52 protein-coding genes (1 of these 52 running past the window's edge) are annotated in these 57,528 nt (G+C 62.2%); 25 read left to right on the top strand and 27 right to left on the bottom strand.

Annotated features, from left to right (window positions below):
- From BCY88_RS09050 to BCY88_RS09030, 5 genes are all read right to left on the bottom strand, one after another.
- Positions 1-772, bottom strand: the 5' end (the start) of a protein-coding gene (locus BCY88_RS09050) for a beta-galactosidase (RefSeq protein ID WP_120343922.1). Its footprint begins 1,193 nt before the window's first position; the window shows 772 of its 1,965 coding nt (coding positions 1-772); it begins with the start codon at positions 770-772; its stop codon lies off the left edge, out of view.
- Between the two features lie 42 nt (positions 773-814).
- The gene (locus tag BCY88_RS09045; RefSeq protein WP_120343921.1) at positions 815-1,666 is read right to left on the bottom strand and encodes a carbohydrate ABC transporter permease; all 852 of its coding nucleotides are present in this window, start codon (positions 1,664-1,666) and stop codon (positions 815-817) included.
- 19 nt (positions 1,667-1,685) lie between these two features.
- Positions 1,686-2,591: a carbohydrate ABC transporter permease gene (locus tag BCY88_RS09040; RefSeq protein WP_120343920.1), complete on the bottom strand. Its 906-nt coding sequence runs from the start codon at positions 2,589-2,591 to the stop codon at positions 1,686-1,688.
- A 75-nt stretch (positions 2,592-2,666) separates the two neighbouring features.
- Complete coding sequence (locus tag BCY88_RS09035; RefSeq protein WP_183081324.1) at positions 2,667-3,917, bottom strand: ABC transporter substrate-binding protein; 1,251 nt, start codon at positions 3,915-3,917, stop codon at positions 2,667-2,669.
- A gap of 89 nt (positions 3,918-4,006) precedes the next feature.
- Complete coding sequence (locus BCY88_RS09030) at positions 4,007-5,146, bottom strand: ABC transporter ATP-binding protein (RefSeq protein WP_120343918.1); 1,140 nt, start codon at positions 5,144-5,146, stop codon at positions 4,007-4,009.
- A 255-nt stretch (positions 5,147-5,401) separates the two neighbouring features.
- On the opposite strand from BCY88_RS09030, the gene BCY88_RS09025 reads away from it, so the two are divergent.
- The 12 genes from BCY88_RS09025 to BCY88_RS08970 all read left to right on the top strand — a co-directional run bounded on the left by BCY88_RS09025 (position 5,402) and on the right by BCY88_RS08970 (position 18,194).
- On the top strand, positions 5,402-6,418 hold the full coding sequence (locus BCY88_RS09025; RefSeq protein ID WP_120343917.1) for a LacI family DNA-binding transcriptional regulator: 1,017 nt from the start codon (positions 5,402-5,404) through the stop codon (positions 6,416-6,418).
- 302 nt (positions 6,419-6,720) lie between these two features.
- Positions 6,721-8,193, top strand: a complete 1,473-nt coding sequence (locus BCY88_RS09020; RefSeq protein WP_120343916.1) for an NAD-dependent succinate-semialdehyde dehydrogenase — start codon at positions 6,721-6,723, stop codon at positions 8,191-8,193.
- Positions 8,194-8,570: 377 nt separating this feature from the next.
- Positions 8,571-9,920, top strand: a complete 1,350-nt coding sequence (locus BCY88_RS09015; RefSeq protein WP_120343915.1) for an MFS transporter — start codon at positions 8,571-8,573, stop codon at positions 9,918-9,920.
- Between the two features lie 54 nt (positions 9,921-9,974).
- Positions 9,975-11,192: an acyl-CoA dehydrogenase family protein gene (locus BCY88_RS09010; protein WP_120343914.1), complete on the top strand. Its 1,218-nt coding sequence runs from the start codon at positions 9,975-9,977 to the stop codon at positions 11,190-11,192.
- Between the two features lie 90 nt (positions 11,193-11,282).
- On the top strand, positions 11,283-11,780 hold the full coding sequence (locus BCY88_RS09005; RefSeq protein ID WP_120343967.1) for a flavin reductase: 498 nt from the start codon (positions 11,283-11,285) through the stop codon (positions 11,778-11,780).
- Between the two features lie 2 nt (positions 11,781-11,782).
- Positions 11,783-12,499: an EthD family reductase gene (locus BCY88_RS09000; RefSeq protein ID WP_120343913.1), complete on the top strand. Its 717-nt coding sequence runs from the start codon at positions 11,783-11,785 to the stop codon at positions 12,497-12,499.
- Positions 12,500-12,528: 29 nt separating this feature from the next.
- The gene (locus BCY88_RS08995) at positions 12,529-13,470 is read left to right on the top strand and encodes a LysR family transcriptional regulator (RefSeq protein WP_120343912.1); all 942 of its coding nucleotides are present in this window, start codon (positions 12,529-12,531) and stop codon (positions 13,468-13,470) included.
- Positions 13,467-14,366, top strand: coding sequence for a LysR family transcriptional regulator (locus BCY88_RS08990; RefSeq protein ID WP_120343911.1), 900 nt, complete (start codon positions 13,467-13,469; stop codon positions 14,364-14,366). Before BCY88_RS08995 ends, BCY88_RS08990 begins: the two co-directional genes overlap by 4 nt.
- Positions 14,367-14,605: 239 nt before the next feature.
- Complete coding sequence (locus BCY88_RS08985; protein ID WP_120343910.1) at positions 14,606-15,928, top strand: MFS transporter; 1,323 nt, start codon at positions 14,606-14,608, stop codon at positions 15,926-15,928.
- Between the two features lie 40 nt (positions 15,929-15,968).
- Entirely contained in the window at positions 15,969-17,009 is a 1,041-nt protein-coding gene (locus BCY88_RS08980; RefSeq protein ID WP_120343966.1) for an amidohydrolase family protein, read from the top strand.
- Positions 17,006-17,686, top strand: coding sequence for an RraA family protein (locus BCY88_RS08975; protein ID WP_120343909.1), 681 nt, complete (start codon positions 17,006-17,008; stop codon positions 17,684-17,686). Before BCY88_RS08980 ends, BCY88_RS08975 begins: the two co-directional genes overlap by 4 nt.
- Before the next feature lie 109 nt (positions 17,687-17,795).
- Positions 17,796-18,194, top strand: coding sequence for a hypothetical protein (locus BCY88_RS08970; RefSeq protein ID WP_120343908.1), 399 nt, complete (start codon positions 17,796-17,798; stop codon positions 18,192-18,194).
- 45 nt (positions 18,195-18,239) lie between these two features.
- Here BCY88_RS08970 and BCY88_RS08965 read toward each other — a convergent pair whose 3' ends face one another.
- The 3 genes from BCY88_RS08965 to BCY88_RS08955 form a co-directional block, all read right to left on the bottom strand.
- A complete protein-coding gene (locus BCY88_RS08965) occupies positions 18,240-19,844 on the bottom strand; it encodes a hypothetical protein (RefSeq protein ID WP_120343907.1) in 1,605 nt (534 codons plus the stop codon).
- A 306-nt stretch (positions 19,845-20,150) separates the two neighbouring features.
- Positions 20,151-21,005, bottom strand: a complete 855-nt coding sequence (locus tag BCY88_RS08960) for an AraC family transcriptional regulator (protein ID WP_120343906.1) — start codon at positions 21,003-21,005, stop codon at positions 20,151-20,153.
- 29 nt (positions 21,006-21,034) lie between these two features.
- Positions 21,035-21,748 carry an alanyl-tRNA editing protein gene (locus tag BCY88_RS08955; RefSeq protein WP_120343965.1) on the bottom strand — a complete coding sequence of 238 codons (714 nt, stop codon included), beginning with the start codon at positions 21,746-21,748 and terminating at the stop codon, positions 21,035-21,037.
- 361 nt (positions 21,749-22,109) lie between these two features.
- Here BCY88_RS08955 and BCY88_RS08950 point away from each other — a divergent pair, with 361 nt between their 5' ends.
- Together BCY88_RS08950 and BCY88_RS08945 are read left to right on the top strand one after the other, a co-directional pair.
- On the top strand, positions 22,110-22,676 hold the full coding sequence (locus BCY88_RS08950; protein ID WP_120343905.1) for a chromate transporter: 567 nt from the start codon (positions 22,110-22,112) through the stop codon (positions 22,674-22,676).
- Between the two features lie 2 nt (positions 22,677-22,678).
- The gene (locus BCY88_RS08945; protein ID WP_120343904.1) at positions 22,679-23,251 is read left to right on the top strand and encodes a chromate transporter; all 573 of its coding nucleotides are present in this window, start codon (positions 22,679-22,681) and stop codon (positions 23,249-23,251) included.
- A 20-nt stretch (positions 23,252-23,271) separates the two neighbouring features.
- Here BCY88_RS08945 and BCY88_RS08940 read toward each other — a convergent pair whose 3' ends face one another.
- The 4 genes from BCY88_RS08940 to BCY88_RS08925 all read right to left on the bottom strand — a co-directional run bounded on the left by BCY88_RS08940 (position 23,272) and on the right by BCY88_RS08925 (position 26,772).
- On the bottom strand, positions 23,272-24,267 hold the full coding sequence (locus BCY88_RS08940; RefSeq protein ID WP_120343903.1) for an ABC transporter substrate-binding protein: 996 nt from the start codon (positions 24,265-24,267) through the stop codon (positions 23,272-23,274).
- Between the two features lie 123 nt (positions 24,268-24,390).
- Complete coding sequence (locus BCY88_RS08935; protein WP_120343902.1) at positions 24,391-25,200, bottom strand: BPSS1780 family membrane protein; 810 nt, start codon at positions 25,198-25,200, stop codon at positions 24,391-24,393.
- Between the two features lie 67 nt (positions 25,201-25,267).
- Complete coding sequence (locus tag BCY88_RS08930) at positions 25,268-26,434, bottom strand: DUF1700 domain-containing protein (protein ID WP_120343901.1); 1,167 nt, start codon at positions 26,432-26,434, stop codon at positions 25,268-25,270.
- Positions 26,431-26,772: a PadR family transcriptional regulator gene (locus BCY88_RS08925; protein WP_120343900.1), complete on the bottom strand. Its 342-nt coding sequence runs from the start codon at positions 26,770-26,772 to the stop codon at positions 26,431-26,433. Before BCY88_RS08925 ends, BCY88_RS08930 begins: the two co-directional genes overlap by 4 nt.
- A 297-nt stretch (positions 26,773-27,069) precedes the next feature.
- Between BCY88_RS08925 and BCY88_RS08920 the strand changes: the two genes are divergently transcribed.
- The 4 genes from BCY88_RS08920 to BCY88_RS08905 all read left to right on the top strand — a co-directional run bounded on the left by BCY88_RS08920 (position 27,070) and on the right by BCY88_RS08905 (position 30,969).
- On the top strand, positions 27,070-28,431 hold the full coding sequence (locus BCY88_RS08920; RefSeq protein ID WP_259461289.1) for an MFS transporter: 1,362 nt from the start codon (positions 27,070-27,072) through the stop codon (positions 28,429-28,431).
- 33 nt (positions 28,432-28,464) lie between these two features.
- Positions 28,465-29,124 carry an RraA family protein gene (locus BCY88_RS08915; protein ID WP_120343899.1) on the top strand — a complete coding sequence of 220 codons (660 nt, stop codon included), beginning with the start codon at positions 28,465-28,467 and terminating at the stop codon, positions 29,122-29,124.
- 92 nt (positions 29,125-29,216) lie between these two features.
- A complete protein-coding gene (locus BCY88_RS08910; RefSeq protein WP_183081321.1) occupies positions 29,217-30,020 on the top strand; it encodes a class II aldolase/adducin family protein in 804 nt (267 codons plus the stop codon).
- A 22-nt stretch (positions 30,021-30,042) separates the two neighbouring features.
- Positions 30,043-30,969 carry a 2-hydroxyacid dehydrogenase gene (locus tag BCY88_RS08905; protein ID WP_183081320.1) on the top strand — a complete coding sequence of 309 codons (927 nt, stop codon included), beginning with the start codon at positions 30,043-30,045 and terminating at the stop codon, positions 30,967-30,969.
- Between the two features lie 34 nt (positions 30,970-31,003).
- Here BCY88_RS08905 and BCY88_RS08900 read toward each other — a convergent pair whose 3' ends face one another.
- Positions 31,004-31,957 (bottom strand): LysR family transcriptional regulator, encoded by a 954-nt coding sequence (locus BCY88_RS08900; protein ID WP_120343961.1) that lies wholly within the window; start codon positions 31,955-31,957, stop codon positions 31,004-31,006.
- 141 nt (positions 31,958-32,098) lie between these two features.
- Between BCY88_RS08900 and BCY88_RS08895 the strand changes: the two genes are divergently transcribed.
- The 3 genes from BCY88_RS08895 to BCY88_RS08885 all read left to right on the top strand — a co-directional run bounded on the left by BCY88_RS08895 (position 32,099) and on the right by BCY88_RS08885 (position 35,689).
- On the top strand, positions 32,099-33,331 hold the full coding sequence (locus BCY88_RS08895) for a Zn-dependent hydrolase (RefSeq protein WP_120343898.1): 1,233 nt from the start codon (positions 32,099-32,101) through the stop codon (positions 33,329-33,331).
- Entirely contained in the window at positions 33,328-34,233 is a 906-nt protein-coding gene (locus BCY88_RS08890; protein ID WP_120343897.1) for an HpcH/HpaI aldolase/citrate lyase family protein, read from the top strand. Before BCY88_RS08895 ends, BCY88_RS08890 begins: the two co-directional genes overlap by 4 nt.
- 145 nt (positions 34,234-34,378) lie before the next feature.
- Complete coding sequence (locus BCY88_RS08885) at positions 34,379-35,689, top strand: MFS transporter (protein WP_120343896.1); 1,311 nt, start codon at positions 34,379-34,381, stop codon at positions 35,687-35,689.
- 75 nt (positions 35,690-35,764) lie between these two features.
- On the opposite strand, the gene BCY88_RS08880 is transcribed toward BCY88_RS08885, so the two are convergent.
- From BCY88_RS08880 to BCY88_RS08845, 8 genes are all read right to left on the bottom strand, one after another.
- Positions 35,765-36,460 (bottom strand): SDR family NAD(P)-dependent oxidoreductase, encoded by a 696-nt coding sequence (locus tag BCY88_RS08880; protein WP_120343895.1) that lies wholly within the window; start codon positions 36,458-36,460, stop codon positions 35,765-35,767.
- Between the two features lie 45 nt (positions 36,461-36,505).
- The gene (locus BCY88_RS08875) at positions 36,506-37,273 is read right to left on the bottom strand and encodes a DeoR/GlpR family DNA-binding transcription regulator (RefSeq protein WP_120343960.1); all 768 of its coding nucleotides are present in this window, start codon (positions 37,271-37,273) and stop codon (positions 36,506-36,508) included.
- A 138-nt stretch (positions 37,274-37,411) separates the two neighbouring features.
- Positions 37,412-38,611, bottom strand: a complete 1,200-nt coding sequence (locus tag BCY88_RS08870) for a sialidase family protein (RefSeq protein ID WP_120343894.1) — start codon at positions 38,609-38,611, stop codon at positions 37,412-37,414.
- A gap of 25 nt (positions 38,612-38,636) precedes the next feature.
- Positions 38,637-40,061, bottom strand: a complete 1,425-nt coding sequence (locus tag BCY88_RS08865; RefSeq protein WP_120343893.1) for a sodium:solute symporter family protein — start codon at positions 40,059-40,061, stop codon at positions 38,637-38,639.
- 134 nt (positions 40,062-40,195) lie between these two features.
- Entirely contained in the window at positions 40,196-42,565 is a 2,370-nt protein-coding gene (pdxA, locus tag BCY88_RS08860) for a 4-hydroxythreonine-4-phosphate dehydrogenase PdxA (RefSeq protein WP_120343892.1), read from the bottom strand.
- On the bottom strand, positions 42,562-43,731 hold the full coding sequence (locus BCY88_RS08855) for an iron-containing alcohol dehydrogenase (protein ID WP_120343891.1): 1,170 nt from the start codon (positions 43,729-43,731) through the stop codon (positions 42,562-42,564). The genes pdxA and BCY88_RS08855 overlap by 4 nt, the downstream gene beginning before the upstream one ends.
- A gap of 62 nt (positions 43,732-43,793) precedes the next feature.
- Positions 43,794-44,684, bottom strand: a complete 891-nt coding sequence (dapA, locus tag BCY88_RS08850) for a 4-hydroxy-tetrahydrodipicolinate synthase (protein ID WP_120343890.1) — start codon at positions 44,682-44,684, stop codon at positions 43,794-43,796.
- A gap of 77 nt (positions 44,685-44,761) precedes the next feature.
- Positions 44,762-45,925 carry a porin gene (locus tag BCY88_RS08845; protein ID WP_404935682.1) on the bottom strand — a complete coding sequence of 388 codons (1,164 nt, stop codon included), beginning with the start codon at positions 45,923-45,925 and terminating at the stop codon, positions 44,762-44,764.
- A gap of 339 nt (positions 45,926-46,264) precedes the next feature.
- On the opposite strand from BCY88_RS08845, the gene BCY88_RS08840 reads away from it, so the two are divergent.
- Positions 46,265-46,558, top strand: a complete 294-nt coding sequence (locus tag BCY88_RS08840; RefSeq protein WP_120343889.1) for a DUF1330 domain-containing protein — start codon at positions 46,265-46,267, stop codon at positions 46,556-46,558.
- A gap of 9 nt (positions 46,559-46,567) precedes the next feature.
- Here BCY88_RS08840 and BCY88_RS08835 read toward each other — a convergent pair whose 3' ends face one another.
- Positions 46,568-46,981 carry a DUF302 domain-containing protein gene (locus BCY88_RS08835; RefSeq protein ID WP_120343888.1) on the bottom strand — a complete coding sequence of 138 codons (414 nt, stop codon included), beginning with the start codon at positions 46,979-46,981 and terminating at the stop codon, positions 46,568-46,570.
- Positions 46,982-47,084: 103 nt separating this feature from the next.
- On the opposite strand from BCY88_RS08835, the gene BCY88_RS08830 reads away from it, so the two are divergent.
- Positions 47,085-47,798: a phosphonate utilization associated transcriptional regulator gene (locus BCY88_RS08830; protein WP_120343887.1), complete on the top strand. Its 714-nt coding sequence runs from the start codon at positions 47,085-47,087 to the stop codon at positions 47,796-47,798.
- Positions 47,799-47,857: 59 nt separating this feature from the next.
- On the opposite strand, the gene BCY88_RS08825 is transcribed toward BCY88_RS08830, so the two are convergent.
- The 5 genes from BCY88_RS08825 to BCY88_RS08805 form a co-directional block, all read right to left on the bottom strand.
- A complete protein-coding gene (locus tag BCY88_RS08825; RefSeq protein ID WP_120343886.1) occupies positions 47,858-49,246 on the bottom strand; it encodes an FAD-dependent oxidoreductase in 1,389 nt (462 codons plus the stop codon).
- Between the two features lie 116 nt (positions 49,247-49,362).
- On the bottom strand, positions 49,363-50,493 hold the full coding sequence (locus BCY88_RS08820) for a 2-aminoethylphosphonate--pyruvate transaminase (RefSeq protein ID WP_120343885.1): 1,131 nt from the start codon (positions 50,491-50,493) through the stop codon (positions 49,363-49,365).
- 34 nt (positions 50,494-50,527) lie between these two features.
- Positions 50,528-52,255 (bottom strand): putative 2-aminoethylphosphonate ABC transporter permease subunit, encoded by a 1,728-nt coding sequence (locus BCY88_RS08815; protein WP_120343884.1) that lies wholly within the window; start codon positions 52,253-52,255, stop codon positions 50,528-50,530.
- Positions 52,252-53,343: a putative 2-aminoethylphosphonate ABC transporter ATP-binding protein gene (locus tag BCY88_RS08810; protein WP_120343883.1), complete on the bottom strand. Its 1,092-nt coding sequence runs from the start codon at positions 53,341-53,343 to the stop codon at positions 52,252-52,254. The genes BCY88_RS08815 and BCY88_RS08810 overlap by 4 nt, the downstream gene beginning before the upstream one ends.
- Before the next feature lie 118 nt (positions 53,344-53,461).
- On the bottom strand, positions 53,462-54,517 hold the full coding sequence (locus BCY88_RS08805; protein ID WP_120343882.1) for a putative 2-aminoethylphosphonate ABC transporter substrate-binding protein: 1,056 nt from the start codon (positions 54,515-54,517) through the stop codon (positions 53,462-53,464).
- Positions 54,518-54,756: 239 nt separating this feature from the next.
- On the opposite strand from BCY88_RS08805, the gene phnA reads away from it, so the two are divergent.
- Positions 54,757-55,992 (top strand): phosphonoacetate hydrolase, encoded by a 1,236-nt coding sequence (phnA, locus tag BCY88_RS08800; protein ID WP_120343881.1) that lies wholly within the window; start codon positions 54,757-54,759, stop codon positions 55,990-55,992.
- A 13-nt stretch (positions 55,993-56,005) separates the two neighbouring features.
- Positions 56,006-57,460, top strand: a complete 1,455-nt coding sequence (gene phnY / locus BCY88_RS08795) for a phosphonoacetaldehyde dehydrogenase (protein ID WP_120343880.1) — start codon at positions 56,006-56,008, stop codon at positions 57,458-57,460.
- Positions 57,461-57,528 lie beyond the last annotated feature (68 nt).

The raw sequence follows: 57,528 nt of genomic DNA, 5'->3' as shown, positions 1-57,528 counted from the left end.
CTTCGGCAAAGCGGTAATGATCGAAGGTCGTGAAAAAACCCATGAAGTTATGCAGCAGATCCACCTCGGGCGCATGCTCACGCAGCACGTCGATCTGCTCGCGATGGAAGCTCGCCACCTCGTCCGACATGAAGCGGCGGAAATCGAGCAGATGAATCGGATTGGCGTCGGTGGGCGTGAGCATAGGCAACCCGATCGCCTCGAACGAGGAGTACTCCATGCTCCAGAACACGTTACCCCACGCATCGTTCAACGCTTCGACACGCTCGTAACGATGCTTTAGCCACGTCTGAAAACGCGTCAGTGCAGTGCGCGAATAGCTCGGCACGGTCTCGTGGCAGCCAAGTTCGTTATCGGTCTGCCACGCAACGACAGACGGATGCCGGCCATAACGCTTCGCCATTGCCGCGACGATGCGCACGCACTCGCGCCGATATGTTTCGCTGGAAATATCGTAGTGGCGACGCGAGCCGAAATTCCAGCGCACGCCGTCCGCACGCACCGGCAACACGTCCGGGTACGCGTCGATCAGCCACTTCGGCGGCGACGCGGTGGGCGTACCCAGCACGAGCTTCAACCCCGCAGCAGCCAGCGTTGCAACGGCTTCGTCGAGCCATGCCCACTCGAACTCGCCGGCGCGCGGCTCCATGCGGCTCCACGCGAATTCGGCGATCCGCACATGCGTGATGCCGAGATCCACCATACGTTTTGCGTCGTCGGCCCACATCGAACGCGGCCATTGTTCCGGGTAATAGCAAACACCAAGTTGCATGAGAAAGTCTCTTTAATAAATGACCGCAAACGGACAGTCCGATCAGCCCTTGCTTGCACCAAAAGTCAGGCCGGCGACGAAATGCTTCTGCATCAGGAAGAACATCAGCACGGAGGGCAACGCGGCGAGTACCGAACCGGCGGCAACGAGATTCCATGCCGTCGTCCATTGGCCTTTGAGCGCGGCCACGCCCACGGTAATCGGCGCGGCCTCGTCGCCTTGCGTGAGGCACAGCGCCCAGAAGTAGTCGTTCCAGACAAACGTGAAGACGAGAATGCCGAGCGCGGCGAGCGCGGGCCGGATCAGCGGCAGCACGATGCGCCAATAGATCGTCCATTCGCCGGCCCCTTCCACGCGCGCCGCCTCGATCATCTCGAACGGCAACTGCTTGATGAAGTTGCGCAGAAATAGCGTGCAAAACCCGGTCTGAAACGACACATGAAAGATCACCAGCGCCCACACGCTATTGAAGAGCCCCACTTTCAACGCCATGTCGCGCACCGGGATCATCAGAATCTGGATCGGTACGAAATTGCCCGCCACGAACGCGAACAGCACGGCGGTATTGCCCGGGAAGCGGTAGGTCGCGAGCGCAAACCCCGCCATCGAGGCCAGCACGATCGCGCCGATCACCGACGGCACCGTGATCAGTACACTATTGGCGAAGTAGTGCAGCATCGGCGTTTGCGTGAGCGCCGTGCCGTAGTTTTCGATCAGCGCGAAATGCCTGGGCCAGCCCCAATAGTCGCCTTGCGACAACTCGTCCGACGAGCGAATCGACGTGACGAGCACGGCCAGCATCGGCAGCAGCCAGATCAGCAGCGCGAGCGGCAACGAGACTTTGTACAACGCGCGATTGAGCGGTTTCCAGCGTTCGACGGGAAGCGGATACATGACACGTGACTCCTGGAAATCAGTGTTCTTCGCGCAGCATGCGGCGCAGATGGAACACGATGTAGACGAGCATGATGGCGAACAGCACGACGGCAATCGCCGCGGAATAGCCTTCGCGGTAGTACTTGATCGCCTGGTCGTACATGTAATAGGCGAGCACGGTAGAGCTATCGAACGGGCCGCCACCGCTCATCACCGCGATCAGGTCGAAACTGCGCAGCGCACCGATCACAGTGAGCACGACGGCCATGAACGTGGCGGGCCGCAGTTGCGGGAGAATCACGTGCCATAGCAGGCGCACGCCTTTCGCACCCTCCATGCGCGCCGCCTCGACCACCTCCGGATTGATGCCGGTCAGCCCGGTCAGGTAGAGCACCATGCAGAACGGCGTCTGCGGCCAGAGCGCCGCGAAGATGATGCCGAAGGTGACGGTATGCGGATCGCCGAGCACAGGAATGCCATGGCCCACAATCAGGCGCAGCAAGCCGAACGCGGGGTCGTAGAACCAGCTGAACACGAGGCCCACCACCACGCCCGAGAGCACGAATGGCGCGAAAAACAGCGACTTCACGACCCGCATGCCACGGATATGCTGGTTCAGATAGAGCGCGAACAGCAACCCGAGCGGCGGCGCCAGCAGAAACAGCGCGAGCCAGATCAGGTTGTTCTGAAGCGCCGTATAGAAGGTGTCCGCATGGAACAGTTCGATGTAATTATCGAAGCCTGCGAACGTCTTCGGCGTCATGCCGTCCCAGTTGTAAAAGCTGAGCGAAATACTGCTGATGATCGGATAGATCACGCACAGGCAAAACAACGCACATCCCGGCAACAGGAAGAAAAGCGCCGCGCGATGCTGATGACGGCGCGTCGTAGAGACGTGCCGGCGCCGCGCCGCGGGTAGGCGGCGCGCTGTGGAATGAGACATGATCGGGCCCGGTCGAAAATCGAAGGAGATCGAGAGCGAGCGCCAGCGGTTGCTGCTCCGCTGGCGCTCCGTGGCTTACTTCTTGTAGATACGCTTGCGGGTCGCTTCGAGGCGGACCAGCATGGCGTCGAGTTGCGACGGATCGTTGTAGAACTGCTGCATCGCCTTCATACCTTCGTCGGCCATTTCCTTCTGCATGTCGCGATCGTAGAACTGGGCGATGCCGCCCTTCGTGTTGGCAAGGGTCTGGAAGCCGACCTTCGAGATGTCATCTTCCGGTTCCGCCGCCTGACTGTTGGACGGCAACGTCCCCCAACCCTTCGCGAGATCGGCGTTGATCTGCGGCTGTTCCATGAAGGCCAGCAGTCTGCGGGCATCGGCCTTGTTCTTCGCCTTCGCTGGAATCAGCAGCACGTTGACCGGACCGTCTTCGGCCATCGGCACGTTCGCGTCGATCACAGGGAAACGGAAGAAACCGGTCTGCGGTTTGACCGATGCCGGAATGCTCGCCGAGAAGAACGTGCCCATCAGCATCATCGAGGCCTTGCCGTTCACGAGAAACGGTGCAATCGCATCGAGGTCGTAGGAGAGCGCGTTGTCGATGAAGTAGTGATCGTCGATCAGCGTTTTCCACGCGGTGTAGACCTTTTTAACGCGTGCATCGGTGTAGGGAATCTCGCCGGCCATCAACTGCTGATGGAATGCGTTGCCGTTGATGCGCAAGTCCAGATAGTCGAACCACGCGGCAAGCGTCCAGCTATCGCGCGCGGCAACGGCGATCGGTGCAACGCCGCTTGCCTTGAGTTTTCTGCAGGCGTCGAGAAATTCATCCCACGTTTTCGGTTCGCCTTTGATGCCGGCCTTCTCGAACAGGTCCTTGCGGTAGAAGAAACCGTACGCGTCGTAACCGAGCGGCGCGGCGTACTGCTTGCCCTTATACGTCGAGGCGTCCTTCACCGACGCATACTGCTGCGACCAGCCGTTCTTGCTCCAGTCCGACGACAGGTCTTCCAGCAGGTTGCGTTGCGCGTAATACGCCATGCGCTCGCCGTCATGCCATGACACGACATCAGGCGGATCGGTGGCGAGCCAGCCGCCCATCTGCACCTTGTACGCTTCCTCGCTGACGTAGGTCACCTTGAGGTCGACGTCGGGATTGGCTTGTCTGAACTTGTCGAACGCGTCCTGCCATGTAGAGCGCTGATTGCCGCGCGCCGATACGTTGACGGTCAGCGTGGCCGCATCGGCCGCGGTGGCGCAGAGTGTGCCGGCAACCAGAGCGGCTGCAATCGACGCGTATGCCAGACGGCGAAGGCGAAGAGAAATCATCTTATGTCTCCTTGACTACCTTGTTGGCTGACAGCGAGCCGCTGCCAGACGATGTACCCGCTCTGTGGCGGAATAGGGGTTTCCGGTCAGGCGGCAACGCGCTCGGGTTCGAACGTGCTGCGTCGCAATGCAACGCCTTCGGCATCGAACAGATGACACGCGGAAGGCGGCACATGGATGCAGATGCGCTCGCCCGAACCAATCGGCGTATCGCCCGCGGCCTTGGCGATCAGCGTGCCGCCCGCGTGATCCGCGTGAATGTAGCTGTGCTCGCCGAGCCGTTCCGATAGCGCCGTGACGCACTGAATGGATTGCGCGTCGCCGGCGAGCCGCAGATGTTCCGGGCGCACGCCGAGCGTGACGGTCTGGCCGCGCTGAAGACGCTCACCATCGACATGCGCGATCAGCCGCTCGCCGCTTTTCGTCAGCGTGACCGCCACCTTGCCCGCTTCGATCGAATCGACCAAGGCGTCGATGAAGTTCATGCGCGGCGAACCGATGAAGCCCGCCACAAAGCGCGACTTCGGATGGTGATACAACTCGAGCGGCGCGCCGGTCTGCGCAATGCTGCCGAAGCGCTCCGCGTCCGCGCCTGCATGCAGCAGCACGATTCTGTCGGCCAACGTCATCGCTTCGACCTGATCGTGGGTCACATAGACCACGCTCGCGTTCGCGAAGCGTTGGTGCAGACGGGCGATTTCGACACGCGTCTGGCCGCGCAAGGCGGCGTCGAGATTCGACAGCGGCTCGTCGAACAGGAACACGCCAGGTTCGCGCACGATCGCCCGGCCAATCGCAACACGCTGCCGCTGTCCGCCCGAGAGCGCTTTCGGATAACGATCCAGAAAGGTGTCCAGTTGCAGAATGCGCGCGGCTTCACGCACCTTCCGCTCGATGACGTCCTTGGGTTGTTTCGCGAGTTTCAGGCCGAACGCCATGTTGTCGAACACGGTCATGTGCGGAAACAGCGCGTAGCTCTGGAACACCATCGCGACGCCGCGCGCGGCAGCGGGCACGTCGTTCACGAGGCGCCCGCCGATATGCAACTCGCCTTCGCTCAGGTCTTCGAGGCCGGCGATCATTCTCAGCAAGGTCGACTTGCCGCAACCCGAAGGCCCAAGAAACACGCAGAACTCATGCTGCGCGATCTCGAGATTCACGCGCCGGATCACCGGCGAATGGTCACCGTACGACTTCTGCACATTCGTAAGACGAATCGTAGCCATGCTGCCGCCCCCTTGATTTAACCGCTTAAATTTCCAGGAAAAATAAACGGCCGGCTCTTGTGCAGCAGGCATTTAATCGCTTAAATTCGATCTCGGGGAAAAAACTCATGGTAGGTGTCTCCTGTCGATTAGAGTTTGCGTTTCGGCGCCTTACTCCGATCTCACGTAGGGCGCTGTGTTTTGCAGAAACTTATCAACGTCGCCAGTCGCTTGCAACATTTGAATTGCATTCCCTGAATATGGGATAAACAGAACATGGTCACCCTTTCCGAAGTAGCAAAACGTGCACACGTCACTGCCGCCACCGTTTCCAACGTGCTGCGCAACCGTGAGAAGGTCCGCCCGGAGACAGCCGAACGCGTGCTCAAGGCGATCGCCGAGCTCGGCTACCGCCCCAATCTGAACGCGCGCGCGCTGGCGGAGGGCCACTCGTCGACCTTGGCCTTAATGTTGTCGAACATCTCAAACCCGTTCTACCCCGAGTTCGTGCTGGCCGCCGAGCGGGCGGCGCGCAAAGCGGGATACTTCCTGATGGTTTGCAATACTGACGATGATGCGGAGGTCGGCCGTGCGTATCTGAACCAGATCGCCGGCACACTCGCGGACGGCGTGCTCGTGATGAACACGGACATCAAGTTCAACGAATTGTGTGCGTCGGCCACGCACAGCGCGCCGATCTTGCTGGCGATGTGGGAACACCCTGAGGCGCCGCCCGCGCTGCCCTGCATCGCCGTGGATTTTGGCCATGCGGGCGCGCTGGCCGCGCGGCATCTGCTCGAACTGGGTCATCGCGAGATCGGTCTTCTGATCGGCGATGGGTGCGGCGGCTTGCAGGATGCACGCTCCAACGGATTTCGCGCGGTGGTGCACGAGGCAGGGATCGAAACAGACGCTGCCGCGGTGCTGCAGATCCGCGACTCGATCGACGCCGGCTACGCGGCGTGCATGCAGTTGATGGCGAATCGCCCACACCTCACCGCGATTTTCGCGACCAACGATCTGCTCGCGATCGGCGCGGCCCAGGCGTTGATCACGCTTGGCCGGTCGGTGCCGAACGACGTGTCGGTGATCGGCATTACTGATATTCAGCTGGCGCATCAGGTGCATCCCGCGCTGACCACCGTGGCGATCCAGACGGCGGCGGTCGCGGAGTTGTCGATCGAGAGTCTGATCCGTTTGATCCAGACGCCTGACCAGCAACCGCCGATGGTGCTTGCGCCGCTGCCGCAACTCATCGTGCGGGCCTCGACGGGGCCGCGGCGCATAAGCTGACGCGGCGCGCCAACCGCGCCCGCGCACTCAAGCCCAACAGATCTGCTATCTCGTGCCGGGCGCACAGACGAATTGACCTGCGCCACCGCTGCCACAGCAGAAAATGCTGTAGCAGCCTGAAAAAAACGCGTGCCGTACCGTCTATGCCCCCACGGGATGATTTCATCGACTGCGGCGTACGCGTAGCATCAATCTACCCGTCGACCGGAATCGACCTGAATCGGCCGTATGTGTGCCGCCACGCCGCCGCATCGGCGACCCGACTTCGCCTCATAGAGAGGCACCCCAAAGGAGCAAGCCCAATGTCTCTCGCCTTGACTCGCCATGACCTGATTCGCCCGCAAAACCTGATCGACGGCAAGTGGATCGACGCCGCCGACAGCGCCCGCTTTCCCGTCACCAACCCGGCCACCGGCGCATTGATCGTCGAAGTCGCGAACAGTGGCGCCCTGGACGCGCGCGCCGCCACGGACGCCGCAGCCCGCGCTTTCCCCGCATGGCGCGATAAGTTGCCGCGCGAACGCGCCGAGATTCTGCGCCGCTGGCACGCATTGATCGTCGCCAATACGGAAGACCTCGCGAGACTGATGTCGACGGAGCAAGGCAAACCGCTCGCGGAAAGCCGGGGCGAAGTCGCCTACGGTGCCTCGTACGTCGCCTGGTTCGCCGACGAGGCAACGCGCATTTACGGCGATCTGATCCCGCAGCAACAGCGCGGCAAACGCATGAGCGCGGTGAAGGAACCGGTCGGCGTGATCGCGGCGATCACGCCGTGGAACTTCCCGCTGGCCATGATCGCGCGCAAGATCGCGCCCGCGCTCGCCGCCGGTTGCACGGTCGTGGCCAAACCCGCGGAAGACACCCCGCTCACCGCGCTCGCGCTGGCAGCGCTCGCCCAGGAGGCAGGCTTGCCGGACGGTGTGCTGAACATGCTGTCGGCTTCGCGTGAACAGGGCATTGCGGCGGTCGCCGATTGGCTCGCCGACGCGCGTGTGCGCAAGATCACCTTCACGGGCTCCACGCCCGTCGGCAAGCATCTTGCGCGCGAATCGGCGGGCACGCTGAAAAAACTGTCGCTGGAATTAGGCGGCAACGCGCCCTTCATCGTATTCGACGACGCCGATCTCGACGCCGCTGTCACCGGTCTGATGGCCGCCAAATTCCGCAACGGCGGCCAGACCTGCGTGTGCCCGAACCGGGTTTATGTGCAATCCGGCGTGTACGCGCGTTTCGCCGATCTGCTCGCGAACCGTGTTGCCGCGCTGAAGGTTGCACCCGCAACCGATCCAGAAGCGCAGATCGGTCCGATGATCAACGAACGCGCGATCGACAAGATCGCCCGCCATGTCGAAGACGCCGTTAAACACGGCGCGACAGTGCTGACAGGCGGCAAGCGCCTGACCGAACTCGGCCCGAATTACTATGCGCCGACCGTGCTGGCCGATGCGCAGGACAACATGCTCGTGTGCTGCGAAGAAACCTTTGGCCCGGTCGCACCGCTGTTCCGCTTTGACGACGAAGCCGAAGCGATCCGCCTCGCGAACGACACGCCGTTCGGCCTCGCTGCGTACTTCTACACGCAGGACGTGCGGCGCATTCATCGCGTCGCGGCTCAGCTCGAAGCGGGTGTGATCGGCATCAACGAAGGCGCCGTGTCAAGCGAAGCCGCGCCATTCGGCGGTGTGAAGGAATCGGGTTACGGCCGCGAAGGTTCGAAGTACGGGCTCGACGATTACATGTCGATCAAATACATGTGCCAGGGCGGTCTGGATTGACAGGCTTCTGATATCGCGTCACGAGATCGGCCCTGCTGGTAAGGCGGCAGTCGATCTCCCCCATCTCCCTCCTCCAGTCGATCAAAGTCCCGTAGCAGCCGAACGCCGGCGCATCGAAGCCGGTGAGCCGCACGTCAATCTCCATCAGTTGTCCCCAGGATGAAACCGCGGTGCGGGAGTGTGATGACCACCCCCAGTACGCCGCCGTTCGCTCCTTCGTCATGCATCCCATTCATGACGCTCATTTTTGTCCCTAATTTGACCGGGTTTTCTCGCGGCCCTATGGTTCGGCCATGCCTGCCGGATTCGTAGCGCCGCTCCAGTCGATCAGCATGACCAGGACGCGGACCCCTCAACATCGTGACCTTCCCCATGCCATGAACGCCGACGCGACCGCCGCTCTCTCTCCCCTGCCTACTGCTCTGCCCACCAGCAAGGTTCGTCGCGCGGTGACGACCGCCGTGCTCGGCCAGATCCTCGAATGGTATGACTTCTTTCTCTATGGAACCGCCGCCGCACTGGTGTTCGGCAAGCTGTTCTTTCCGGTCGGCAGCGATCCGCTGACGGGCACGATCGCAGCGTTCGGCGGCTTTACGGTGGGCTTCATCGCGCGGCCCATTGGCGGCGTGCTGTGCGGCCATATCGGCGACCGTTACGGGCGCAAGACCGTCATGATGCTGACGCTGCTGGTAATGGGCACCGCCACCGTCTGCATGGGTCTTCTGCCGACCTACCAGCAAATCGGCATCGCGGCGCCCGTCCTGCTCGTGCTGCTGCGTATCCTGCAGGGCCTCGCAGCAGGCGGTGAATGGAGCGGCAGCATCCTGCTGATTCACGAAAGCGCGCCTGCCTCGAAACGCGGCGGTCTGGCGGCATGGAGTCCATGCGGCGCGGCTTTCGGCTTCGTGCTCTCGACCGCTGCATTCCTGTTCGCGCAAACGCTGTCGCCCGCGGATTTCCACAGCTGGGGCTGGCGTGTGCCATTCCTCTGCAGCGCCGTGCTGGTGGCGCTGGGTCTATGGATGCGCCGCTCTGTCGACGAAAGCGCGGAGTTCGCCGAAGTGAAGGCCACGCGCCGCGACAGCCGCATGCCGATCGTCGAGGTGCTGCGTCAATGTCCCCGCGAAGTGCTGACCGTATTCGGCCTGCGCTTCGGCGAAGGCGCCGCGTCCTACATCTTCTTCGCGTTCTCGATCGCCTATAGCCAGTTCGTCGGCATCAAATCAAGCTGGGTGCTCGGTGGCTTGACCGTGTCGATGCTGCTGATGATCCCCGTTTCGCTGCTGATGGGACGACTCACCGACAAAATCGGCCGCAAGCCCGTCTATCTCGCCGGCGCAATCGCGATGGTGCTGGTCGCGTATCCGTACTTCACGTTGCTCGGTTCCGGCGTGCTGTGGAAAGTCATCACGGCACTCGTGCTCGCCAACAGCATCACGCTCGGCATTCTCGAGGGCGCACAACCCGCCTTCATCAGCGAACTGCTGCCGGTCCATCTGCGCTTCTCGGGTCTGGGCATCGGCCGCGAAATCTCCTCGGTACTCGGCGGCGGACTCTCGCCAATGATCGCGACCGCCTTGCTCGCCCATTACCGCAGCGCCGCGCCCGTCGCCATCTACCTCGTCGTACTCGGCCTGATTACCGTGCTTGCGACGTGTCTCGCACCCGAAACCTTCCCCAAAGCGCTGCGGCTTCAGGCGCACCGCAAAGAGCAGGACCACACCTGACGCGCAGTCGACGTCGCGTCCTCAACCCCTCATTCATTTCCCAGCGCTGTCATCATGCAAAGCCTTCAAAGCAACAGTCTTTCGACGTACGCCTACGAACCTCGCGCGATCGATCACGCGGATCCTTATCCTGAGTACGCAGGCCCCATTCCGCTCGACGCGTTGATCGTCGAGATCGAGCGCCGCCGTGACGAATTCGATCAGGTGTCGCATGTTCCGCGCGACATGGTTGCCAAGATGAAGCGTGCGGGGATTTTCCGCGCGAGCACGCCGCAGCGCTTCGGCGGCGACGCATTGCCGCCGTCGCAATTCCTGCGCATCCTGGAGCGCATTGCGATTGCCGACGGCTCGACCGCCTGGGTCGCGGCGTTCGGCTCCGCGAATACGTATCTCGCGTCACTGCCGGTCGAAACGCAGCAGCTTATTTACGCCAGCGGCCCGGACCAGGTCTTCTCGGGCGGCCTCTATCCGCTGCAGCCGGCCACCAGGGTGTCCGGCGGTTTCACGGTCAGCGGCCGATGGCACTTTGCCAGCGGCTGCAAAGGTGCCGACTGGATCGGTGTGGGGATCGGCGGCACGCCTGCCAGTTCGGGCGGTGCGGACGCCGGCAAGCCGTTCACCGCCGTATTTCCCGCTCATGAGGTGGAGATTGTCGAAAGCTGGAACGTCGTCGGCATGCAGGGCACCGGCAGCCACGACTTGCGGCTGCACGACAAATTCGTCGACGCACAATGGACGTTCGTACGCGGCGGCAAGCCGCTGATCGATGAACCGCTCTACCGTTATCCTGCCGTCGCCTATCAGGCGCAAGTGCATGCCGCCGTCAATATCGGCCTCGCGCGCGCGGCGCTCGATCTGCTGACCGGCATGTCCGGCTCGACCAGAACCACCACCGGCGCGCCGCGTCTCGCGGACCGCGCTTACTACCGCTCAGGTCTGGCGAAAGCCGAGGCCAACTGGCGCAGCGCCCGCGCGTTCTTCTACGAATCCGCTGAAACCGCATGGCACACGATCATCGCCGGCGACCTCGTCACGCAGGAACAGGCCAACCTGCTGCGTCTTAGCGCGACACACGCCGCGCAGGTCTGCGCCGAGGTCGTGATGCAGGCTTACCAGATGGCGGGGATCGCGGCGATCTATCGCGAGAACCGGTTGCAGCGTCTGGTGCGAGATTCGATTGTCGTGACCCAGCACGCGTTTCTTGGCGAAGGGACTTACGATGCATCGGGCGCGCTGTTCGCAGGCGTGCCGCCGGTCACGCCTTATCCCTGAGGCCTGAGGCCCCTGCTGCAACCCGCACGCCACCACCACGAGGCAGACAACGTGACGATCGAAGACACTCAAAAACGTTTCCGCGACGCCATGGCGTGCCTGCCGGCCGCCGTCAACGTCATCACCACGGACGGCCCAGGCGGCCGCTGCGGCATTACCGCGAGCGCCGTGTGTTCGGTCACTGACACGCCGCCGACCATGCTCGTTTGTATCAATCAGGCCAGCTACGCTCACGACATCCTTCATCGCAACCGCAACGTGTGCATCAATGTGCTCGCCGCCGAGTACCAGGACCTCGCGCGTGATTTTGCCGGCATGACAACGGCCTCGATGGACCAGCGGTTCGAACGTCACGCGTGGGCGAGCGGACAGACTTCAGTGCCCGTTCTCGCGGATGCGATTGCCAGTCTGGAAGGCGAAATCGTCGACATCAAGACGGTCGGCTCGCACTCCGTAATGTTCGTGCAGATCCGGCACATCGCGCTGCGATCCGACGGCGACGGGCTGATTTACTTCGGGCGGCAGTTTCATCGCCTGGCGCGCCCGGCAGCGGTAACGCCGCGCGCTCACGCGCATACGGCGAGGTAAGCGTGGAAGTCTGCTTCTTTCTTCTCGCCAACTGCGACGGCACGGGCAAAACGCAACCGCCTATCGACACGTCGTGGCTCGAAGCGGCATCGCGGGAAATACAGGGGTTGACGCGTTTCGTGATCCACCTGCCCGCGGAGTCGCCGGATGCCGATCCTCAGTTGAAGACCCACACGTCGGGCCCGCGCTGCGCGTTGCAATGGTATTTCGACGATCTCGGCTTACTCGAAACAGCGCTTCAAACCACCGGCGCGATACACGGAATCGTGGATCGCCTGACAAACGCGACCGAACTCGACCTCACGTTCGCGCAGCAAGCCATGGCAGTCAGGCCATTCGCCACGCCAAATCCCGGCGACGCCAACCCGCGTGCCGAGCGCTGCACCTACCTCGTCAGCTACGAAGGCGAAGCGGAAGACTTCAATACGTGGCTAACGCACTACCTCACTCATCATCCCCCGCTGATGGCGCAACTGCCCGGGATTCGCGAGCTGGAAATCTACACGCGGCTCGATTTCCGCTCCGGTCTGGCAATTGCGCGCGCCACCGCCATGCAGCGTAACAAGGTCGTCTTCGACAATGCCGAAGCGCTCGCCGCGGCATTGGCGTCGCCGGTCCGCACCCACATGAGGCAGGATTTCAACGCCTTTCCGCCATACAGCGGACCCACCCCGCATTTCCCTATGCGCAGCATTTACGGTAATCTGAAGCCGACATAAATGCCCCTCTTCGCCGCGCTCGGAACGTCATGACAAAGTCGCATCCCGGCATTACGGATTTGAACTTGCTGCGCGTATTTCTGGCCATTTCCGATCTGCGCAGCCTGACCGCCGCGGGCGAGCGACTCAATCTCACGCAACCAGCGGTCAGCCATGCACTGCGCCGACTGCGCGTGCTGTTCGACGACCCGCTGTTCGTCCGGACACCCACCGGCATGGTGCCCACCGACGCCGCCTTGCGCTTGCACGCGCCCCTCACGCAGGCGTTCGGGATCATCAACGTGGCGGTGCAGCAGCTCGCGAAATTCGACCCCGCCACCGCACAACGTGTCTTTCACGTTTCCATGTCGGACATGTCGGAGTTCTATTTTTTGCCGCCGCTGCTCACCATGCTCGAACAGAACGCGCGCGGCATCCGCATCGAGATCGCGAACTTCCCGGTCGACTCGGTCAGCGCGGCCATGCGCAGCGGCAAGATCGATCTGGCACTCGGCTACGTGCCGGGACTCGATCCGGGTTGCGTGAGCAAAACCCTCTTCGTCGACGAACATGTCTGCGTGGTGCGGGCGGGCCACCCGCTACGCAAACAGAAACCGACCAAGGAAGACCTCGCGGGCTTGCGCTACGTCTACGCCAGCACCAATGCAACCGGGCACAGAATGGTGGAGCAATGGCTGGAAGAACTGAATCTGCGCCGTGATATCGTCCTGCGCCTGCCGCATTTCGTGGTGGCGCCCGAGATCGTTCAGCATACCGATCTTGCCGTCATTTTCCCGAGGAGCATTGCGCAGCGCTTTAACCGCAACAAGGCGTTTCGCATTCTGCCGCTGCCGTTTTCCCTGCCGCCTATCGAGATTCAGGTCCATTCGCACTCGCAATTCTCGGCGGACCCGGGCATCGCATGGCTCCTCGATGTGATTTACACCCTATTCCATCGGCCGCCGGCCGACACCGGGACGAGACCTGTATGAATCTTCGGGCTTTGCAGTGCTTTGTGATTCTGGCGGAAGAGCTCAATTTCAGCCGCGCCGCCGAACGGCTGCATATCGCACAGCCGGCGCTGAGCCAGCAGATCCGCTCGCTTGAAGAACGGCTCGGCACGCAACTGGTCGATCGGGCGCGACGCCCGCTGAGTCTGACCGAAGCTGGTCACTATCTCTGCACGGAGGCGCGTCAGATACTGGGCTCGCTGGAACAGGCGACTCTCGCGACGCAGGAAATCGGTGTCGGCCGGCGCGGCTGGCTCAGCATCGGTTTCACGCGCTCGTCGATGTACAGCATCCTGCCGCCCGCGCTCAAGGCGTTTCACAACGCATTCCCAGAGGTCGAACTCAAGCTCTTCGAGTTGCTGACCGAAGAACAAACCGACGCGTTGCGCGACATGCGCATTCACATCGGCATCGGGCGGCAGCCGTTGGCGGTGGATGGCTGCACCTCCTATCCGCTGCTGCGCGAACGCGTCATGGTCGCGCTCGAACCGGGTCATCCGCTTGCCGCGCACAAGACGGTGCGGATTGCCGAGCTCGCCGACACGCCATTGATTCTGTATCCGAAGCATCAGAACGCGCAGTTCAAACGCTCGGTGCAGACGCTCTATCGCGATGCGGGCGTGACCCCGGTCGTCGCTCACCAGGCCTATGAAATTCAGACCGCGATCGCACTCGTGGCAGCGGGTCTGGGCGTCACCTTCATCGGCGAATCGGTTGCGCGGCACGGACGCACCGACGTCGTGTTCCGCCACCTCTCGGGACCCGGTTCGTCGTACCGATCGACGCTCGCGGCCACGTTTCGCACCGATGACGCGTCGCCCCATCTGCGTGCTTTTCTCACCTGCCTCCCCGCGCCGCTTGCTGACGCCGCACTATAAGCAAAAACCTATACAAGCATAAGCAAGCAATCTTGGACTCGCGCTCCAAGCGTTCTTATCATGAGGTTCCTGCTTCAGCCGCCGCCCGCTCATGAGCGCATCCGCCCATGCAAGCGCGAGCAACGGCCTCTGCAGTCCGCCGTCCAACGCGCGGCCAACGGGACACGGCCGGCGTTCGATCCGGCCGGCCATAAGAACGCAGCCACGGCGCCCGCCGTCGCAGCACGGTAGGAGACAGCATGACCTCATTCGACGAAACCGCAACCATGCGCAAAGTGTACGGGCGATTAATGCCCCTGCTCTTCGCGATGATGTTCTTCAACTATCTGGACCGGATCAATATCGGCTTTGCCGCGCTGGACATGAACAAGCAGCTCGGTTTCAGTCCGGCCGTATTCGGCTTCGCGGGCAGCATTTTCTTTTTCGGCTACATGCTGCTTGAGGTGCCGAGCAACCTGTTGCTGCATCGGGTCGGCGCGCGCCGCTGGATCGCGCGCATTCTGCTGACGTGGGGCGCGGTCGCGGCAGCCACCGCCTTTGTCTTCAACGATTCGAGCTTCTACGTCCTGCGCTTCCTGCTGGGTGTGATGGAAGCAGGTTTCTTGCCGGGCGTGGCGGTCTATCTGACCAAATGGTTTCCGCAGCGTTACCGGGCACGCGCGGTGGGCGGCTACATCATCGCCGGGTCGTTTTCGGCGGTGCTGGGCGGTCCGATCTCGACGACGTTGATGACCTACGCCAACGGCGTTCTCGGTTTGCAGGGATGGCAATGGATGTTCATCCTCGAAGGCCTCCCGGCAATCGCGCTCGGCCTGCTGACGCTGCGCATCATGACCGAACGTCCGGCCGACGCCACCTGGCTCTCCGACGACGAAAAACGCTGGCTCGAATCGACGCTCGACGCCGAACGCGAGACCGTCGGCGGCAACACGCATTTTCCGCTGCTGCGTGTGGCGAGTGACATTCGCGTATGGAGTCTCGCGTGTCTGTTCGGCTGCGCGCTGGTCGGCATTTATGGTCTGTTTCTGTGGTTGCCGCAGATCGTCAAGAGTCTCGGTCATCTGAACAACATCGAGGTCGGCTTTCTGTCCGCTGCGCCGCCGTTGCTCGGCGTGCTGGGCACCTTCCTGATCAGCCGCAGCTCCGACCGCACCGGCGACCGCAAGAAGCACCTCGCCTTCGTGTACGGCATGAGCGCGCTCGCGATTGCCGGCAGTGCGTACGCGCCGAATCCCGTGATCGCCTACGCGCTGCTGTGCCTCACCGGCTTGTTCATCTATGCGGGCAACCCGCTGTTCTGGAGTCTCGCGTCGTCGTTCAGAACCGGGGCCGCGGGCGCCGCGACGATTGCGCTGATCAACACCATCGCGCAGTTCGGTGGTCTGGTCGGTCCCTGGAGCATCGGGCTGGTACGCAATGCGACCGGCAACTTCAAGCTGGCCTTGCTGACCATCGCTGCGTTTCTGGTGGTCGCGACAATCATTGCCCTCGTGATGCGCGTCACGCCGGCAGAAGATGAAACCGCCTCGCTCGCGGCCGGCGACCCCGCTCCGCGCGCCTGAGGTAAGCATTCACAAGGACACCCAACGGGTTTTTCACATCATGATTATCGATTGCCACGGTCACTACACCACCTCGCCGCCGCAGCACGAGGCCTGGCGCGCACAGCAGATCGCCGCGCTGAAAGACGGCGGCTCGCCGCCACCGCGTCCCGTGATTACCGACGACGAAATTCGCCAGAGCATCGAAAGCGGCCAGATTCGCATCCAGCGCGAACGCGGCACCGACCTCACGATCTTTTCGCCGCGCGCCGCCGGCATGGGGCACCACCTCGCCACGGCCGAAGCGAACGCGGTCTGGTCGAGCGAATCCAACAACCTGATTCATCGCGTGGTTTCGCTGTTTCCGCGCAACTTCCTCGGAGTGTGCCAGTTGCCGCAGGCACCGGGCGTGGCCCCGGCCAATTGCATCGCCGAGTTGCGGCGTTGCGTGGAGGAGCTGGGTTTCGTCGGCTGCAATCTGAATCCCGACCCGTCCGGCGGACACTGGTCGGGGCTGCCGCTGACGGATCGCTCGTGGTATCCGCTCTATGAAGCGATGGTGGACCTCGACGTACCCGCGATGATTCACGTGTCGTCGTCGTGTAATCCGAATTTTCATGCGACGGGCGCGCATTACATCAACGGCGACACGTCTGCGTTCATGCAGTTGCTGCAGGGCGATCTGTTCGCCGATTTCCCAACGCTGCGTTTCATCATTCCGCACGGCGGGGGCGCCGTGCCTTATCACTGGGGTCGCTATCGCGGGCTCGCGCAGGACATGAAGCGGCCGCTGCTCAGCGAGTATCTGATGAAGAACGTGTTCTTCGATACCTGCGTGTACCACCAGCCCGGTGCCGAACTGCTCGCCAAAGTCATTCCGGTCGAGAACATTCTGTTCGCATCGGAAACCATCGGCGCGGTTCAGGGTATCGATCCGGAAACCGGCCACTACTACGACGACACGCGGCGCTATATCGACGCAATCGAATGGCTCAGTGCCGCGGATCGTCAACGTATCTACGAAGACAACGCTCGCGCGGTGTACGCGCGGCTGTCTCATCAACTCGAGCAGCAATTCGGCATACAAGGGGCAACAGCATGAATTCCGTAACGAATCCCATCGGCTGGCGCGAGTATGAATCCGCGCCGCAGGCCAATCCGGCAACGCTCGACGCATTGCGTGAACTGGCAGTTTCGCTGCTCAGCGACAACATGGCGCGTGCGAGCGGCATGGTCGGCTTGCGGCCGTATCACCAACCCCGGCCGATGGCCGGCACCGCGGTCACGGTCCACACCCGTCCCGGCGACAACCTCGCGATCCATCGCGCGTTCGATTTTTGCCGCCCGGGCGATGTGCTGGTAATCGACGGCGCCGGCGAACTGACCCAGGCGCTAATGGGCGAGATCATGGCCAGCTTCGCCGAAAGCCTGGGCGTCCAAGGCCTCGTGATAGATGGCGCGATTCGCGATGTCGGCGCGCTGCGTCAGCGCGATTTCCCCGTGTACGCGCGTGGCGTAACGCATCGCGGACCCTACAAGAACGGCCCGGGTGAGATTAACGTGCCGGTTACGGTCGGCGGGATGGTGGTTCATCCTGGCGATATCATCGTGGGCGATGAAGACGGTTTGCTCGCGATCTCGCCCGCCGACGTGGAAGCGGTGATCGAAGGCGCACGGCGGCAGCATGCGAAAGAAACGGCGGCGTTGGCGTCGATCGCCAATGGATCTTTCGACCGCTCATGGGTCGTGCCACAGCGCGACCGCATGATGAACAACTGACTTCACGTGCGGCGCCGGAGCAGGCATGATGCGGGGACAACCCACTTGCAACCCACTTGCAACCCACTTGCAACCCACTTGCAACCCACCCGCAACCCAGACGAAATTCATGGCGGAATATCTGAACGCTGCAACGCTTCTCGAACTCGCCCAACGTGCTGAGCAGGGCGCGACCGCACCCTGCGCGTGTACCAGAACACCGCTGGACGGCTGGCAATCGCAACCGCTTTCGCTCGACGAAACGCAGTTCAGGGAAATCGGCACACTCGCGCCGGAGGACGATCCGGAACCCACGTTCAGCGAATATCTGCCGGGCAAAACGAATTACTGGTCGGCCGATGCACCCATCGCGCCGCGCTACTTCCCGTATAACCGCTGTGCGGTCTGGCAGTGCACGTTGTGCAGCCGGCTTTATCTGCGCTACACGGAGGGCGGCGGTTACTTCGTCGATCGCAGGGTTCGCGCTGTACGCTCGGCGCTGATCGAAGACGTCGCGCTTCCTGAGTGATGCGCCTGGCCGTTCCCGCGGGATTGCACACCGCGGGGGTTCGGGTCATTGCGATGGCGACTTGAACACCAGGTTATCGATAAGATCGGTGATCGTCGAGTTCGCCGGTTGATCGATCTTCCAGAGAACCGGGATGGCGGCTTCGAACGTCGCCCGCCGGGCAGCAAAGGACAGGATTGTCTGAACCAGTGTTTGTAGCGTCTTGTTGTCGCCAATCGAAAGTTTTCCCAGAACGATAGGCAAGCCAATGTTCGCGCCACCTGCCGAACCTAGTATGAGCCCAGACTCGCCTGCGGCCCACGTTGCCGCTTTGCCGGACAGATAACCCAGAGCGTCAGCCTTCAATTTGGTCATGCCGCAGCCATACGGCACCAGCAGTGCCTGCCCACCGCCGGCTACATGATTGCTGGCAGCGTACACGGCAAAACTGGGTTCATTCGCGGTGCCCCCCGGATAATAGGCATTCCCTGACACGATTTCGAAAACCGAGTCGCCAGGGTTAAAAGGCGTAAGGCCGGCCCCGGGTAACCCCAGTGTTATCGTATCGACTTGAGCTGCCTTTTTATTCCCGGTGCCGCCGTCGTCATTTGGTGTCGTTATCATGTCGGCAATTGTGCCATTGCCGACATTTTTCCCAATAACCGCGGCGCTGATAAATCCAGTACCCGCCTTGGCCGACGTCAGTGTGAAACTCGTGCCGTTTACACTTCCAACCGTAATTCCGGCGGGAGCGCTGCTGGCAATCGCATCCTGAAGACCCGCCGCCATGACGGCAGCGCTGACCGGAACCGTTTTATTATTTTTGAATGAATAGGTTGTGCCGACCCATACCGGTGTCGCACTGAAAATATCATCGGCTATTGCTTCGAGAAACGCAGTGAGCGCCCCGCTCATTTCCTGGTCGGATACTGTTAATGACAAAGTTGGCTTCTGCAATTTCGTACCAAACCTGTCAACGAAATTCCCGTTGTAGTAGTACGACTCGTATTCCACTACGCGCTGCTGTCCTGTCCCATTTGGAGAAACCAGCGCATCAAGAAAGTCCTTGAAGTCACTACTACCGGTCAGGCTGCCGGTCGTTAATCTCTCCGGTTTCGTTTTATTCAACGCGTCAGCTATAAGGGCATGCGCCTGCACTACGTCGGTCTGAACGAGGTAGGCGGGCGACTCCCGAAGCTCCGGCGATAGAGGTTTCCCCACTTGCGCATCAAGCGGAGGGGTCTGGGTAACAAACCCATCGGTTGTGACCAGGGACTGGTAGACCATTAAATTCGCAACGTTATGCACGACCTTGTTTTTCTTAAGCGACTCAGGTAGAACGGCATCAAGATTGGCAAGGTTGGCTTGCGTAGTTTGAACATTGGCCTTTAGCGCATTCAGATGCGCTGAAGAAATTGATTGAACCTGTGCGACGCTCAGCGCCTGAATTTCCGGCAATGCATTGAGCGCATGTCTCTGCTCGGATCCGGCCGGGATTCCCATTATGCTGAATGAAGGTGGCGTGCAGGTTTTCGCACCTGCCTCCGTCGGCAGGACCTGCGGAACTTTAGTTAGCGGGTCGATGCTGCAGCCACTGAGACAGCCTGTGCCAATCAGTATGGCAAGGATCGGCCTGACACCCCATTTTAGCCTGCATTTTTCGTATATCATGGCATCCCCATAGCTATCGAATTAGCAAGTAAAAATCCGCCAATATCTCGCCTTAAATTACTTTCAAATAATTGACGCCCAAATGACACCCACCTGAAGGCAGTGATCAGGAATCAGGCTTTAAGCGGAAGTCTAGATTTAAATCCCCAGACTATCTGACGAATGGGGATTAAACGAGGATAGTTACGGAGGTGTTTTTTCATATCAGAGCTTACCCGATGGTGTACCCGACACCCGGGTTCCGCCTGCTGAGCCACACTTAAACACTGAAACATTGAGAACGCAGTGTGCCGGTAACGCGCCGCCCTAATGCCCCGGCTTCAGCGCCGCATACGTCCCCGGCGTAATTCCATAGGCACGCTTGAAAAGCCGGTTGAGATGGCTCTGATCGTAAAACCCCACGGCCGCGGCAGCCGTCGCCGCGCTATGCCCCGTGGCGAGCATGCGTTTGGCCGCGAGCAGCCGCACCTGCGTCGCATAAGCGTGGGGCGGCAGTCCGAACTCCTTGCAAAAGGCACGCGTGAGGTAATAGCGGCTAAGCCCCACCAGCTCAGCCAGTTCGTCTACCGGGATATCGCGCTCATAGTTGGCGGCGACATACTCACGCACTTGCGCCATCTTGCGGGCTTCGCGGCGTACCTCGCCGAGTTCGTGCCGCGACTGCCCATAGCGTCCGACCAGCATCCCCATCGCGGCCCACCAGTTCGCCTGCCGCTCCATCATCGGGACCGAGCCGTGTTCGTCGAGACTCGCATGCGCCTTGGTCAGCAGACCGGCAAGGTGTGCGTCCTGATAGAGCCCCGGCGGAATCAGAAGCGGTGTGTCGTCGCGCGAGTCGGGCGAAAACACCGCGCCCAGTGCCCCCAGGCCTTCCATGTCCAGATAGATGGCGCGATAGTTCCATTCGCGGCCCTCCCACACTTCGCCGCTGTGATACTCACCCGGCCCGAAAACCAGCACGCTGCCGGGCCCGGCGACGTCGGTGCCAGTGCGCGTATGACATTGACCCGCACCGGTTTGCGTCATGACGATAACGAGCTCGTCGTGCAGATGCCGGTCGAATTTGTGATCGCCGTAGCGGGCGATCGCGAGACAGGCGCCGTCGAGCGCGCCGTCTCGCCAGCACACCACCTCTGGTTCGCCTTTATCCGCTGTGTCCATGGGTCGCTCTCCGCTCTCCGGGATGCCTGTTAAGTCAATTCTATTCTGACCCGGCGATTGCGGCGGCCCTTGTTCTCGATCTTCACGATCCGGATCGGCCTTGATTGCGCCGTATTGGTCAGGTGCGTGCCACCGCAAGCCTGCCGGTCCAGGTCGCCGATCTCGACGATCCGCACCGAGCCATCGGAGGTAGGCGGCGGCGCCACCGAGAGGCTGCGGATCAGGCCCTGCGTCGACTTCGCCTCCGTTGCGCTGACGTAGTAGGTCCGCACGTCCATGGCGCTGCGAATCACCTCGTTGGCGGGTTCTTCGAGCAGGCGCAGCGCGTCGTTGTCCGCGTCGGGCAGGTCGAAGTCCATGCGGGCGGTGCCGTCGGCATTGATCTGCGCACCGGTCACGAGCGCACCGGCGAAGCGCTGGTAGACAAGCGCATTGAGAATATGCGTGGCGGTATGAAGCTGGGCGACGGTGGCACGCCGGGCGGCATCGACCGCCACGTGCACGTCGCCGCTCAGTTCGAGCGGCTCATCGAGCAGATGCCACAGCATGCCGCCTTCCGGCGCGACGCCGGTAATGCGAACGACGCCCTGCCCGTGCGTCAGCGTCGCCGCGTCCGACACCTGGCCGCCGCCGCCCGGGTGCAAGGCCGAACGGCCCAGCACGACTGCGCCGGGCCGGGATGCGATTACGCTCGTGTCGAACTCGAGTAGGTCCGGCTGCTCATGGCAAAGATAGTGCGCCACCTTGAAGTCCCCGCATGAAATGAAATGACTGATTACGCCTAGCATACGCAGTCTCGCGGGAGGCCGTCTTGGTCAAAAATGCTCTGTGCGAGGTGGGGGAAAGCCGGGGTCTGACCAGGGGTCTAACCGGCGCAACAGGACAATCGGGGCTGAACCACGGCCGGCAGACACTCACTCCAGCCGATCCGCCGCCATCCGCGTGACGATATCGAAGGCCTTCTGCGTCGCGCATTGATTCGCCGCCAGGATGCCGTCGAGAGAGACTAGCCGTTGATATAATTTTTCAAGGCATACGGGAACGGGCATGCCTTACCAAAACATCCACTTCACCCGTCAACCGTCAATCTGACTGGAAGATTCGATGTCCCAACAAATTGCCAACACGAGTCGACCACCTACCCTCACCGGGCTTTTCCTTATATTCAGCCGTATCGGGCTCACCAGTTTCGGCGGAGGCCTGAGCGGCTGGCTGCTGCGCGAATTCGTCCAGGATCGCGACTGGATCAGCGAAGAAGACTTTTTGAACGGTTTGGCTATTTCGCAGGCACTGCCGGGCATCAACGTCAAGAACATGGCGATCTGGATCGGCCACCGGCTGCTCGGCTGGCGCGGCGCGCTGCTGGCAGTCACGGGCATCATCGTTCCGCCCGCCATTCTGATTATTATTCTCGGCACGGTTTTCGAGCAGTTGCTGCACTTCCCCCTCGCTCACATCCTGCTCGCGGGCGCGGCCGCCGCGGCCACTGGGCTCTCGTTGTCGATGGGCGTGACAACAGCGCTCCGGGTGCCACGCAGACTCATTCCTCTGCTCTTTCTCGCGGGCACCTTCGTCGCGGTCGGCATATTGCGCCTGCCGCTGGTGTGGGTCGTAATCGGCGCAGGCGGCTTGAGCGTGCTGCTTGAATACCTCAAACTCCGCAAAGCCTAACCATGTCGAATCGCGTTCTTCTGCAGCTTGCCGCAGTTTTTGCGCCCCTGTCGCTGGTAACAATAGGCGGCGGCCAGGCCATCATCGCCGATATCCAACGGCAGGTTGTCGACGTGCATGGATGGATGACACATGCACAGTTCGGTGTCGACTTCGCGATTTCGCGCATGGCGCCTGGCCCGGGCTCGCTGCTGGCTACCTTGATCGGGTGGCAGATTGCCGGGTTCTGGGGTGCGGTGGTCGCCACGCTGGCGTTACTCGCTCCGACCGGCTTCCTGATTTACGGCGTGACCCACATCTGGGCACGCTATCAGGGCGCGGCGTGGCAATTGGCACTCGAGCGTGGACTGCGCCCCGTGGCCTCCGGCATGATCCTCGCCGCCGGGTGGGTTCTGCTGAAATCGCTCGACGGCGGACTTCCGGCCAAAGCGATTGCCGTCGTTTCTGTCGCGACGCTGCTCAGCACCCGAATCAATCCGCTGCTTCTATTGCTTTGCGGCGCCTTGCTGCTGCTCGGCATGTCGGAACTCAGCGCCAGCCTGCCGGCCATGCTCCAGGTGCATATGGCCGGCTAGGCTCTGTCTGCGTGCGCGTTTCAGCCCCGCGCGATGTGGGTCTCCGCAATCGAGCGGACGTCGATGCGGCGCGGCAGGATCGCGTCGCGATCCGCGCTATCGGCAACTTTCTGAAGTGCGGCGATATCCGCGTCGGTCACGAAGTGCTGCTTCAATGACGCGCGCTGGGTGATTTGCTTCGCGGCGTCTAGCGGTGAACGCGTCAATGTCGCGTAGATCTGCGCGTAGGCATCGGGATTTGCAAGCGCCCAATCGCCCGCGCGTTGCAGCCGGAGCAGAACGTCCGCGATGGCCGCACGTTTGCGCGCATCCGCAAGCGCGGCGCCCGACGCCGTGATGAAACCGAGCCCACTATTGATGCCGGACCCGTCGCGCAAAATGCGCGCGCCGCGTTGAATCGCAATGCCGTAGTACGGATCGAAGGTCGCCCACACGTCGATCGAACCGGACGCGAAAGCGGCAAACGCATCGACGGGCAGGATGAAGCGGACCTTGACATCGTCTTTCGAAAGTCCGGCTTCGGCGAGTGCGCCATACAACTGGAACTGCGAAATACTGCCGCGTGCGGACGACACGAACACGTCGCGCCCCTTCAGATCCGCCACCGTGCGAATCGGCGAATCGCGCGCAACCAGAATGCCGAGTTGCGCACCCGAGCCCACACGTGTCGCGACGATCTTCAGGCTCGGGTCACCCACCGCTGCGGCAAGCACCGGCAAGTCGCCCGCCGGAGCAAGATCGACGGCGCCCGCGCGTTGCGCTTCGAAGAGGGGTGCCGCGCCCTGGAAGTTGGCCCAGCGAAATGCGTACGGCGTACCGTCGAGCACCTTCGCCGCTTCCGCCAGCGCCCGGGTGCCGCCGGCTTGATCGCCGAGCACGATCGTCGTGGATGCCAGATCCGCAGCCTGCACGTTGCGCGCATGAAATGCGCCGGTTGCGGCCAGCGCCGGTACTGCGCCGAGCAGTTTCAGCGCGCGTCGCCGCGTGGAAAACGACGTGAAAACAGAAGCAGCCATATGCCCTCGCATGCAATATGTCTGCTAGCGTAGCGATCAGGACGTGCCGTGAGAATGATTCAATTGCGATATCTTTATCTCGAACGGACTGCTATCTTTTTCAGCCCGACGCGAGGCCATCGCTTACGGTTGCCCGAATATGCCGCGATAAGCGCCATACCTCGACAGAACGATCAACGCGCTGACCAGCGGCATCACCACCAATCCGCGCACGAGCATAGCCGCCGGGTTGGCCAGCAAGGCAGTTCCCGCGAGCGCCCCCGCGATTACGATTGCGTACAGGAGCGCAATGCGCCAGTTGCGCACGACGGCACGCAAACTTGCTGCCATCGCGTTCAGCGGTGAAATGTTGTTCAGCACCACCAGAGTCGGCGCAAACCAGACCAGCGAAGCCGCGAGCGCATAGCCGAGAAAATCGAATAGCGGCTCAAGCGCATTGCCCGATCCGTTGTGCGCGCCGTAGACGATCGTCAGATCATGCAGGCCATTGGGCATCACGGATGCCCTCATGGATACATGGAACACCGCGAACGAAATCAGTTGCCCCGCGCAAACAACGGCAGCGCCGCATACCCCGATCGCGATCAACGCATTGCGATGCACGTTGACGGCCTCGAGCGTCTCGCGAATCGCCCACGGGCGCGCATTGCTCGAGCGCTCCTGCATCAGCACCAGACCCGCGGCAAGGATCGGCCCGACGAGCACCGCGAGCAACCGCAACGGCGGCACCAGTTCGAACAACGTCGCAAAATCGGCACAACCAAGAATCGCCCCGAACCACAGCACCGGATTCGTGCGCGCGATCCGGAACCCTTGCGCGAGCCAGCCGGCCGCGCTCCGTAAGCTCGCCACACGGCTGTCTGGATAGCGCAGCCCGGGCGCACGTTGTGAGTGCGTGGGGACTGCAGTACCGCCTGAATAGTGCAGGTTCATGGCCGCTTCCTGTTTATCGAATGAGCACCGAAAGAAGATCGAAACGTCAGTCAATCCACACTGCGGTTCAGGCAGAGTGCCCTTCGTCGAGCCGGGCGGTAATCAGATCGAGTTGCCGCCGGACGTAGCGGACGAGGCCACGCCATGTAACGCGCGTCAACCACAAACACAGCCACAAGCCGACGATGCCGGCAACCAGCATCGCGAACCCGTAGATCATCGCGCCGATGCCCGAGCCATGCGATCCGACAACAACGGTGCTCTGCGAACCGTTCCGGATCGCAACGTGGTCGCGATCGATCACGACCGATTCCGATCCGCGGCGAACCACCAGGCTTTTGCCGCTGCCGTCCGTCCCCTGTACGAAGGACACGTGTTCGCCGTGGTTCCTGATATCCCATGCCATCGACTTCGCACCGGCTCCAATGCGAGCGACGGAAACTTTATCTCCTTCGTGATCCCTGAGATCGAGCGCGACGATATCGGCGGATGCGATAGACCATGTGCCGTCCGGGTCGACTTTGAACAGATCGCGCGCGCCGCCGACGGAATCGATCTTGAGGTTGCCGCCCTCATTCTTGATATCGATTGGGCCGGCAAGGGTCACGATGGAAATCCGTGTGGCCGCATCCGGCCGCAGCAGGAAACGGTCGCCGTCCACCTGGAATGCTTTCATGTTGGCGATTGCGAGGCCGACGTCACCCTGCGTGGGCGAGTGATCCGCATCACTGTTGTTGTTCGGCGCGCTGCTGTTGCCGCTGCCGCTCGCCTGCTGATCCGTTCTCACGTCACTGCTCTCAAAGGTGAACGGCACCGAATGGAACGGCGGCCACCCGAACAGATGGTGACTGCCTAGCGCGACCACCGTTACAAGCCCGGCAACCGTGAGCGCACCCGAGATCGCATAGCAGAACGTCAGTATCAGCAGGTAGAACATGAATGGAATCAGGAGAAGCAATTGCAACAGACCGAGCCCCGCAATCGACACGATCACCCGCATCAGGTTGCCGAACGAGCGCCGCGTCTCCCACTGGCGGAACGTTGCCTGCGCTTTCAGTTCGCGTGCAAGCTTGACCGGGTCGCCGAGCGCGGCAACCACTTCTGCTTCACTGCGCCCCGCTGCGAGCGCGTCGCCGAAGTACTCGCGATAGTCGGCGACGATTTCGTCGACTACCTGCTTCGGCAGACTCCGCAGTTCGTGGCGCAATTGCTGGATGAATGCGTCCTGCGTCATTGCTTTTCCCCTGTTCCTGAGGACGTACCGGACAAGGCCAGCACGCCATTGACTTCATCGACAAAACTGCGCCATTCGCTTTGCATTTCCGCCAGGCTGTTGCGACCCGCCGCCGTCAGCGAGTAGTACTTGCGTGGCGGCCCCGAGCTGGATTCCACGAAATAGGTCGACACCCACGCCTCGGCCTGCAAGCGGCGCATCAGCGGGTAGATCGTGCCCTCGCTGATCTCCATGGTTTCCGAAAGCGTCGAGACGAGCTCGTAGGCGTAGCTGTCGCCGCCGGCGAGGACAGCCAACACGCACATGTCGAGGGTTCCCTTCTTGAGCTGCGTTTTCATTCAGATCCATTACATTAATGTGCATAGCACGGTACCTTGCTATGCACTGGTGCGGAACACACTGATCCGCCAAAAGATGGACGAACTCTAGCACCCAGTATTGTTTAATGCAAGGTACTGTTTTATGCACAGGACGTCGCGACCAGCCGGACCCGCCTTCGATCATTCGCGACATTAATACAAAGGATTAGAAAACAGACTTTTACTTATTGTTTTTGGCTTCCGATAAAGGCACCAGGCCATGCGCGCAATGGCTGCGTTCATCCACTGAAACCGCCATGCCTCAAGGAGAAAGCCATGACGTCCCAGCGCCACGCGGACATGCCGCCGCCATCAGACGGAACCCCAGGCACCCCAGCCAACATGAACAGTATCGCGGTAGCGAGCGTGATCGGCACGACTGTCGAATGGTATGACCTGTTCGTTTTCGCCACCGCCTCGGCACTCGTTTTCAACAAGGTGTTCTTTCCCGGCTTTGTGCCGCTGGTCGGCACCTTGCTTGCATTCGGCACCTTCGCCTCCGCCTATCTCGCGCGCATTGTGGGCGCCGCGCTGTTCGGCCATTTCGGCGACCGCCTGGGGCGCAAGGCCATGCTGCTGGTCTCGCTCATCATTATGGGCATCGCGACATTCTCGATTGGCCTGCTGCCGAACTACGCGTCGATCGGAATCTGGGCGCCCATTCTGCTGCTCACCTTGCGCGTCATCCAGGGGCTCGCGCTCGGCGGCGAGTGGGGCGGCGCCGTGCTGATGGCGGTGGAACATGCGCCCGCCAACAAGCGCGGACTGTATGGATCGTGGGTGCAGATCGGCGTGCCCGCCGGCACCCTGATCGCCAATCTGGCGTTTCTGGTCAGCAATGCCATGCTGTCAAACGAGGCACTGCTCTCCTGGGGCTGGCGCATTCCGTTCCTGGCGAGCGCCCTGCTCGTAGGCGTTGGGCTGTATATCCGGTTGAATACATCGGAAACGCCGTCGTTTCGCAAGGTCAAGGAAGCCGACGCACAAGTCAAATTGCCGATCGCCGAGGTACTCACGCGCTACTGGAAGCAGGTTCTGCTCGGCGGCATCGCGACCATGTCGACCGGTACCTCGTTCAATCTGATCGTCGCCTTCGGGCTGACCTATGGCACGCAGACGCTGGGCTTCTCGCGCAACGCCATGCTCTCCATTGCCTTGATTGCCTGCGCGCTCTGCATCGTGTTGCTGCCGGCCTTCGGCAAGCTGTCCGATATCGTGGGCCGCAAGCCGGTGATTATCGGCGGCATCGTCGCGGAAGCCCTGCTTGCTTTTCCGCTTTTCTGGCTGCTGGATACGCGCGAGTTTTCGTTCGCACTGCTCGGTTATCTGCTGATGATAACCGCTTTCGCCGCGAACTACGGCCCCATCGCAACCTTCCTCGCGGAGTTGTTCGGCACCGAGGTTCGCTACTCCGGCCTCTCGGTGAGCTATATGCTGTCCGGGCTGCTCGGCAGTGCGGCCACGCCGATTGTCACCACCGCGCTGTTGTCCGCGACGGGCCGCGGTTCGTCGGTGGCGTGGTACATGATGGGCTCGGCCGCTGTGTCCGTGCTCGCGCTCGTGCTGCTCGCGGAAACGCTGCGCCGCGATATCTCATCCACGGCGCGCGCCCATGCCGCCACCGCGAGCCTTTCGTGAAGGCCTGATATGGAAACGGAAAACATTTCACTTATGCCCGCCACGGCAGAATCGTCCTTACTGCGCGGTCTTGAGGCCGTCAGTTTCCCGACGCTCGGGCACTTTCTGGAGAACGGCTTCGCGGACCATCTCATTCGCGCGATGGTCCCCAACGTGAAGGTGATCGGGCGCGCGGTAACGCTCAAACTGCTGTCGCCCGACGCCATTCCCGTGAACCACGCGCTGTCGCAACTCAAGCCCGGCGACGTGCTGGTGATCGACATGAACGGCAACCACGCGCATGCGCCGGTCGGAGCGGTCACGGCATGCGCCGCGCTCAACGCCGGCGCGAGCGGCGTTATCGTCGACGGCGTGGTGACCGATCTCATCGAACTACGCAGCACGGGGCTGCCGGTGTTCGCGCGCGGCACGTCTTTGCTGACGACCAAGAAACGCGATACGGAGTCGAGTCTGTTCAACGAGCCGGTGATGTGCGGCGGGATCGTGGTGAGACCAGGCGACATCGTGCTGGCCGACGACAACGGCGTGCTGTTCGCGCAAGCGCCGGCCCTCACTGCCGTGATCGATCTGGCGCTCGCATCCGATCGCGCGGAGCCCGCCATCCTGGCCCGGCTCAATGCCAAAGAACCGGTTCACGAGGTTCTGCAATGCGTTACGCCGTCAACTATTCGCGCCGCTAATGATCAGCATTAAAACAATGAAATTGACGGATACTGACTCACTAACGAACACTACGCGCACTACAGTTACAGCTACAGCAAGCGAGAACCAGGGAGACTTCTGAAATGCAATCCACGCCAACACCCGATCGCATAAGCGAAAAACCGGCGCCGCTGGGCGACGAACAGCAGGTACGGGAGGAACTGGCGGCGCTCTACCGGCTGGCCGCTCACTTCCGCATGACCGACATGATCGACACGCACATCACGGCACGCCTGCCCGGCGCGCCGGGCGAGCCGCCGGCATTTCTGATCAACCGCTATGGCGTGCTGTTCCACGAGATGCGCGCGTCGGACCTCGTGAAGATCGATCATCTCGGCAATGTCATCGATGAACGGGCGCACAGCGAGCCCGCGCTATTTCGCGTGAACGCCGCCGGGTTCACGATTCATTCCGCCATTCACGCGGCACGCGACGATCTGCATTTCGTGATCCACACGCATACGGCCGCCGGCACGGCGGTATCGGCCCAGGAGCAGGGGTTGCTGCCGATCAGCCAGCATGCGCTGAAGTTTTACGGCAAGCTCGCCTATCACGATTACGAAGGCATCGCGCTCGAACTCGGCGAGCGCGAGCGTCTGGTGCGCGACCTCGGTTCATGCAAGGCGATGATTCTGCGCAATCACGGGCTGCTCGCGGCAGGCACCACGGCCGCTGAAGCCTTCCACGAAATCTATTTCCTCGAACGGGCCTGTCAGGCGCAAATCCAGGCGCTGGCCGGCGGCAGCGCGCTGCGCATTCCGCCGCGAGAAGTGTGCGAGCTGACCGCGAGCCAGTTCGCCCGCGAAGACTCCGCGGAAATTGCGGAACTGGCGTGGCGCGCGGCGCTACGACTGATCGACGATCCGCAATCCGACTACCGCAACTAGGCCCGCTTTCCGATTCGATGCAATGACCAAACTCGTTCTGATGAGCCGTGACTACGACATGTCACATCTGGTGCAGCCGATTCAGCGTGCCGCTCCTGACCTCGAGGTCGTGATGCACGGCGAGCAATCCGCGGGCGACGCGGAAATCGCCGTGTGCTGGAACCCACCGGCCGGCGCACTGGCGGCGCTGCCGAAACTGCGGCTCGTGCATAGCATCGCCGCGGGTGTCGACAACATTCTGTCCGATCCTGCCCTGCCCGCCGTGCCGCTGTGCCGCGTCGTCGATCCACAACATGCACGTGGAATGGGCGAATTCGTTACGTGGGGGGTGCTGCACTTTCATCGTCAACTCGACCGCGTGCTCGCCAATCAGCGTCTTGACCGCTGGTTCCGCCACGATCAGCGCGATGCGTCCGAATGCGCCGTGGGCATCATGGGACTGGGGGAAATCGGCAGCCGCGTCGCGACGGATTTGCAGCGCTTCGGCTTCGCGGTGCGCGGCTGGGCGCGCAAGCCCCGTGAACTGCCGGGCGTGACTACTTTCGCCGGCCCCGAGCAGCTCAAACCATTTCTCCAGGGCACCGACATCCTCGTGTGCCTCCTGCCGCTCACGCACGAAACCCGCGGAATTCTCAACGCGAACACCTTCGAACACTTGCGCCCGGGCGCGAAACTGATTCACGTTGGCCGCGGCGAGCACCTGGTGCCCGCGGATCTGATCGCTGCGCTCACAAGCGGACAGATCGGCGGCGCGATCGTCGATGTGTTTCCGACCGAACCGCTACCACGCGAAGATCCGCTGTGGCGGGCTCCGAATCTGATCGTGACGCCCCACATGGCGTCGGTTGCCAGCTCGGCGACGATCGGCACGCAAGTGGCGCACAACGCACGCAGGCTGATCCGCGGCGAGCCACTGCAGAATGTAGTGGACGTCACGCGTGGTTACTGAGCGCGCTTATTGACCACAACTACCGGGCGGCGCGCTAACGTTCAGCGCCTTCCGCCTGGCCGTCGATGAACACATTCAGCGCATCGATAAACGCGGCTTCAGCAGCGCTCAGCTTGCGGTCCTGTGACCACAGCATATAGATATCGAGGTCGGCCACGCCGTCATCCGGCGGCAGCCGCTGAAGGCGGCCTTGAGCAATGTCGTCGCGCACCACGTGTTCCGGCAGGCAACCGATACCGAAGCCCGCGAAGATGAAACGCCGCACCTCGGTCATGCTCGACGATGAGCCGACCACGCGCCCCGTGAAGCCCATCTCGTCACGAAAAAACGTGAGCGGGGACATGTGGTCACCCACCTTGTCGCCAGTGAAGGAGACGAACTTTTCGCCCGCCAGGTCGGCAACCCGGATGTCGCTGCGTCCAAAGAGCGGATGATGGCGTCCGCAGAAAAGCGCATACCGTTGCCGCAGAAACACGCGGCTGTCGACTCGTTTGGGTAACGCGCGCCGCGGCGTCAGCCCAAGCGTCGCGGATTTTTGCTGCAGACTGTTCACCACATCGGCGCTGCGCATCTCCTGACTTTCGAGTTCGATGCGCGGATAGGTGCGGTGAAACTCGGCAAGAAACGTATCGTAGGCCGGAAAATCAATGCCGCTGACGGTACTCACGCGCACCATGCCGGAGATATCGTGATCGCGATCCACTTCGGCAAGCGACAGGCGCGAGATCGTGCCGTACACGTCCTCAGCAATCTGTTTCACTTCGATACCGGCCTGCGTGACCTCGATACGCGGACCGTGACGGTCCACGAGGCGCAGTCCCAACTGCTCCTCCAGACGCCGCAGCGCCTGGCTCACGGCGGGCTGTGTCAGATGCAGCCTGGCCGCCGCGCGACTCACGCTGCCCTCTTTCGCAATGGCGAGAAAAGTGCGCAGCAGATTCCAGTCAAGGCGGTCGTTCAGGTAGGTGTCCGGGCGGTCTTTGCTCACGATGAGCCTCACTGTTTACATCATCCACGAAAATTATACTGAGGATTAGAATTAGAAATTAGACTTATCATTTTTGATTACCGATAAAGGCATCACGACGAACCCGACGCGGCGATTGCGCCGCGGCTTCAGGAGTATGTGATGCTAAAAATCAATGGTGAGCGGCTCTGGACGAGCCTGATGAACATGGCCGCCGTCGGCGCCACCCCCGCAGGCGGCGTGCGGCGCCTCGCACTGAGCGCGCAGGACGCGGCAGGCCGGGCGCTTTTTTCGCAGTGGTGCATCGAGGCCGGGCTCACGTTGTCCGTCGATCAGGTGGGCAATCTTTTCGCGCGGCGCGCCGGCAAACGGAACGGCGCAGCGCCCGTTGCGAGCGGAAGTCACCTTGACACCCAGCCCGAGGGCGGCCGCTTCGACGGGGTCTACGGCGTGCTCGCCGCGCTCGAAGTCGTACGCACCTTGAACGACGCGAACATTGAAACCGACAAGCCCATCGAGATCGTCGTGTGGACCAATGAGGAAGGCGCGCGCTTCACGCCGGCCATGCTCGGATCGGCAGCCTTCACCGGCGTCATGCCGCTCGCCCAGGCGTTGAGCACGCGCGATGCCGACGGCACCTCGGTCGAAGATGCTCTGCAAACCACCGGCTATGCCGGCACGCGCGCCGTGCCCGGCATTGTCTTCGACGCGTACTTCGAGGCGCACATTGAACAGGGTCCCGTTCTCGAGGAAAGCGGCGTGCCGATCGGCGTCGTGACAGGCGGCCAGGCGATTCGCTGGCTCGACGTGCGCGTGCGTGGCCAGGCAGCGCATGCGGGCACGACGCCGATGCAGTACCGCCGCGACGCGCTGTTCGCGAGCGCGGAAATGGCCGCGGAACTGGAGCGCATCGCAGCGGAGTTTTTCCCGCAAGGTCTCGCCACCATTGGTGAGCTGCACATACGCAATGCGTCGCGCAATACCATCGCCGCGGACCTGACGTTCACGGTGGACCTGCGCCATCCGGACGATACGCTGATCGGCAACATGGAAACCGCGCTGCGCGAGCGCTTCGAGACGATTGCAAAACGCCGCCGCCAGACGGTCGAGATAACACAGCATTGGGTCAGCCCGGCCACGCCGTTCGACCCGCTGTGCATTGCCGCGGTCAGCCACGCGGTGGAAGCGCTGGACTATCCGCATCAACGCATCATCAGTGGCGCCGGACACGACGCGATCCATCTCGCCAAACATTGTCCGACGGCGATGATTTTTATTCCCTGCGTCGACGGTCTGAGCCATAACGAAGCCGAAGATGCGTTGCCGGAAGACGTCAGGCGTGGCACGGACGTGCTGCTTCACGCGATGCTGGCGCGCGCGGGGCAAGCCGCATGAACCCCCATCAAACGGTGCGTGCGCCAGGTGTGCGGCGCACATGGCTCTTCGTGCCCGGCAACAATCCCATGGCCCACGCCGCAGCTCTGCGCAGCGGCGCCGACGCCGTGGTCGCCGACCTGGAAGAGATGACCTCGCCGCAAGACCGGCCGCAGGCACGCGAGCGCATTGTCACGCTATTGCGCGACGCGGCGGCGGCCGGCACGTTCGGCTCGGTACGGATCAACACCCTGGAGCACGACGGCCATGCCGATCTCGAAGGCGTCATGCCCGGCCACCCACGGGCAATTTTTCTGCCGCACGCGCAAGGCACGGCCCAACTGGCCGCGCTCGACGATGCGCTCGCCGTCATCGAGCGCAAGCTGGGCATTCCGGCGGGCTCGACGGAGGTGGTTCCAGTTATCGAATCCGCACAGGGTCTGGTCAATCTGGGCGCGCTGCTTCACGTGGGAGCACGCATAAAGTGCTGCATGCTCGCGGTCGAAGACCTGGCGGCGAATCTCGGCGCGCGCCGCACGCCTGGCGGCAACGAACTGCTCTACGCACGTAGCCGCTTTCTGGTCGAGTGCGTTGCCGCCGGCTGTGTGCCGATCGATCTTCCGTGTACGTATCGGGCGGCGCAGGTGCTGGAACGTGACATGGACCTCTCCACGCAACTCGGATTTACCTCGAAAAGCGTCGTGTTTGCGGAGCACGTGCCGGCGATTCACCGTGCGCTGACGCCGACCAAGGAAGACGTGCGGGCTGCGCATGACCTCATCGCCGCGCACGCGGCACAGCAGGCGAATCCGTCCGCCACCGACGGATCGGCATGGATCGACTACCCGGAACGCAATAACGCGCAACGATTGATCGCGCGCGATGCGCTGCTGCGCGCCTTTGACGACAGCCGCAACGCATAGCCTTGGCAAACGCGCAGGCAAACGATCCCGCAAACATTAGCCATCCTGATAGTGAAGATTAAAAATCCGAATTTGGCAGGCGCATTTCGGCGACCGATAAAAACGCTAATCAAACCCACGCTGCCGTCCATCAACAGGATTCTCCATGTCCCATTCTGAACAGACGCACCAGCCCGTACGCGCCGCCACCGCGGCTTTTATCGGCACGGCCGTCGAGTACTACGACTACTACACCTATGCGACGGCCGCCGCGCTCGTGCTCGGCGAGGTGTTCTTCCCCAGCAGCAATCACTTCCTCAGTACGATGGCCTCGTTCGGCACGTTCTTTGTCGGCTTCGTGGCGCGCCCGTTGAGCGGCGCGGTCTTCGGGCATCTCGGCGACAAGCTCGGTCGCAAGAAGATGCTGCTGCTGACCATGTTCCTGATGGGGATCGCCACCACCGGCATCGGTCTGTTGCCCGGCTATAGCAGCATTGGCATCTGGGCGCCGGTTCTGCTGGTGCTGCTGCGGATTCTGCAAGGTATTGCCGTGGGCGGCGAATGGGGCGGCGCGGTGCTGATGGCGAGCGAGCATGCGCCGGCCGGCCGTAAAACGTTCTTCGCGTCGCTGCCGCAGATGGGCAGCCCGGTCGGCCTGATTCTTTCGCTTGTGTCGTTCAGGCTCGTTACCTCGCTCGATCACGACAGCTTCGTGGCCTGGGGCTGGCGCCTGCCGTTTCTGGCCAGCTTCGTGCTGCTGTTGATCGGCATGGCGATCCGTCTCGGCGTCAAGGAGTCGCCCGAGTTCGAGCTGCTTCGCAAGAATCGCGAGGTGCTGAAGTCGCCCGTCAAGGAAGTGCTGCGTACCGCCTGGTACCCGATCGTCATGGCGGCGATGGCTACGACAATCGGCTCCGCCGGATTCTTCTTCACCAACACGTTCATGATTTCGTATGTCACAGGTTATCTCGGCATGTCGAAATCATTCATTCTCGATTGCCTGTTTGTGGTCACCCTGATCCAGTTGGCGTCGCAGCCGATTTCGGCACTGCTGGCGCAACGCGTTGGCGAGACCCGCTTTCTGACCTGGGCGGCCCTCGTGTCCATGTTCACGCCCTACCCGATGTTCCTGCTCGTCAAGACGCAAAGCCCCGTCGCGATCGTGGCAGGCATCTCGCTCGCGGTGGTGGTGCTGTCCGCCACCTACGCCGTCATCGCCGGTTTCATGACGCCGGCATTTCCAACGCAGGTCCGCTACTCCGGCATTTCGATCGCCTATCAACTGTGCGCGACAATCGCCGGTGGAACGACGCCGTTGATCGGGACGATGCTCGCGCAGAACTACAAGGGCGAGTGGCTGCCGCTGGCGATGTTCTTCACGCTGCTTTCGGCCGTGTCGCTGGTTGGTATCGTGGGGCTTGGGCGTTATCGCAAGGGGATACGCGCGGAGGAAACCACGGCAGTGCTAGCCAGTTAGGGCCGCCCGGCAGAGGACGATCAGACGCGATGCGAATCCGGCCGGCAAAAGCGCCATTGATCGAATCACGCCGGCCTAGAGCGACGCGCCCCCGCACATCACGATCTGCTGCCCGGTAATCGCACCCGCATCGGCACCGAGCAGGAAGGCGGTCAACGCGGCCACTTCCGACGGTTTGACGAAGCGGCCGATCGGCGGCAATTTAGGCGGCGTACCGGCTCGCGCGGGATGGCTGAGCAGCGGCGTATCGGTGGCGCCTGGCGCCACCACATTGACGGTGATGCCGCGCGGCGCGAGTTCGGCGGCCCAGGATCGGGCCATGCCGACCAGTGCCGCCTTGGTCGCGGCATATTGGCTGCGGGTAGGAGCGCCATTTGCCGTCCGGCTGCCGATCAGCACAATACGGCCACCTGTGGACAGGTTCGGCAACAGCGCATTGACGAGAAATGCAGCCGCGTCGACATGAATCCGCCACATCGCCGCACCGTCTTCGGCGGCCAGTTCGCCTAACGGCGCCGTGCGCATGAAGCCGGCTGCATGCACGAACGCATCGCAGGCGCCGATGGCATCGACAACAGGCACCAGCGCGGCAAAATCCGTCACGTCGACGGGGATAATCTTCAGGTGCTCGACGTCGTGCTTCGCCGGTGTCCGGCACAGGCCCGTTACGCGCCACCCTTGCGCCAGCAGGCGCTGGACGATCGCCTCGCCGATTCCCGACGACGCACCCGTGACCACGGCGTGCTTCTGTTCAACAGACTTCGCTGTCACTCCGCTTCCCCTCGAAAATCGGTCACGGAGAGGCGTCGCGAACGCTTAGCGGGCCGCCACGGTCTCCACCGTCACCTCGCCTCGCTCATCGAACAAGGCCAGTTCCTGCGGCTCAGCCGCGTCATCGGTAATCAACGTCCAGTCGCGCTCGAGCGGCGTCCAATGCTGCTGGCTGGCGCGGCCGAGCTTGTCGGCGGTAACCAGCACGAACACGCTCGCTGCCTGGCGGATCACACATTCCTTCAGATACGCCTGCTCGGCCGTCGCCTCACACAAGCCACGTGTTGCCGTCACACCGTCGGCACCGAGAAACGCCTTGTCGAAACTCAGGCGGCTCAGCGCAAGCTGCGCCAGCGGCCCGAGCGTACTCATGCTCGACGAGCGGATATCGCCGCCAATCAAGGTCACCCGCACCTTGCTGGCCGCGAGCGCGCCGACCACCAGCAGATTGTTCGTCACGACATGAATCGAGAGATGCCCGATCAATTGCCGTGCAAGCGCCGCGGTGGTGGTCCCGCCATCGAGAAACAACGTGTCGTCTTGCTGGACATGCGCGAGCGCCGCGCGCGCGATCGCATCTTTCTGCTCGCGAAAGCTCTCGCTGCGCTCGTCGAGCGAAGCTTCCGGCTCGTGCGCGCTCACCGCCGCCGCGCCGCCGTAGGTGCGCAGAATCTGCCGGTCCTCCGCGAGCGCGCGCAAATCGCGCCGTACGGTCGCCTCGGACATGCCGAAGTGCTCGCACAAGGTACCGACATCTGTCATCCCGCCCAGCACAGCGTGAAGCATCGCCTCGCGGCGTTTCGCAACTTTCATGATCTTGGATCGGAGGAACCGGTTAAGCGACAGCGCGCCATAAGCGCGCGAAAAAGTGTGCCTAGTGTAGCGAATTTCCATTCGTACGCCGTGTCCCTTGCCGGTCCGCTCAAAACCGGCTCATCCATCCCTGCCGTTTCACTTACGGCATGAGCCGCGCACCCAGCTTTCGTCGACGCTCACGTATTTGATCCGTTGACGGAAGTACGTGAAAGCAATATGCAATGCGCCGTCGGCCGATTGCACGATCGACGGGTACGAATACTCGCGGTTGCGCTGCTCGGCCGAGTTGTTCGTCATGCAGTAGCCGTCGCCGATTTCCAGATTGCGCCGGCGCGGCCAGGTGTGGCCGCCGTCTTCGGAAACAGCCAGTGACATCGGGCTGCGCGGCGCGCCCCAGAATGCGCTGCCGTGCGCCGATGCGCCTTGATCGCGCAACGCGCCGCTGTCTTCCGAATCTTCGATATCGTCGTACAGTGAGGCGCGCCGCCCGGTGCTATGCGACGCGTCGCTCTCGTTGAACACCAGTGCGAGATGGCCGTTCTTCAGCGGCACGAACTGGATCGACGAGTTGTTGTTCGGTAACGTGGTTGCTTGCGGCGCGCTCCACGTGCGGCCATCGTTGGAGCGGCTCGCGTAGATAAAATCCGCCCAGCGGCTGCGAAACAGTGCGAGCAGGGAGCCGTCGGCGAGTACCTGCACGTTCATATGCACGCAACCCACGCTGTCGGGCACCTCATGCTCGCGCCACGAGCGCCCTTCGTCTTCGGAAATCAGCACGGCGCTGATGTCGTTGTTGCCAACCCAGCGTTCACCGGGTTCGGTGCGGCACAGGAACACCGGGCACAACCATGCGCCGTCCGGCAGGACGACGATCGGTTGACGCACGAAGGTGCCCGCACGATCGAACAACGTCTCGATCGGCCCCCAGGTTATGCCGCCGTCGGACGAGATGCGCCGCCGCACGATCGCCGTGTTCTGATGGCCGGACAACTGCGCGGTATAGGTGAGCCACAAACGGCCATCGGGCGCGGTAAACAGCACGGGGTTCTGCTCGGAGCGTGTCGGGTCGTTCGAGAGCTTCTCGGGCTCGGACCAGACGCCGGCACCCGCACGCAAGCGCGACATGTAGATCGACACGTCGGGAATCCCCTCCTGCGTGCCGCCAAACCAGACACACAGCAGGTCGCCATTGGGCAGCGCATGCAGGTTGGCCGCGTGGTTCTGCACGCACGGGGACGGCAACCAGGCGTCGTGGCGCTGCGCATCGGCGTAGGCCACGCGCACATGGCCGTCCCATGCCGCCGGAGTGGGGGCTTCTGTGAGGATGGAAGTCATCCGGAGTTCTCCTGAATACGTCACTTCAATGTGATTCACGATGCTGGAGCCGTTCGCCGCTCGCGCCGGCCGGCTTGGAATCCGAGGGAAACAGCAATTTTTCCAGCACGATAACGACAGCCGGCGTCACCAGCGACACATACATGTTGTCGATACCGAACGGATTGCCGAGCAGATACCACACCGTGGTCGAGATCGTCGCGATGATCAGCGCGGCCATCGCCCCACGGCTGCTGTTGAAGAAAGGCAGATAGATGCCGATCAGGGCCACCACGGAGACCGTCAACCGCAACGCCCGCGTGAAGAACGACAGCGCCAGGATCTGCGGCACGAACAGCACGAATACGAGCGGCACGAGTCCGACCACGAGCGAAATCCAGCGCGTCATGCGCAGTTCGACATCGGGCGCCGGGTTGTAGCGCGGCACATAGAAATCCTTCACCACCAGCGAGGCGATGGCAAGCGCCACGGTGCACACGCTGACGAAAATCGACGCGACGAGCGAGGTCGTCACGACGCCGGCCAGCAGCGGATTCATGTGCTGCAGAAACACCGGCAGCGCATAGAGGCTCTTGATGTTGGGAAACAGAAACTTGGCGGCCACGCCGAGGAAACCCAGCGCGATCGAGATCGGCACGCACAATGCCGCGGCCAGCAGCGAGGCATTGCGCGCCGCCGCGGGTGAACGGGTCGCGGATATCGCCTGAATGATGAACTGCGTCGAGAAGATCGCGCCCGCCGTGCCGATGATCCACGCGCCGATCGTACCGTTGCTGAGCGAGCCGTTCCAGGTGAAGTAATGCTCGGGCATCTGCGCCATCATCGGCTGGATGCCGCCGGTCATTTGCCACGCCACGACCACCAGAATCGCGATGCCGATCAACTTGACCGCGCTATGCACGATAGTCAGGTATGCGACGCTCTTCAAGCCGCCCCACGCGAAGTACACCGTACTCACGATCGCCGTGATCACCGCGGCGGTCGGCAGATTGATGCGCATCACCGTCGAAATCGCCGCAGCGCCGCTCACATAGTTGCCCACGTTCACGAGGAACAGCGCATAGATCATGATCGCCGAGACGACCAGCTTGGCGCGTTTGCCGTACTTCATTGCAATGAAGCCGGAGATCGTGAACTCGCCCGAACTGTAGAGACGTTTGGCCATGAAGAGGCCAAAGAACAGAAAACCGATCGAAGCGGCGATCACCGACCACGACGCCGCGATCCCCGCGCTGAACGCTTCCTGCGAGGTGCCGACCGTCGATTTCGCGCCGATGAATTCCGACATCAGCAATACCGCGACGACCACGGCCGGCATCGAGCGCGACGCCACCATGAACTGTTCGGAGTTGCGGCTGCGCAGTTTGACGCTGAACCAGCTGGTCAGAAGAATGTAGAGCACGACCATCCCGATGATGATCGCTGTGTCCCAGTAGCTAAAAGTTGCCATGGTGTCTCCAATGTATTTTGACGACGTCTTCGCATCGAAAAATCCGGCCGCCGGGCGTGTCCCCGCCTTCTCGACGGCCGAGAATCTGTTTTCGCCGCACGAGCGGCATGATGTTGCCGGCTTGCGGCCCGCTCTCAGGCTTCCAGTTCGGAGTGCCGCGTCGCGAGATCGAGTGCCTGCTTCAGCGCCTCGAGCATGCTGCCCTCGTCGGCGATACCCTTGCCGGCAATGTCGAACGCCGTACCGTGATCGACCGAGGTACGAATCACCGGCAGACCGACGGTCACGTTGACGCCGGCCTCGAGGCCCATCACCTTGACCGGGCCGTGGCCCTGGTCGTGATACATCGCGACCACCACGTCGAAATCGCCGCGGCCGGCGCGGAAGAACAGCGTATCGGCGGGCAACGGGCCTTCCACATCCCAGCCGCGTGCCTGCAGCACCTGCACCGCCGGAATGATCTTTTCCTCTTCCTCGCCGTAGCCGAACAGCCCGTTCTCGCCCGCATGCGGGTTGATCCCACAGACGCCGATGCGCGGATTCTCGATACCGGCGCGCACCAGCGTTTCATGCGCGCGCTCGATGGTCCGTTGCACGAGGCCCGGTTCGATCCGGCGAATCGCATCGAGCAGGCCGATGTGGGTCGTGACGTGAATCACGCGCAACTTCGGCGCGACGAGCATCATCGACACTTCGTCGATGCCGGTCAGATGCGCGAGCATCTCCGTATGCCCGGGGAAAATGTGGCCGCCGGCGTGCAGTGCTTCCTTGTTCAGCGGCGCCGTGCAGATCGCATCCAGTTCGCCGGCCGAAGTCAGTTTGACGGTGCGCGCAATGTACTGATACGCCGCATCGCCCGCGATCGCCGAGAGCTTGCCGTACGGCAGATCCGCGGGAATCAGGCCGAGATCGATGCAATCGACCACGCCGCATTCGAAGCCGGCGTCCGCGGGACTGCCGATCGAGCGCACTTCGAGCGCGAGGCCCGCGCGCGTGCCCGCATCGCGCAAACGCGCGGCGTCGCCGATCACGAGCGGACGGCACTGTTCGTAGACGGAGGCATGCGCCAGCGCCTTCATGACGATTTCCGGGCCGACGCCGGCAGCATCGCCCATGGTGATGCCGATAACTGGACGATAGGTCATTGTGGGGAGTCCTTTGAGGGTGGCCTCGGGAGGCCGGGCAATGCGTTGAACGCCGGCGAGTTTCCGCCAGGCAAGATGAAGCGTGCCGGGATGGCCGAAACCACCCGCCTTGGTGACGACGCACAGGCGGCGCCCGTTGTGATCCGCGTGCAGCAGCGGCACACCGCTTTCGATTTCTTCGACGATCCGCAGCTGGCCGATGCCGGCAGCGGACAGCAACGCGCGCGCGGTCTCGCCGCCCGTGGCGATCACGCTGCCGGCAAATGGCAATGCCGGGGCGAGCAGCGCTGCAAGACGCTGGCAAAACCGCAGGCCGTCGGCGACGCTGCTGCGATCGGACTGACTCAGCGAGACGACAACGTGCCGCCCCTGTTGCAGCGCTGCGCTTACCTTGCGGGCAAGATTCGCATGCGCTTGCGTAAGCGGCTCGGCAAGCAGTGTCGTCGTGTCGACTTCGAACGGGACCAGCGCGCTGCCCGCTTCTGCTTTCAACCGCTCGATCTGGGCATGCGACACGCTCGACATGCTGCCGACCACGGTCAGTACCGGCTGATTCGCTGTGTGATGCGCCGGTGCAATGGGTGCGATCGGTGCAATCGGCGCAGCAGCGGGCGCCGTCGTGTCGGTCAAACTCAACGCGCTCATCAGATCGGCCGCGAGCCCTGCTGAACCCACCCAGAACACGCCGTGCAAGGCTGCGGACGCGTGGGCGACCCGCCGCAGGTCGTCTTCTGTTTCGCTGTCGCACACCACGGCCTGAATACCCGCCTCGCGCAAGCTGTCGAACCGCTCCGTCAGCACGGCGTGGTCTGCGCGAACCTCGGTCAACGTCAGTGCAACCGCGCGCACGCCGTATTGCTCGAGCATCGCCAGAAGATTGGCCTCACCGCCGAATCCTTCGTTACGCCACACTTCGGTTTCTTCCACCGCCACGCCGTTCAGCCATTGGCGTGCGTCGCGTGTCGTGCGGCCGGCGGCCGGGAACGCGGGCGCCACGATCGCCATGCCGGCGAGCGGCACCAGTGCCGCCACTTCCGCGGCAAAGTTGCCGCGCAGCGTCGAATCGACTTTCTTGTAGAGCTTAGTCTGTGCGTGGCCGAGTGCGCGCCACACCTCCACATGACGGCGTGCCGCCGACGCCGCATCGAGCCGGCGCGAATCAGCATCGACGGCGAGCACGTCGATCATGTCGGCTTCGTTGTTCGCTTCGCGCATCCCGGACGCTGAGGATACCTGTTCATCCAGTGTCACGACGCTGCGCAAGCCGAGGCGTGCGCCCGTCACGGCGCAGTCGGCTGTGCCCGACAGGTCGTCGCCGATGATCAGGAGCCGCAAGCGGCGTTCGCGTGCAAGGCTCATGGCAGCAGGCGGCGATAGATCGCTTTCATGTCGTCGAGCGACAGCGGCTTCGGGTTGTTGCCGAGCAGCCGTTTGACTTTCGCCGCCGCCACCGCGAGCGCGTCGAGATCGTTTTCGCTGACGCCGAACTTGCGCAGATCCTGCGGAATATCGACAGCAGCCGTCCATTCGTCGATGCGCGCGATCAGCTTGCGCGCGGCGGCCTCTTCACTATCGTCGTGCGCGCAGAGCGATAACGCTCGCGCGACGTCCGCGAGACGGCCCGCGCAGGCATCCATATTGAAGGCCATCACATGCGGCAACAGCATCGCGTTCGCCACCCCGTGCGTGATGTTGAACATGCCGCCAAGCGGATACGCGAGCGCATGCACCGCGGCCGTGCCGGCTGCCGTCAACGCGAGGCCGCCGTACATCGAGCCGAGCATCATCGCTTCGCGCGCCTTGATCGATTCGCCGTGCTCGTACGCTTCGATGATGTTCGCGCCGATCAGCCGCATCGATTCCATCGCGAACATGTCGCTGATCGGATTCGCCTTGGTCGAAATATACGATTCGAGCGAATGCACGAACGCATCCATGCCGGTCGCCGCGGTGATCGCTTTCGGCAATTGCAGCGTCAGGGCAGCGTCGAGAATGACAAGCTGCGGCAACAGATGACGGCTCACAATACCGACCTTCAGCGCCTCGTCCGGCAACGTAACGATCGCATTGGGCGTCACTTCCGAGCCGGTGCCGGCGGTGGTCGGCACGAGGATCAAAGGCACCCCCGGCTTTTTGATCAGATCGATGCCGAGCCATTCGCGCAACGGCTGCTCATTGGTCAGGCGCACGGCAAACAGTTTGGCCGCGTCGAGCACGCTGCCGCCGCCGATCGACAGGATCGCGTGCGGCGCGAACGGCTCGATCTGCTCGCTGAACACGCTTTCCACGTTGCCGATGGTCGGCTCGGGTTCGACGTCGCGCACGATCAGTACTTCGACGTCTTTTTCGGCAAGCGCGGCCGTCACGCGATCGATCACGCCGAGCGCCTCCATCGCGGGCTGGGTAATCAAGGCGATGCGTTTGACCGGCGTGTCCAGCAAGGCGAGTTTGTCGGCCAGCAGATCAAGGCTGTGGGCGCCGTGCACGATGTGCCTGACGGTCTGGAAGTGATAGGTCGTGGTCATGACGGTACGTGGTTGACGATAAAGTGGCGAGGCCGATGCACAGCAATGTGCTTCGACGCGTCTTAACGTGGCGCGTCGCGGTACACCGCGAGCGCCTGTTCAAGACGCGCGCGCGCCTTGGCATCGAGCGGCTGCGCGGGCGAGCGCGCCGGACCCGCCGGCATGCCGAGCATTTCCGCCGCGGTCTTCAGTACCACTGGCATCGTGCCGAGCGCGAAGGCGTCGCGCAGCGCGCGCAGCGACTCCTGGGCCTTGCGCGCGGCCGCGATATCGCCGGCCTGAAAGTGCTTCCAGATCGACGTGACGACACCCGGCACCGCGTTCGTGGTCGCGGCCACCGCACCGTCGCCGCCGGCGATCAGGGTCCACAGAATCATCGAGTCGGTGCCGGTGAACACCGCGAAGTCGTCGCGGCGCAGATTGATCAATTGCAGCAGACGGTCAAAATCGCCACCGCTGTCCTTGATACCGCGAATGTTGGGAATCTCAGCGAGGCGGCGCACCGTGTCGACCGTCAGCGTGACGCCGGCCTTCGCGGGAATCGTGTAGAGCATGACCGGCAGCGTGGTGGCCTGCGCGATCCGCTCATAGTGCGTGAACAGTTCCTGCTGCGTCGCGCCGTTGAAATACGGCGTGATCACGGACACCGCATCCACGCCCACGTCGAGCATCCTGCTGTTCAGATCGATCACGTCGCGCGTGGCGTACGCGCCGGTGCCGGCAATCACCGGCACTCGCGAGCGCGCCTGGTCGACCGCGATCTTCGCGATGCGCAGCTTCTCCGCTTCGTTCAGTGCGATGAATTCGCCGTTGGTGCCGAGCACGAACAGCGCATGCACCCCAGCCTCGATCAGACGTTCGATCAGTGCGCGCAAACCCGCTTCATCGACCTCTTCCGACGCCGTCATCGGCGTGATGAGCGCGGGAATGATCCCTTTGAACAAGACTGTCATGCTTGACTCCACTTCCACGAAGGAAGACTCGAGGTTTGCCCCTGAGCCTTCCTGTTTGATCAAATTGCCCGAAGCATTCAGAACTTGTGACGCAAGCCAAGCGCCGCAACGAGCTGGTGCGACGTGCTCGAAGCCGTGATCGGCCACAATGCCGCCGTTGCCGCGTGCCCCGTCGAATCGATACCGCTCGCCGCCTGCCAGCCGGCGGTGAGATACACGTCGGTGCGCTTCGACAGGAAGTAATCGGCGCCGGCGTTCACCTGGTTGTAGTGCGCGTCGCCGGCGCCGTGCGTGCGGGTGTAGTTGTACGCCACGCCGAGCAGCGTGGCCGGCGTCAGCTGATAGCGAAAGTTGGCTTCGAGGTTGTCGAAGGTCGCGGTATCGCCGACAAAACGCGCGATCGGCGCGGCAGCCGCGCCCGAGCCCAGATCCTTGAACTTCGAATTCGAATAGATCAGCCCGAACGTGGCCGCGCCGAAGGTGTAGGCGCCGCCCACCGCCGCGATCTGAAGCGTCCGCGCGGACGCGTAGCCGGAATAGATCGGCGTGTTGTTCGGGGAGATCGCCGCCGCGCCGGCGGTACCGTCGAACAGTCCGGTGTTCGGCGTGCTTGCGTTCACGTACGAGGCCGCGACCACGAACGGACCGTTCGCGTAGGTCGCACCGAGCCCCCAGACGCGATTGTTCGAGAAGTCGCCCGCCGTGCCGCCGAAGCTGAACAGGCCGCTAAAGCGAAAGCCCGCATAGTCGTTGCTGGTGAACTTCACGCTATTGCTGATCCGCTCGTTCACGTAGAGGTTGTCCGTATTACCCGGATGTGCACCAAGACCGCCCGCCCACTGATTCGCCGCCGTCAGCGCGCCGAGAAAATCCGCGGAGGTGTCGTTCTGCCGCCCCGCGGTCACCTTGCCGAAACCGCCGCTCAAACCCACATACGCGGCACGCCCGAACTCACGGCCGTTCTGACCCAGCGTGCCGGCCGTGCTGCTGAAACCATTCTCAAGGACGAACAGCGCGCTCAGGCCGCCGCCCAGATCTTCCTGACCACGCAAGCCCCACCGGCTGCCAGCCAGCGTGCCACTCGACATCTGGAAATTCGAGTGACCTTTCTGGCTGTTCGAATAGACGAGCGAGGTGTCGATCAATCCATACAGAGTAACGCTGCTTTGCGCGTGCGCGCCGGTCGTTGCCGCGCCGAGCACGCCCAATGTGGCCAGAACCTGGAAAGAACGCTTTTTCAATGGTGTCTCCGTGATTTTTCTTGATGGCAGGCCATGGCGCTTCGGCCATTTGCAAACGGTCGGGACCTGCTGGCGTGAGCGTTTCGCTCAATACAAACGACCGATTCGGTCAATATAATGATCGAACCAATCATTTGCAAGCATTTTTTTCGATTCAATTACGGAAACGATTGAATCGATCAAAATTGCGATGAGGGGCAAGAGGGGCGGTACGACGGGGAAGCAAACTGGCCAGGCAGGCGCGGCGCTCGCGTGCGGGCGTTCTCGAAGTGACATAATTCCCGCGTCGTTGCTTTGCAACGCGACTACGACTTTCACGCCGCAAACAAGGAGATTCAGATGAGCAAGGGATATTGGGTGACCGCCTACCGCGCGATCAAGGACCCGTCGAAGCTGGCCGCGTACGCGCAGCTGGCAGCACCCGCAGTGGCCGCCGCCAACGGCAAATTTGTCGTGCGCAGCGCGGCCGAGGAAGTGCGTGAGCAAGGCTTGAAGGAACGGACTGTCGTGATCGAGTTTCCGAGCTACGAAGAGGCCGTGGCCGCCTATGAAAGCGACGCTTACAAGAAGGCGCTTGAAGCCTTGAGCGACGGCGCCGAGCGCGACCTGCGCATCCTTCGCGGCGCCGAGTGACGCGTACGCTCAGCCGGCTGCGGCGGCTTGCACGAGCGCGCCGATGCCGTCGATAGGTTTCATCAACTCTGCAGGCGCGCCATGCCGCGCCTGCAGATAGCTCGTTGCGTTATACGAGAGCCACACCAGCCCGTCATTGTCCTGCCACACCAGCACCTTGAGCGGCAAATCGAGCGCCGCGCGTGGCACGGCCTGCATCAGCGGCGTCCCCGCCCGCGGATTACCGAACACCAGCAGTTGCGACGGTGGCATCGCAAGCCCCGCACGCTGCGCATCCGCCGCGAAATCGATGCGGGCAAACAGGATGATCTGCTTCGCTTCGATCAGCGAGGCAAGCGCGTCGGCCGCCTGTTCGACCGTGCGTTGCGTGGGTACGGTGACGATGCCGTTATCGGCGGGAAGAGCGGACAGGGGAGCAGACATGGATTCCTCCGGTATTGACGATTGTTGACAATAGACAAGCTGCCACGCTATGGTCAAAGAAGCTGAGCCTCAGTTATCCCATCCCTTGTTCTAACCGCCGATCATGACCACGTCAACCACGTCTAGCGCCATCGAACTGCTGCAACGGCATTCCCTTGCGACGCTAGTGCAGGAAATGCTCGAACGCAGCATCGTCTCGGGGGAATTCGCTCCGGGAGAGAAGTTGAACGAAGTCGAAGTCTCCACGCGATTGAATGTCTCTCGCGGACCACTGCGCGAGGCGTTCCGCGCCCTGGAACAAGCCGGTCTGCTGAAAACGGAGAAAAACCGCGGGGTCACGGTGCGCGCGCTGTCGCTGCGCGAGGCCGAAGAAATTTATGAAGTCCGCGCCATGCTGGACGAATCCGTCGCCCGCGCACTCGCCGACCGTATGACGCCTGAAACGCTCGCAACGCTCAAAGGCATCATCACGTCGATGAAAGCCGCGAAGAAGGATCACGACCTCACGCGCTACACGGCATTGAACGTGCAGCTGCACGACGCGATGGTGACAGGCGTCGGCAACCAGCATCTGATCGAAACCTACCGGCATCTCGTTCGTCAGCTCGGATTGCTGCGTCAGGCCGCAATCGAATCGGAAAAGAGCGCGCTGGCGACCTCGGTCGCGGAACACGAAAAAATCGTCAACGCACTCGCCAAAGGCGATGCGCAGAGCGCCGTCACGCTCGTGCGCGAACACGTCGCGCATGGCCTCGCGAGAATGCGCCGCGCTCACGAGCACTGGGCAGCGTCTGCCGCGAATACCGGCGGCAACTGAGGCAAAGCCCGATAGTTGCACACACGGCCCCGCGCTCAGCGCTGCGGGGCCGCCTTCGTTTAAGCCTTATCCGACTTCCCCGCGGCATTCGCAAGCTTGCTGAGCAAGCGGTCGACCAGCCAAGGCTGCCGGTCTTCGTCTTCCGCGCGCTCCTTGCGCCGGATCGCGTCGCGCACGGTAATCGAGCCCACGAAGCGGATCGGTTCGGGCGGGAAATAACCCAACGGTCCATTCGTCAACGGACTGCGCGTCCATTCGTTGTCCAGATCGAGCAACAGCGAAGACAGAATCTGGCCGCCCATATAGGTCGGCCCCACACCGTTACCGGAATAGCCGAATCCATAGAGCACGTTCGGCGCGTCGTCGAGCCGGCCGAAAAATGGAAAACCCGTGACCGAGCGATCCGACGGACCGTTCCAGCTTGCCGTCACCGGCACGTCGCGCAAGGCCGGAAAGAAATCGTGCAGACTGCGCGTCAGATCGGCTTCGTACGGCGAACGCTGATCGAATACCGGCGCGATCCGGCCGCGCCAGGCAAACGTATTGCCGCCCTTGCCGAGCATCAACCGGCCGTCCGCGGTACTGCGATAGTAGTAAACGAAAATTCGCGAGTCGAGCACCGACACGCCATCCTTCAGACCGATTTGCTGCAGCAATTCCGGGCATTTTTCGGTGACGATCATGTCGCTGGAGACAACCGCAAGCGTGCGTTCGAACTGCCGGAAGCGGCTCGCCATCCACGCGTTGATCGCGAGCACGAGCTTGGGCGCACTCACACTGCCGGCCGGTGTGCGTACGGTCACGCGCTCGCCGGAGGTGAAATCGAGCATTGGTGTGCGTTCGTAAATACGGATGCCCATTTCGATCGCGACACGCCGCAATCCGCGCACGAGCTTGCCGGGATGCACCGTTGCCGCAACCGGCGAATACACGCCGCCGAGGTTGCGAGCCGACCCCGATCGGCTCGCCACCTCGTCCGGCGCGAGATGCTGATACGAATTGATGCCGTGCTCGCTCAGTGCGGCGATCACCGGATCGAGCAGCCCGATCTGCGCGCGCGAGGTCGCGGTATAGAGCGTGCCGTCGAGTCGGAGTTCGGCATCGACAGCATGCTCGACGCAGAAGTCGCGAATCTGCCCGACCGCGGCTTCGGATGCTTTCACGAGGCGGATTGCTTCGGCCTCGCCAAACAGACGCCGCAGCGTGAAGAATTTCGTCGACCACGTCAGCAGGCAGCCGCCGTTGCGCCCGCTTGCACCCGCGCCGCACAGGTCGCTCTCGATGATCACGATGTCGAGATCGGGTTTCTTCTGCTTCGCCTGGATGGCGGTCCACAAACCGGTGAAACCGCCACCGACGATGCAGACATCGGCTGTGGTCGCGCCTTGCAGTGCGGGCGCCAATGAACCATCGGCGAAGAGTGCTTGTTCAATCCAGAACGGACGCATGAATTGCTCACATTGATACAACGGTTTAACGCCACGTGCGGAAAAAGAAGGACTTCCTCCCGCTCCCAGGGAAGAAGCCTTCGCACGTGGACAGGGTCAGGCCAATTCAGGCCAGCCTAGGCCAGCGCTTGCGCCGATACCCGCTTGATCCCCATCGCCTTCAACGTATCGGCGATCGCGGCGACCGCGCCGGGGATGCCTGATTCGCCAAAGTGCCCGATACAGCCGACACGAAATGTTTCCACCTGGGTCAGCTTGCCCGGATACAGGATGTAGCCGCGCTTTTTCACTTCGGTATAGAAAGTCTTGAAGTCGTAGTTGGGGTCGTCAGGCGCATGGAACGTGACGATGATCGGCGCCTGAATCGCCGGGTCGAGAAAGGTGCGAAAACCGAGCGCGGCCATGCCTTCGATCAACGCCCGGCAATTGCCCGCATAGCGTGCGCCGCGCGCTTCGAGACCGCCCTCTTCCACGTATTGCGCGATCGCCTGATCGAGTGCCGCGACCACGTGAGTCGGCGGCGTAAAGCGCCACTGCGTGGTGCGATTCATGTAGGCCCACTGATCGTACAGATCCATCGCAAGCGATGGGCTGTTGCCTTCGCATTGCTCCAGCGTGCTCCGGCGAATGATCACGAAGCCCATGCCCGGCACCCCTTCCAGACACTTCCCCGAGGCCGCCACGACGGCGTCGAATGGCGTTTCGCGCGCGTCGATGTCGATGGCGCCGAACGAACTCATTGCGTCGATGATCAGGCGGCGCCCGTGCTTCGCGACAACCACGGCAATCTCATGCAGCGGATTGAGCACGCCGGCGCCGGTTTCGCAATGCACAAGCGCCACGTGCGTGATGCCCGGATCGGCAGCCAGCGCGCGATCGACGTCCGCCGCCTTCACTTGCGTGTCTTCGGGGTAGTCGAGGGTCTGGTGCCGGCGGCCGATTGCCCGGCAGATCTTCGCAATACGCTGGCAATATGCGCCGTTGTTCGGGATCAGCACATGTCCATCGCGTGGCACGAGCGTGCCGATTGCCGCTTCCACCGAGAACGTGCCGCTACCCTGCAGCGGCACGCATTCGTGCGTGTCTTCGCCATGCACGATGCGCAGCGTCTGCTGACGAATACGGGCGGTGATCTGATTGAAGTCGCCGTCCCACGATCCCCAGTCGCGCAGCATCGCCTGACGCGTGCGTTCTGAGGTCGTGAGCGGGCCGGGCGTGAGCAGAATGGGCTGGGCGGGCAAATTCACAGTAGCTCCTTATCGATCTTGATGAAGATGGTTTTCAGCCACGGCGCGTGGTGCGCCATGCCTGGGTTCTGCGCAATACGCCATGCGACACGCAGGCAAACAGCACGCAGGCGAAGGCGGCCGTCACGAGGACCAGCGTGGCCATTGCCGCGGCGGGTCCGATCTGCCCGGCGTCGTCGAGATTAAGAATTGCGACGGAAGCCGGTTGCGTGTCGGGTGAATAGAGAAACGCGACCGCCGACACCGTCGTCATACCGTTGACGAACAGATAACGTGCGATCTGCAGGATCGACGGCAGGCACACAGGTACGGTGACGCGCAAAAACGTCTTGTAGAAAGGCACTTTCAACGAAGCCGAGACCGCTTCGAATTCGTTGTCGATCTGCCGGAGCGCGGTGACCGCGGTCAAGTGGCTCGACGAGTAGTAGTGCACTACCGTGACGATCGCAAGCAGCGCGAGCGTGCCGTAAAGACCGTTCAACGGATTGGCGGGCGAGTTGAACAGAAAGATGTAGCTGATGCCGAGCACGAGACCCGGCACGCCCATCGGCAGGATCGCGCACAGATTGATGAAACCGCGCAACCAGCGCGGCCCGCGTGTCTTCTCCACCAGATACGCACCGCCGAACACGATGACCGTACCGCCGATCGCCACGCACGCGGCCATTTTCAGGCTGTTCTTGTAGGCATCGAAAATCCCCGCGCCGATCAGACCCATCTTGTAGTGCTGCAAGCCGAGGCTCATCTGATACGGCCAGAACTTCACGAACGAGGCGAACACCGAAATGCCGACCACCGCCAGCAGCAGCATGCAGACCAGTCCGCAGTAGCCGAGCATGGCCATGTCGAAGCCACGCGAAGGCTTCGGCTGGTAAGGCGTCGAGCGTGCACCGAGTTGCGATTGCTGTTTGCGGCGAATGAAGAAATCGACGGCGAACGCAACCAGTGCGGGACAGAGCAGCAGCAAGCTGACTACCGCGCTGCGGTTGAAGTCCTGCAAACCGATGATGAGTTTGTAGATGTCGGTCGAGAGCACCGAATAAGGTCCACCGATCACGACCGGCACGCCGAAGTCGTTGATGCAGATCGTGAACGACACCATCGTCGCGCTGATCAGTCCATACTTCGCGCCCGGCAACGTGATGGTGAAGAATTTGCGCGCGCGGCGGGTGCCCATCGCGTCGGCCGCTTCGTACAAGCGCCCGTCGGACAGCGATAGCGCGGTGACAAGAATCATCAGCACATGCGGAAACGCGGCGTAGACCAGACTGCACACAATGCCAGGCAGTCCGTAGATCGAATGACCGTGAAGCAGTGGCTTGAGGATGCCCGAGTTACCGAACCAGTAAATGAACGACACCGCGGACAACAGCGTCGGCGCAAGCAGCGGCAAGAGCGCGACCGTGCGCACGGCATTCTTCATCGGCATGCACGAGCGGGTCAGTGCGTACGCAAACGTAAATGCCATCGGAATCACGATCGCCGTCACGAGGCAGGCAACCGTGACCGAATGCAGGGTCGACGTCCACACACCGGAATCCACCAGATAGCCGGTGAAATTGGTAAGGCTGACGAAATGGCCATCTGCATCGACGAAGCATTTACCGATAACCAATGCCAGCGGCAACAGCAGAAACACGCCGAGAAACGCGGACATCAACAGGAGAGCCAACTGCGCGATCCGGTCATGCCAATGGCTCTTCTGGCGCACCTCGGCGTGAGCCTCCTCGCCGCTGCGGCGCTCGATCAGAACGGCGCTCATTGAAGTCGCTCCTTCGCGGCGGAGAAGACGCATACGTGTTCGCGATTGATCGCCAGATTGAAGCGCGACCCCGGCTGCAAACGGTTGCGGTGCATGTCATGAAACGACAGGTCGGCGACGACTTCCTGCTCACCAAGCCCGTCCACCTTGAAACTGACCCGGCAGAATGCGCCGAGGAATTCCAGTTTCTCGACCGAAGCGGGCAGGAGGTTGTCCGCCTCGCTGCCCGGCGCACTGAGATGAATGTCTTCGGGGCGCACGAACGCCGACACTTTGGAACCGGGAAACGCACGCTCCGATCCACATCCGTAGCGCAGCGCGATGGCGCCCGCCCTGAGACTGCCGTCGTGTGCGACTTCAGCCGGAATCAGATTGACCTTGCCGATGAAATCGGCAACGAACGGCGAGGCCGGCTCACGGTAAATTTCATGCGGCGTGCCGATCTGCTCGATCACGCCTTGATTCATCACCACGATCCGGTCGGCCATCGAAAGCGCTTCTTCCTGGTCGTGTGTCACCATGATCGTGGTCACGCCAAGGCGCTGCTGCAACTGGCGGATCTCCTGGCGCAGCCGCACGCGCACACGCGCATCGAGAGCAGAGAGCGGTTCATCCAGCAGGAGCAGGCCCGGTGAAGTGGCCAATGCGCGCGCCAGCGCGATACGCTGCTGCTGACCGCCCGATAGCTGGTTCGGATGCTTGCGCTGCGCATCCGGCAAACCAACCAGGGCGAGCAGTTCATTCACACGGTCGGCAATCGCCGCGCGCTTCATCCTGCGATTCACGAGACCGTAGGCCACGTTGTCGAAGATGGTCAGATTGGGAAACAGTGCGTACGACTGAAAGACGATGCCGTAATCGCGAAGCTGCGGCGGCAGGCGCGAAATATCGCGGCCGTCCTGCATGATCTGGCCGGCGCTCTGTGTTTCCAGCCCGGCAATGATACGCAGCAAGGTGGTCTTGCCGCATCCTGACGGTCCGAGAAAACAGAGCATTTCGCCCTTCTTCACGCCAAGATTGATGTCCTCCAGAACCGGCGTGTCGTTGAACCGCTTATAAACCTGCTGCACGCTCAAATACGCTGTCATCTGCTCCTCCGCTTCTTTCCTGCCTGCATGGCGCAACGCGCTGCCGCTGCGTCGTCGCATCGTTAGGGGCCGCGCTGCGCGGGCCCCGGCGCTCGTCAAGACCCGGCCGAACCGGGTCTTACTTTTGCTCCTTGTTGCCGTAGCGCTTTTGCCAGTCGTCGAGAATTGCGTCGCGGTTTTTTGCGGACCAGGTGAAATCGTTCTTCACGAGCAGTTCTGAATAGTTGTCGGGAATGCCCGAGAGTTTCTTCGCGACGCCCGGGTACGCAACGATCGCCCACCATTGCGCGGTGATTTCATTGGCCTCCTTGCTCGCCATGAAGTCCGCGAGTTTTTTGGCCGCCTCCGGCTGTTTGGTGGTCTTCATGATGCCGGTCGCTTCCATGTCCCAGCCGAGCCCCTCTTTCGGGAAGATCAGGTCGATGGGCGCACCTTGCGCCTGCAATTCATGGCCGCGGAATTCGAACGAGATACCGATCGGAAATTCGCCGGTGCCCGCCAGCGTGCAAGGCTTCGAGCCTGAATGCACGTATTGCGCGACGTTCTTGTCCAGCGCGTCCATGTACTGCCAGCCCTTGTCTTTGCCAAAGGTTTGCAGCCAGGAGGTCACGTCCAGATAGCCGGTGCCGGACGACACCGGACTCGGCATCACGATCATGCCTTTGTAGACCGGCTTGGTGAGGTCTTCCCATGAGGTCGGCTTAGGCAGATGGCGCTTCTCCGCTTCGACGCGGTTGTAGCAGACCGTCGCGCCCCACACGTCCATGCCGACCCAGTGCGGCGGCGTGTTCGCGTCGCTGTACTTGCGCGTCAGACTGTCGAAGCCCTTCGGCGCGTAGGGCATCAGCATGCCTTGCAGATCGAGCAGCGTCAGGCTGGATGCCGCGAGCCCGAGCACCACGTCGGCGCGCGGATTGTTCTTTTCGGCAAGCAGTTTGGCCGTGACCGCGCCCGTCGAATCGCGCACCCAGCGAATTTCGATATCCGGATTGGCCTTTTCGAACGCGTCCTTATAGGGCTTCATCGCTTCGTCTTCGAGCGCCGTGTAGACGAGCAACTGCGTTTTTGCGTATGCGAACTGGACTGCGCCGAGCGTGACAGTGGCAGCGACCAGACAGCGCAGCGCCAGATTCAGACGACCTCTGCAACTTTTAAACCCCGACTTTTCCTTCATTTCCAGACCCCTTGAGAAAGTGGCGTCGCGGCCAGCGACGAAAACGACCGGTGCTACGGGACGACGATGTGTTGCAACCCTATTAATCAACCCTGCTGATGACTGCGTTCGACTCTTTGAATTTGTTGTCTGTTGTTGACAATCTACAAAGCATCAATTTTAATGTCAAGTATTGCCTCACTTTGCCACACAACGCCACATCGCCATTACCCGGCTTACCCTACCCAAGAGGACATGTCATGAGCGAAACACCGGTTTCCATTGAAGTGAACGGCCGCAGCTACAACTGGATGCGCAGACCTGTCGTCGTGGTCTGCGTGGACGGCTGCGCCTATGAATATCTGGAGCTGGCGGCAGCCGCCGGGGTCGCGCCCTTTATTGGCAAGCTGCTGCGTCCCGGCACGTCGCTCAAGGGCGACTGCGTGGTGCCGAGCTTCACGAACCCGAACAACCTGTCGATCGTGACAGGCGTGCCGCCGTCGGTGCATGGCATCAGCGGCAACTACTTTTTCGATCGCGACAGCGGCACCGAGGTGCTGATGAACGATCCGAAGTACCTGGTCGCCCCGACCGTGCTCGCCGGTTTCGCCGAACGGGGTGCGAGCGTCGCGGTGGTCACCGCGAAAGACAAACTGCGCCGCCTGCTCGGCAAAGGCCTGAAGGGTGTCTGCTTCTCAGCGGAGAAAGCCGACGAAGCCACGCTCGATGAAAACGGCATCGACAATCTGCTCGAACTGGTCGGCAAGCCGGTGCCGAGCGTGTATAGCGCGGACCTGTCGGAGTTCGTGTTCGCGGCCGGCGTGCGCTTGCTCGAAACCCGCGAGATCGACCTGATGTACCTGTCGACCACCGACTACGTGCAGCACAAATGCGCCCCGGGCACACCCGGCGCCAACGCGTTCTATCAGATGATGGACGGCTATCTGCAGCGGCTCGACGAGTTGGGGGCGATCGTCGCGCTCACCGCCGATCACGGCATGAACGCGAAGCACAACGAAGACGGCGAGCCCAACGTGATCTATCTGCAGGAGCGTTTCGACGAGTGGCTCGGCGAAGACGCTGCCCGCGTGATCCTGCCGATCACGGATCCCTACGTGGTGCACCACGGGGCGCTCGGTTCGTTCGCGACGGTCTACCTTCCCGCCTCAGCCGATCTCGAAGCGATGCGCCGCCGGCTCGCCGCCGAGCCCGGTATCGAACTGGTGCTGACGGGTGCCGAAGGATGCGCGCGCTTCGAACTGCCGCCCGCGCGCATGGGCGACCTCATCGTGATCTCGACGCGCGACGTGGTGCTCGGCACGCGGCGCATCAAGCACGATCTGTCCGGCCTCGACGTGCCGCTGCGCTCGCATGGCGGCCTCGCCGAACAGATCGTGCCGCTGCTGTTCAATCAGCCGGTTGCGAAATCCGTCGGCGAGCGGGCGCGGCTGCGCAATTTCGACATCATCGACATCGCACTCAACCATCTTCAATGACCGGGGATCAGACATGAACGCTGTTGCTGAACTGAAGGCTCAATGGCAGATTCGTCATGAAGCGCTGCGCATTGGCGGCGAAAAAATCTTTCGCGACGAAGTGATCGAAGTACGTAACCCTTACGACGGCAGCCTCGTCGGCACCGTGCCGAAAGCGACGCTTGAAGACGTGCGCCGCGCGTTCGAATTCGCGCGCGCCTATCGTCCTTCGCTGACCCGCTATGAACGCGCCGCGATCCTGCGCCGCGCGGCCGATGCAGTGCGCGCACGCACCGAGGAAATCGCCTCCCTCATCACGGCGGAAGCCGGTTTGTGCAAGAAGGATTCGATCTATGAAGCCGGCCGCGTGGCGGACGTGCTGGTGTTCGGCGCCGGCGAAGTGCTGAAAGACGATGGTCAGATTTTCTCGTGCGATCTCACGCCTCACGGAAAGAAACGCCGCGTCTATACGCAACGGGATCCGCTGCTGGGCGTGATCTCCGCGATTACGCCGTTCAATCATCCGATGAATCAGGTTGCGCACAAAATCGTTCCGTCGATTGCAACGAACAATCGCATTGTCGTGAAGCCGTCGGAGAAGGTGCCTCTGTCATGCTATCTGCTCGCCGACATTCTTTATGAGGCGGGCCTGCCCGTGCAGATGCTCCAGGTGCTGACGGGCGACCCGAGCGTGATTGCCGACGAGCTGATCACGAACCCCGCCATCGATCTCATCACTTTCACCGGCGGTGTTTCGATCGGCAAATCCATCGCCTCGCGCATGGGCTACCGGCGCGCCGTGCTCGAACTGGGCGGCAACGACCCGATCATCGTGATGGAAGATGCCGATCTCGACGAAGCCAGTTCGCTCGCCGTGTCCGGCTCTTACAAGAATTCGGGCCAGCGTTGCACGGCGATCAAACGCATGCTGGTGCACGAATCGGTTGCCGAGCGCTTCACGGATCTGGTCGTGGAGAAAACCCTCGCGTGGAAGTACGGCAATCCGGCGGATGGCTCTGTCGACATGGGAACGGTGATCGACGAGGCCGCCGCGCAATTCTTCGAACGCCAGGTCAACGACGCCTTGTCGCGCGGCGCCCGTCTGCTTGCGGGCAATGTCCGCGAGGGCGCGCTTTACTCGCCGACGGTGCTCGACCGGGTCACGCCCGACATGCCGCTCGTGAAGTACGAGACCTTCGGCCCCGTGTCGCCGATCATGCGCTTTGCCAATATCGACGAAGCGATCCGCATGTCGAACTGCACGGACTACGCGTTATCTTCGTCGGTCTGCACGAACCGCCTCGACTACATTACGCGCTTCATTACCGAACTCGAAGTGGGTAGCGTGAATGTGCGCGAAGTGCCCGGCTACCGGCTCGAACTCACACCGTTCGGCGGCGTGAAGGACTCGGGGCTCGGTTACAAGGAAGGCGTGCAGGAAGCCATGAAGAGCTTTACCAATACGAAGACGTACTCGCTGCCATGGTGAGTGAGGGTTGAGCGGGAGCTGATTGATGAGCTCATGCGGAGTTCGTGCGCGAAGCGCCCGCGCACGGC

The sequence above is a fragment of the Paraburkholderia fungorum genome, assembly GCF_003610895.1.
Lineage (GTDB): Bacteria > Pseudomonadota > Gammaproteobacteria > Burkholderiales > Burkholderiaceae > Paraburkholderia > Paraburkholderia fungorum_B.
This window is presented reverse-complemented; position numbering and strand designations above follow the sequence as displayed.

Bases quoted from the DNA above. Each gene is read 5' to 3' on its own strand.
- BCY88_RS09045 (WP_120343921.1), bottom strand. From the start codon at position 1,666: ATGTATCCGCTTCCCGTCGAACGCTGGAAACCGCTCAATCGCGCGTTG.
- BCY88_RS09040 (WP_120343920.1), bottom strand. From the start codon at position 2,591: ATGTCTCATTCCACAGCGCGCCGCCTACCCGCGGCGCGGCGCCGGCAC.
- BCY88_RS09030 (WP_120343918.1), bottom strand. From the start codon at position 5,146: ATGGCTACGATTCGTCTTACGAATGTGCAGAAGTCGTACGGTGACCAT.
- BCY88_RS09025 (WP_120343917.1), top strand. From the start codon at position 5,402: ATGGTCACCCTTTCCGAAGTAGCAAAACGTGCACACGTCACTGCCGCC.
- BCY88_RS09020 (WP_120343916.1), top strand. From the start codon at position 6,721: ATGTCTCTCGCCTTGACTCGCCATGACCTGATTCGCCCGCAAAACCTG.
- BCY88_RS09015 (WP_120343915.1), top strand. From the start codon at position 8,571: ATGAACGCCGACGCGACCGCCGCTCTCTCTCCCCTGCCTACTGCTCTG.
- BCY88_RS09010 (WP_120343914.1), top strand. From the start codon at position 9,975: ATGCAAAGCCTTCAAAGCAACAGTCTTTCGACGTACGCCTACGAACCT.
- BCY88_RS09005 (WP_120343967.1), top strand. From the start codon at position 11,283: ATGGCGTGCCTGCCGGCCGCCGTCAACGTCATCACCACGGACGGCCCA.
- BCY88_RS08995 (WP_120343912.1), top strand. From the start codon at position 12,529: ATGACAAAGTCGCATCCCGGCATTACGGATTTGAACTTGCTGCGCGTA.
- BCY88_RS08990 (WP_120343911.1), top strand. From the start codon at position 13,467: ATGAATCTTCGGGCTTTGCAGTGCTTTGTGATTCTGGCGGAAGAGCTC.
- BCY88_RS08985 (WP_120343910.1), top strand. From the start codon at position 14,606: ATGACCTCATTCGACGAAACCGCAACCATGCGCAAAGTGTACGGGCGA.
- BCY88_RS08980 (WP_120343966.1), top strand. From the start codon at position 15,969: ATGATTATCGATTGCCACGGTCACTACACCACCTCGCCGCCGCAGCAC.
- BCY88_RS08975 (WP_120343909.1), top strand. From the start codon at position 17,006: ATGAATTCCGTAACGAATCCCATCGGCTGGCGCGAGTATGAATCCGCG.
- BCY88_RS08970 (WP_120343908.1), top strand. From the start codon at position 17,796: ATGGCGGAATATCTGAACGCTGCAACGCTTCTCGAACTCGCCCAACGT.
- BCY88_RS08965 (WP_120343907.1), bottom strand. From the start codon at position 19,844: ATGATATACGAAAAATGCAGGCTAAAATGGGGTGTCAGGCCGATCCTT.
- BCY88_RS08960 (WP_120343906.1), bottom strand. From the start codon at position 21,005: ATGGACACAGCGGATAAAGGCGAACCAGAGGTGGTGTGCTGGCGAGAC.
- BCY88_RS08950 (WP_120343905.1), top strand. From the start codon at position 22,110: ATGTCCCAACAAATTGCCAACACGAGTCGACCACCTACCCTCACCGGG.
- BCY88_RS08945 (WP_120343904.1), top strand. From the start codon at position 22,679: ATGTCGAATCGCGTTCTTCTGCAGCTTGCCGCAGTTTTTGCGCCCCTG.
- BCY88_RS08940 (WP_120343903.1), bottom strand. From the start codon at position 24,267: ATGGCTGCTTCTGTTTTCACGTCGTTTTCCACGCGGCGACGCGCGCTG.
- BCY88_RS08935 (WP_120343902.1), bottom strand. From the start codon at position 25,200: ATGAACCTGCACTATTCAGGCGGTACTGCAGTCCCCACGCACTCACAA.
- BCY88_RS08930 (WP_120343901.1), bottom strand. From the start codon at position 26,434: ATGACGCAGGACGCATTCATCCAGCAATTGCGCCACGAACTGCGGAGT.
- BCY88_RS08925 (WP_120343900.1), bottom strand. From the start codon at position 26,772: ATGAAAACGCAGCTCAAGAAGGGAACCCTCGACATGTGCGTGTTGGCT.
- BCY88_RS08920 (WP_259461289.1), top strand. From the start codon at position 27,070: ATGACGTCCCAGCGCCACGCGGACATGCCGCCGCCATCAGACGGAACC.
- BCY88_RS08915 (WP_120343899.1), top strand. From the start codon at position 28,465: ATGCCCGCCACGGCAGAATCGTCCTTACTGCGCGGTCTTGAGGCCGTC.
- BCY88_RS08910 (WP_183081321.1), top strand. From the start codon at position 29,217: ATGCAATCCACGCCAACACCCGATCGCATAAGCGAAAAACCGGCGCCG.
- BCY88_RS08905 (WP_183081320.1), top strand. From the start codon at position 30,043: ATGACCAAACTCGTTCTGATGAGCCGTGACTACGACATGTCACATCTG.
- BCY88_RS08895 (WP_120343898.1), top strand. From the start codon at position 32,099: ATGCTAAAAATCAATGGTGAGCGGCTCTGGACGAGCCTGATGAACATG.
- BCY88_RS08890 (WP_120343897.1), top strand. From the start codon at position 33,328: ATGAACCCCCATCAAACGGTGCGTGCGCCAGGTGTGCGGCGCACATGG.
- BCY88_RS08885 (WP_120343896.1), top strand. From the start codon at position 34,379: ATGTCCCATTCTGAACAGACGCACCAGCCCGTACGCGCCGCCACCGCG.
- BCY88_RS08875 (WP_120343960.1), bottom strand. From the start codon at position 37,273: ATGAAAGTTGCGAAACGCCGCGAGGCGATGCTTCACGCTGTGCTGGGC.
- BCY88_RS08870 (WP_120343894.1), bottom strand. From the start codon at position 38,611: ATGACTTCCATCCTCACAGAAGCCCCCACTCCGGCGGCATGGGACGGC.
- BCY88_RS08865 (WP_120343893.1), bottom strand. From the start codon at position 40,061: ATGGCAACTTTTAGCTACTGGGACACAGCGATCATCATCGGGATGGTC.
- pdxA (WP_120343892.1), bottom strand. From the start codon at position 42,565: ATGAGCCTTGCACGCGAACGCCGCTTGCGGCTCCTGATCATCGGCGAC.
- BCY88_RS08855 (WP_120343891.1), bottom strand. From the start codon at position 43,731: ATGACCACGACCTATCACTTCCAGACCGTCAGGCACATCGTGCACGGC.
- dapA (WP_120343890.1), bottom strand. From the start codon at position 44,684: ATGACAGTCTTGTTCAAAGGGATCATTCCCGCGCTCATCACGCCGATG.
- BCY88_RS08840 (WP_120343889.1), top strand. From the start codon at position 46,265: ATGAGCAAGGGATATTGGGTGACCGCCTACCGCGCGATCAAGGACCCG.
- BCY88_RS08835 (WP_120343888.1), bottom strand. From the start codon at position 46,981: ATGTCTGCTCCCCTGTCCGCTCTTCCCGCCGATAACGGCATCGTCACC.
- BCY88_RS08830 (WP_120343887.1), top strand. From the start codon at position 47,085: ATGACCACGTCAACCACGTCTAGCGCCATCGAACTGCTGCAACGGCAT.
- BCY88_RS08825 (WP_120343886.1), bottom strand. From the start codon at position 49,246: ATGCGTCCGTTCTGGATTGAACAAGCACTCTTCGCCGATGGTTCATTG.
- BCY88_RS08815 (WP_120343884.1), bottom strand. From the start codon at position 52,255: ATGAGCGCCGTTCTGATCGAGCGCCGCAGCGGCGAGGAGGCTCACGCC.
- BCY88_RS08810 (WP_120343883.1), bottom strand. From the start codon at position 53,343: ATGACAGCGTATTTGAGCGTGCAGCAGGTTTATAAGCGGTTCAACGAC.
- BCY88_RS08805 (WP_120343882.1), bottom strand. From the start codon at position 54,517: ATGAAGGAAAAGTCGGGGTTTAAAAGTTGCAGAGGTCGTCTGAATCTG.
- phnA (WP_120343881.1), top strand. From the start codon at position 54,757: ATGAGCGAAACACCGGTTTCCATTGAAGTGAACGGCCGCAGCTACAAC.
- phnY (WP_120343880.1), top strand. From the start codon at position 56,006: ATGAACGCTGTTGCTGAACTGAAGGCTCAATGGCAGATTCGTCATGAA.